General features: G+C 69.2%; 52 protein-coding genes (1 of these 52 running past the window's edge). 29 read left to right on the forward strand and 23 right to left on the reverse strand.

What is annotated here, in order from left to right; translation table 11 throughout:
* Positions 1 to 225 precede the first annotated feature (225 nt).
* Positions 226 to 888, reverse strand: a complete 663-nt coding sequence (locus VGL85_RS04285; protein WP_331586338.1) for a hypothetical protein — start codon at positions 886 to 888, stop codon at positions 226 to 228.
* A gap of 439 nt (positions 889 to 1327) precedes the next feature.
* Between VGL85_RS04285 and VGL85_RS04290 the strand changes: the two genes are divergently transcribed.
* The 6 genes from VGL85_RS04290 to VGL85_RS04315 all read left to right on the forward strand — a co-directional run bounded on the left by VGL85_RS04290 (position 1328) and on the right by VGL85_RS04315 (position 7141).
* Complete coding sequence (locus VGL85_RS04290) at positions 1328 to 2623, forward strand: hypothetical protein (RefSeq protein WP_331586340.1); 1296 nt, start codon at positions 1328 to 1330, stop codon at positions 2621 to 2623.
* Positions 2623 to 2961: a hypothetical protein gene (locus VGL85_RS04295; RefSeq protein ID WP_331586342.1), complete on the forward strand. Its 339-nt coding sequence runs from the start codon at positions 2623 to 2625 to the stop codon at positions 2959 to 2961. The genes VGL85_RS04290 and VGL85_RS04295 overlap by 1 nt, the downstream gene beginning before the upstream one ends.
* A 6-nt stretch (positions 2962 to 2967) precedes the next feature.
* Positions 2968 to 3528 carry an RES family NAD+ phosphorylase gene (locus VGL85_RS04300; RefSeq protein ID WP_331586344.1) on the forward strand — a complete coding sequence of 187 codons (561 nt, stop codon included), beginning with the start codon at positions 2968 to 2970 and terminating at the stop codon, positions 3526 to 3528.
* Positions 3529 to 3721: 193 nt separating this feature from the next.
* The gene (locus VGL85_RS04305; RefSeq protein WP_331586346.1) at positions 3722 to 4342 is read left to right on the forward strand and encodes a hypothetical protein; all 621 of its coding nucleotides are present in this window, start codon (positions 3722 to 3724) and stop codon (positions 4340 to 4342) included.
* A 295-nt stretch (positions 4343 to 4637) separates the two neighbouring features.
* Positions 4638 to 6395 carry a class I adenylate-forming enzyme family protein gene (locus VGL85_RS04310; protein WP_331586348.1) on the forward strand — a complete coding sequence of 586 codons (1758 nt, stop codon included), beginning with the start codon at positions 4638 to 4640 and terminating at the stop codon, positions 6393 to 6395.
* A gap of 5 nt (positions 6396 to 6400) precedes the next feature.
* Positions 6401 to 7141: a TlyA family RNA methyltransferase gene (locus VGL85_RS04315; RefSeq protein WP_331586350.1), complete on the forward strand. Its 741-nt coding sequence runs from the start codon at positions 6401 to 6403 to the stop codon at positions 7139 to 7141.
* Between the two features lie 43 nt (positions 7142 to 7184).
* On the opposite strand, the gene VGL85_RS04320 is transcribed toward VGL85_RS04315, so the two are convergent.
* Positions 7185 to 7796 (reverse strand): glycine zipper 2TM domain-containing protein, encoded by a 612-nt coding sequence (locus tag VGL85_RS04320; protein WP_331586352.1) that lies wholly within the window; start codon positions 7794 to 7796, stop codon positions 7185 to 7187.
* A 226-nt stretch (positions 7797 to 8022) separates the two neighbouring features.
* Between VGL85_RS04320 and VGL85_RS04325 the strand changes: the two genes are divergently transcribed.
* The gene (locus tag VGL85_RS04325; RefSeq protein WP_331586479.1) at positions 8023 to 9243 is read left to right on the forward strand and encodes a class I SAM-dependent RNA methyltransferase; all 1221 of its coding nucleotides are present in this window, start codon (positions 8023 to 8025) and stop codon (positions 9241 to 9243) included.
* 4 nt (positions 9244 to 9247) lie between these two features.
* On the opposite strand, the gene VGL85_RS04330 is transcribed toward VGL85_RS04325, so the two are convergent.
* The 4 genes from VGL85_RS04330 to VGL85_RS04345 all read right to left on the reverse strand — a co-directional run bounded on the left by VGL85_RS04330 (position 9248) and on the right by VGL85_RS04345 (position 13520).
* Complete coding sequence (locus tag VGL85_RS04330) at positions 9248 to 9655, reverse strand: endonuclease domain-containing protein (RefSeq protein ID WP_331586354.1); 408 nt, start codon at positions 9653 to 9655, stop codon at positions 9248 to 9250.
* A gap of 89 nt (positions 9656 to 9744) precedes the next feature.
* Positions 9745 to 10830 carry a PA0069 family radical SAM protein gene (locus VGL85_RS04335; protein ID WP_331586356.1) on the reverse strand — a complete coding sequence of 362 codons (1086 nt, stop codon included), beginning with the start codon at positions 10828 to 10830 and terminating at the stop codon, positions 9745 to 9747.
* Between the two features lie 38 nt (positions 10831 to 10868).
* Positions 10869 to 11897: an SMP-30/gluconolactonase/LRE family protein gene (locus VGL85_RS04340; protein ID WP_331586358.1), complete on the reverse strand. Its 1029-nt coding sequence runs from the start codon at positions 11895 to 11897 to the stop codon at positions 10869 to 10871.
* Between the two features lie 9 nt (positions 11898 to 11906).
* Positions 11907 to 13520: a carboxylesterase/lipase family protein gene (locus tag VGL85_RS04345; RefSeq protein ID WP_331586360.1), complete on the reverse strand. Its 1614-nt coding sequence runs from the start codon at positions 13518 to 13520 to the stop codon at positions 11907 to 11909.
* Positions 13521 to 13654: 134 nt separating this feature from the next.
* Between VGL85_RS04345 and VGL85_RS04350 the strand changes: the two genes are divergently transcribed.
* Positions 13655 to 14104, forward strand: coding sequence for a cell wall biosynthesis glycosyltransferase (locus VGL85_RS04350; RefSeq protein ID WP_331586362.1), 450 nt, complete (start codon positions 13655 to 13657; stop codon positions 14102 to 14104).
* Here the strand turns inward: VGL85_RS04350 and VGL85_RS04355 are convergent.
* Together VGL85_RS04355 and VGL85_RS04360 are read right to left on the reverse strand one after the other, a co-directional pair.
* Entirely contained in the window at positions 14033 to 15658 is a 1626-nt protein-coding gene (locus VGL85_RS04355; RefSeq protein ID WP_331586364.1) for a lytic transglycosylase domain-containing protein, read from the reverse strand. The two genes, VGL85_RS04350 and VGL85_RS04355, sit on opposite strands and share 72 nt — an antisense overlap.
* Positions 15659 to 15732: 74 nt before the next feature.
* Positions 15733 to 16560, reverse strand: coding sequence for a uracil-DNA glycosylase (locus tag VGL85_RS04360; RefSeq protein WP_414695173.1), 828 nt, complete (start codon positions 16558 to 16560; stop codon positions 15733 to 15735).
* A 100-nt stretch (positions 16561 to 16660) separates the two neighbouring features.
* Between VGL85_RS04360 and VGL85_RS04365 the strand changes: the two genes are divergently transcribed.
* Positions 16661 to 17932 carry a cytochrome P450 gene (locus tag VGL85_RS04365; RefSeq protein WP_331586366.1) on the forward strand — a complete coding sequence of 424 codons (1272 nt, stop codon included), beginning with the start codon at positions 16661 to 16663 and terminating at the stop codon, positions 17930 to 17932.
* On the opposite strand, the gene VGL85_RS04370 is transcribed toward VGL85_RS04365, so the two are convergent.
* Both VGL85_RS04370 and VGL85_RS04375 read right to left on the reverse strand, forming a co-directional pair.
* Positions 17929 to 19113 carry a class I SAM-dependent methyltransferase gene (locus VGL85_RS04370; protein WP_331586368.1) on the reverse strand — a complete coding sequence of 395 codons (1185 nt, stop codon included), beginning with the start codon at positions 19111 to 19113 and terminating at the stop codon, positions 17929 to 17931. The genes VGL85_RS04365 and VGL85_RS04370 overlap by 4 nt on opposite strands.
* A 17-nt stretch (positions 19114 to 19130) precedes the next feature.
* Positions 19131 to 20264, reverse strand: a complete 1134-nt coding sequence (locus tag VGL85_RS04375; RefSeq protein WP_331586370.1) for a zinc-binding dehydrogenase — start codon at positions 20262 to 20264, stop codon at positions 19131 to 19133.
* 117 nt (positions 20265 to 20381) lie between these two features.
* Between VGL85_RS04375 and VGL85_RS04380 the strand changes: the two genes are divergently transcribed.
* Positions 20382 to 20999, forward strand: coding sequence for a DUF938 domain-containing protein (locus tag VGL85_RS04380; protein ID WP_331586372.1), 618 nt, complete (start codon positions 20382 to 20384; stop codon positions 20997 to 20999).
* Here VGL85_RS04380 and VGL85_RS04385 read toward each other — a convergent pair.
* The gene (locus VGL85_RS04385; protein ID WP_331586374.1) at positions 20996 to 21172 is read right to left on the reverse strand and encodes a hypothetical protein; all 177 of its coding nucleotides are present in this window, start codon (positions 21170 to 21172) and stop codon (positions 20996 to 20998) included. The two genes, VGL85_RS04380 and VGL85_RS04385, sit on opposite strands and share 4 nt — an antisense overlap.
* A 131-nt stretch (positions 21173 to 21303) precedes the next feature.
* On the opposite strand from VGL85_RS04385, the gene VGL85_RS04390 reads away from it, so the two are divergent.
* The gene (locus VGL85_RS04390) at positions 21304 to 21786 is read left to right on the forward strand and encodes a VOC family protein (RefSeq protein ID WP_331586376.1); all 483 of its coding nucleotides are present in this window, start codon (positions 21304 to 21306) and stop codon (positions 21784 to 21786) included.
* On the opposite strand, the gene VGL85_RS04395 is transcribed toward VGL85_RS04390, so the two are convergent.
* Genes VGL85_RS04395 through VGL85_RS04405 form a run of 3 tightly spaced genes read right to left on the reverse strand, consistent with a single transcriptional unit; the run spans position 21783 to position 25502 of the window.
* The gene (locus VGL85_RS04395; protein WP_331586378.1) at positions 21783 to 23582 is read right to left on the reverse strand and encodes a serine hydrolase domain-containing protein; all 1800 of its coding nucleotides are present in this window, start codon (positions 23580 to 23582) and stop codon (positions 21783 to 21785) included. The two genes, VGL85_RS04390 and VGL85_RS04395, sit on opposite strands and share 4 nt — an antisense overlap.
* A complete protein-coding gene (locus tag VGL85_RS04400; protein ID WP_331586380.1) occupies positions 23582 to 24250 on the reverse strand; it encodes a GntR family transcriptional regulator in 669 nt (222 codons plus the stop codon). Before VGL85_RS04400 ends, VGL85_RS04395 begins: the two co-directional genes overlap by 1 nt.
* A gap of 55 nt (positions 24251 to 24305) precedes the next feature.
* Entirely contained in the window at positions 24306 to 25502 is a 1197-nt protein-coding gene (locus VGL85_RS04405) for an SGNH/GDSL hydrolase family protein (protein WP_331586383.1), read from the reverse strand.
* 114 nt (positions 25503 to 25616) lie between these two features.
* On the opposite strand from VGL85_RS04405, the gene VGL85_RS04410 reads away from it, so the two are divergent.
* The 3 genes from VGL85_RS04410 to VGL85_RS04420 all read left to right on the forward strand — a co-directional run bounded on the left by VGL85_RS04410 (position 25617) and on the right by VGL85_RS04420 (position 29982).
* Complete coding sequence (locus VGL85_RS04410) at positions 25617 to 27290, forward strand: electron transfer flavoprotein-ubiquinone oxidoreductase (RefSeq protein WP_331586385.1); 1674 nt, start codon at positions 25617 to 25619, stop codon at positions 27288 to 27290.
* A gap of 65 nt (positions 27291 to 27355) precedes the next feature.
* Positions 27356 to 29068 carry a tetratricopeptide repeat protein gene (locus VGL85_RS04415; RefSeq protein ID WP_331586387.1) on the forward strand — a complete coding sequence of 571 codons (1713 nt, stop codon included), beginning with the start codon at positions 27356 to 27358 and terminating at the stop codon, positions 29066 to 29068.
* 23 nt (positions 29069 to 29091) lie between these two features.
* On the forward strand, positions 29092 to 29982 hold the full coding sequence (locus tag VGL85_RS04420; RefSeq protein WP_331586389.1) for a 4-(cytidine 5'-diphospho)-2-C-methyl-D-erythritol kinase: 891 nt from the start codon (positions 29092 to 29094) through the stop codon (positions 29980 to 29982).
* A gap of 49 nt (positions 29983 to 30031) precedes the next feature.
* Here VGL85_RS04420 and VGL85_RS04425 read toward each other — a convergent pair whose 3' ends face one another.
* Both VGL85_RS04425 and VGL85_RS04430 read right to left on the reverse strand, forming a co-directional pair.
* On the reverse strand, positions 30032 to 31492 hold the full coding sequence (locus tag VGL85_RS04425; protein WP_331586391.1) for an ammonium transporter: 1461 nt from the start codon (positions 31490 to 31492) through the stop codon (positions 30032 to 30034).
* A gap of 28 nt (positions 31493 to 31520) precedes the next feature.
* Complete coding sequence (locus VGL85_RS04430; RefSeq protein ID WP_293372711.1) at positions 31521 to 31859, reverse strand: P-II family nitrogen regulator; 339 nt, start codon at positions 31857 to 31859, stop codon at positions 31521 to 31523.
* A 411-nt stretch (positions 31860 to 32270) separates the two neighbouring features.
* Between VGL85_RS04430 and VGL85_RS04435 the strand changes: the two genes are divergently transcribed.
* The 5 genes from VGL85_RS04435 (at position 32271) to ppdK (ending at position 39044) form a co-directional block, all read left to right on the forward strand.
* Positions 32271 to 32924 (forward strand): fasciclin domain-containing protein, encoded by a 654-nt coding sequence (locus VGL85_RS04435; RefSeq protein WP_331586393.1) that lies wholly within the window; start codon positions 32271 to 32273, stop codon positions 32922 to 32924.
* Between the two features lie 57 nt (positions 32925 to 32981).
* On the forward strand, positions 32982 to 33266 hold the full coding sequence (locus VGL85_RS04440) for a hypothetical protein (RefSeq protein ID WP_331586395.1): 285 nt from the start codon (positions 32982 to 32984) through the stop codon (positions 33264 to 33266).
* Positions 33267 to 33378: 112 nt separating this feature from the next.
* Complete coding sequence (locus VGL85_RS04445) at positions 33379 to 34293, forward strand: glycine--tRNA ligase subunit alpha (protein WP_331586397.1); 915 nt, start codon at positions 33379 to 33381, stop codon at positions 34291 to 34293.
* A 2-nt stretch (positions 34294 to 34295) separates the two neighbouring features.
* Complete coding sequence (glyS, locus tag VGL85_RS04450) at positions 34296 to 36290, forward strand: glycine--tRNA ligase subunit beta (RefSeq protein WP_331586399.1); 1995 nt, start codon at positions 34296 to 34298, stop codon at positions 36288 to 36290.
* 57 nt (positions 36291 to 36347) lie between these two features.
* Positions 36348 to 39044 (forward strand): pyruvate, phosphate dikinase, encoded by a 2697-nt coding sequence (gene ppdK / locus VGL85_RS04455; protein ID WP_331586401.1) that lies wholly within the window; start codon positions 36348 to 36350, stop codon positions 39042 to 39044.
* Positions 39045 to 39226: 182 nt separating this feature from the next.
* Here the strand turns inward: ppdK and VGL85_RS04460 are convergent, their stop codons facing one another.
* Positions 39227 to 41875 carry a M1 family metallopeptidase gene (locus VGL85_RS04460; RefSeq protein WP_331586403.1) on the reverse strand — a complete coding sequence of 883 codons (2649 nt, stop codon included), beginning with the start codon at positions 41873 to 41875 and terminating at the stop codon, positions 39227 to 39229.
* On the reverse strand, positions 41875 to 43608 hold the full coding sequence (locus VGL85_RS04465; RefSeq protein WP_331586406.1) for a D-aminoacylase: 1734 nt from the start codon (positions 43606 to 43608) through the stop codon (positions 41875 to 41877). Before VGL85_RS04465 ends, VGL85_RS04460 begins: the two co-directional genes overlap by 1 nt.
* Positions 43609 to 43752: 144 nt before the next feature.
* Between VGL85_RS04465 and VGL85_RS04470 the strand changes: the two genes are divergently transcribed.
* Positions 43753 to 44997, forward strand: coding sequence for a M48 family metallopeptidase (locus VGL85_RS04470; protein ID WP_331586408.1), 1245 nt, complete (start codon positions 43753 to 43755; stop codon positions 44995 to 44997).
* Positions 44998 to 45005: 8 nt separating this feature from the next.
* Positions 45006 to 45794, forward strand: a complete 789-nt coding sequence (locus tag VGL85_RS04475) for a glutathione S-transferase family protein (RefSeq protein WP_331586410.1) — start codon at positions 45006 to 45008, stop codon at positions 45792 to 45794.
* A gap of 7 nt (positions 45795 to 45801) precedes the next feature.
* Here VGL85_RS04475 and VGL85_RS04480 read toward each other — a convergent pair whose 3' ends face one another.
* Complete coding sequence (locus tag VGL85_RS04480) at positions 45802 to 46932, reverse strand: beta-ketoacyl-ACP synthase III (RefSeq protein WP_331586412.1); 1131 nt, start codon at positions 46930 to 46932, stop codon at positions 45802 to 45804.
* Positions 46933 to 47231: 299 nt separating this feature from the next.
* On the opposite strand from VGL85_RS04480, the gene VGL85_RS04485 reads away from it, so the two are divergent.
* The 4 genes from VGL85_RS04485 to VGL85_RS04500 all read left to right on the forward strand — a co-directional run bounded on the left by VGL85_RS04485 (position 47232) and on the right by VGL85_RS04500 (position 49504).
* Positions 47232 to 47792 (forward strand): porin family protein, encoded by a 561-nt coding sequence (locus VGL85_RS04485; RefSeq protein WP_331586414.1) that lies wholly within the window; start codon positions 47232 to 47234, stop codon positions 47790 to 47792.
* A 93-nt stretch (positions 47793 to 47885) separates the two neighbouring features.
* Positions 47886 to 48275 carry a hypothetical protein gene (locus VGL85_RS04490; RefSeq protein WP_331586416.1) on the forward strand — a complete coding sequence of 130 codons (390 nt, stop codon included), beginning with the start codon at positions 47886 to 47888 and terminating at the stop codon, positions 48273 to 48275.
* Positions 48272 to 49192 carry a sterol desaturase family protein gene (locus VGL85_RS04495; protein ID WP_331586418.1) on the forward strand — a complete coding sequence of 307 codons (921 nt, stop codon included), beginning with the start codon at positions 48272 to 48274 and terminating at the stop codon, positions 49190 to 49192. The genes VGL85_RS04490 and VGL85_RS04495 overlap by 4 nt, the downstream gene beginning before the upstream one ends.
* 75 nt (positions 49193 to 49267) lie before the next feature.
* Positions 49268 to 49504 (forward strand): hypothetical protein, encoded by a 237-nt coding sequence (locus VGL85_RS04500; protein WP_331586420.1) that lies wholly within the window; start codon positions 49268 to 49270, stop codon positions 49502 to 49504.
* On the opposite strand, the gene VGL85_RS04505 is transcribed toward VGL85_RS04500, so the two are convergent.
* A complete protein-coding gene (locus VGL85_RS04505; protein ID WP_331586422.1) occupies positions 49479 to 50474 on the reverse strand; it encodes an NUDIX hydrolase in 996 nt (331 codons plus the stop codon). The genes VGL85_RS04500 and VGL85_RS04505 overlap by 26 nt on opposite strands.
* A complete protein-coding gene (locus VGL85_RS04510) occupies positions 50471 to 51109 on the reverse strand; it encodes an HD family hydrolase (RefSeq protein ID WP_331586424.1) in 639 nt (212 codons plus the stop codon). Before VGL85_RS04510 ends, VGL85_RS04505 begins: the two co-directional genes overlap by 4 nt.
* 157 nt (positions 51110 to 51266) lie before the next feature.
* Here VGL85_RS04510 and VGL85_RS04515 point away from each other — a divergent pair, with 157 nt between their 5' ends.
* The gene (locus tag VGL85_RS04515; protein ID WP_331586426.1) at positions 51267 to 52082 is read left to right on the forward strand and encodes a universal stress protein; all 816 of its coding nucleotides are present in this window, start codon (positions 51267 to 51269) and stop codon (positions 52080 to 52082) included.
* Positions 52083 to 52127: 45 nt separating this feature from the next.
* Entirely contained in the window at positions 52128 to 52502 is a 375-nt protein-coding gene (locus VGL85_RS04520; RefSeq protein WP_331586428.1) for a hypothetical protein, read from the forward strand.
* A 46-nt stretch (positions 52503 to 52548) separates the two neighbouring features.
* Here the strand turns inward: VGL85_RS04520 and VGL85_RS04525 are convergent, their stop codons facing one another.
* A complete protein-coding gene (locus VGL85_RS04525; protein ID WP_331586430.1) occupies positions 52549 to 53403 on the reverse strand; it encodes a hypothetical protein in 855 nt (284 codons plus the stop codon).
* Positions 53404 to 53505: 102 nt separating this feature from the next.
* Positions 53506 to 54375, reverse strand: coding sequence for a MoxR family ATPase (locus tag VGL85_RS04530; protein ID WP_331586432.1), 870 nt, complete (start codon positions 54373 to 54375; stop codon positions 53506 to 53508).
* A gap of 176 nt (positions 54376 to 54551) precedes the next feature.
* Here VGL85_RS04530 and VGL85_RS04535 point away from each other — a divergent pair, with 176 nt between their 5' ends.
* A complete protein-coding gene (locus tag VGL85_RS04535) occupies positions 54552 to 55250 on the forward strand; it encodes a glycosyltransferase family protein (protein ID WP_331586434.1) in 699 nt (232 codons plus the stop codon).
* Positions 55247 to 55379: the 5' portion of a UDP-4-amino-4,6-dideoxy-N-acetyl-beta-L-altrosamine N-acetyltransferase gene (pseH, locus tag VGL85_RS04540; RefSeq protein ID WP_331586436.1), read on the forward strand. The gene runs 449 nt beyond the window's last position; only the first 133 of its 582 coding nucleotides appear in the window; it begins with the start codon at positions 55247 to 55249; its stop codon lies beyond the right edge, outside the window. Before VGL85_RS04535 ends, pseH begins: the two co-directional genes overlap by 4 nt.

A 55379-nucleotide genomic window follows, 5' to 3' on the forward strand; every position in this document is an offset into this window, starting at 1 on the left:
GCGCAGCTTACTCCCGCGCCCGTTCATGTCGAGGTCACGTCCTGGAGGTCGAAAATCGCGCGTGCGACAGGCGCGCTCGAGTGTTCTCTTTGACCCTCCTCTGCCGATGGGGGCGTGGGCCTATGCGTCTGACCCGCGCCAGAAGGGGACGTTAGCCCAGGTGCTGGGAGCGGACCTTCAGGAACCTATCGCCAAAGCGCTGCGGGAGGCGCCACAGGAGCGTCATCAATCGGCGAACCAACCGCTGACCCAAGGCACGAGCGAAAGTTCCGCGCCCGGAATTGTGGGCCAATTCCCATTTGGGGCGGTTGCTATCACTCTGCTGTTGGAACGTCTGACCTCGAACACGAAACTCGTGTAGTGGACGGGGCCGTCGTCCAGCGCCTCTTGATAGCAGAGGACGCCGCTCAGTGTGAGGAGGAGGACGCGACCGTCAGCCGTCTCTGGGCCGGGATGGGACACATCGTCGTGGGCGTGGGTGATGCCCCAATGCGTCTCTTGATCGGGGAAGACGCACTTAAAGATGCCGGCCTGTCCAACGCGCGGAGCCAACCGACGGGCTTCGACCTCGGCTGCTACGTGCTGGGTAGGTGATCCAATGCTCAGCTTGGAGTCGATCCAGACCTTCTGAGCGGGCGTTCGACCGTAGTTCCGCATGGCGAACATGAAGCCCAAGGCAAGCTTCCCATCCGTCATGGTGAGGTCAGTATTGATGGCTGCGTCCACTGACAGCCAAGGCCGATGTTCAGCCAAATAAGCCTTACGCGCGATCTCAACGGTGTCGGCCGCTGCAGTTGCGCTCCTTGCCGACTGGATTGCTGAAGATCTGGCCGCCTTCACGGCCTCGCTTGCCGCCCGCGTTGCCTTCGCGGTGAACACGATGGTCACCACTACCGCTCCGGCACCGATTGCCCCCACGACCAGTTGCCAGAACGCCCACCTCGCTTGGTCACGTGCCGCGCTCGCGGCAAGCGCTTGCGCGCATTCATTGGCCTCGTCACGACTTTGCGGATGATCGCAGGATGGCTCCCGGTAAGGTGCGGGAGCGGTCGCCTGAAGCTGCGCAGCGGGGGACGCTGTAGATCGGGTGGTGGGAAGTCCGTTGGCGGCCGACGCCACCAACAATGCTCCGAGCGTAGCGGCGGCAATGACCTTCACAACTCCCATCTCCGAAAAGCTCCCAAGGCCCCGAGGAGCCTTATGGTGCAGCTTGATAGCTAAGTCTCAGATGTCCAAGGCACCGTCTGACACAATGCCGTTTCGATTTCACATCTTGACTATCGTGAAATCGAAACGTAAGATGCTCCATCATACGGTGGAGCGCCGAATGCCCGAGAACGTGGTCTATTTGCATCCCCAGCCGGAGCCGATTGCGCACTATCTCCGCCTCGGCGCCTTCCATCGTCAGGCCGAGAAGCTCCTCGCTGCTGGTCGGCTGCCTGTGGAACGCGTCATGGTCGAGGCATCAGCGTTCGCGCATCAGAAGGATGTGGCCGGGCAACTCGTCGATGCCGGACGCGAACTGATTCTCGACACTAACGTGGCTGAGCTGTCGGCTGTCGGCCGCTATGGCGGAGCAGCAAAATCGGCACCCTGGGCTCACCCGGAAGGGCCACTTCAGCCGGAGCATTTTGCTCGTGGTAGCAACCACGATGTGATCGGCATGATCGCCCGGTTCGCTGTCGAACATAAGTTTCATGCGGTACAGGCCCCGGCACATCTTCTGGAAAGCTCGGCCGACGCTTGGTTCGGTATCGATCGACAGGCTTGCGACGACCTGCGGAGCGCTCTTGATGCGGCCGGCGGCAACGCGATCGCGATCGACTATTCCCTGACGCTGAAGTACGGCTCGCTTCGTGATCCGGCGCAGCGACGCGTGCTCATCGCGGGTCTGAAAGATCTGCCGTTCGACAACTTGTGGCTCCGCGTTTCCGGTTTCGGCGCTGATGCGGAAGCGCCGATGCTACGGCGCTTCATCGCCGCTGCTGTCGATTTCCAGCAGCTTGACCGGCCGATCGTGGCCGACGGAGTAGGCGGCTTAGCGGCCGTCGCCGTTGCGGCCTTCGGCGCCGCCGGCGGTATCAGCCACGGTCTTGGGGAAAAGGAGCGGTTCGCGGCAGGTGACTGGAACAAGCCTCCGGTGCCCCGCGCCGGCGGCGGCGGTCGCGAGAAGCGCTTGCTGATGCCGGGGCTCGACCGGTTGCTGAGCGTAAAGCAGGTGGAATTGCTGATGGCGGCTGACGGAGGTCGACGGTTGTTGGGCTGCCAAGATCGCACGTGCTGCCCGAACGGGCACAACGACACGCTCAAGGACCCCAAAGGGCACTACCTGCGCCAGCGCGCGAAGCCACTTGAGCGCCTGTCGCGCGTCCCTGAGGCCCGTCGTATCGACGATTTTCTGAGGCATGACCTCGATCCAGCAGCGAGAATCGCCGAGACAGCCACCAAGCTCAATTTGGCGGACGCAGAGACAACCGAGATGCTGCGGCGGACCAACGAGCGACTGGGTCGGTTGGGACCGGTGTTGAGAGATTTGCACGTGACGATGGGTGATAGGCCGCATGCTCATTCACCGAAGCGCCGGGTGAACCTGATGGCCGACGCCCGCACCGCGAGGCGCTAATGGCAACTGCTGTCGCCCGCATTCTGGATGATCTTCGCGAGCGCGGGGGTCTACAAGGCAAGGACATCGCCAACATCGTGGGGGCGTCGCCGCCAACCGTATCGCGCTGGTCGCGTGGTAGCGGAGTTCCGTCGCTGCGCACACAGACGGTGATTGCTGAGCTCCGCTACGTCGTGGAGCGCTTGTCGGACTTCTACACTCCTGATGAGACGCGCCTGTGGTTGCACGCCCGCCATCCGTTGTTGAAGGGTGAGCGTGCTATCGACCTAATCAACGACGGGCGAACCGAGGAAATACTGGCCGTGATCGAGCGCCTCGACTCAGGCGCTTACATATAGTCTCCCATGGCAGACCGACGCGCTCGCGACCTCGAACTACTGGACAAGGTCGATGCGTTGCCGCGGACGCTCTATGAAGGCGTCGGGTGGCGAATTGCACGCGAGGGCCGAGATCCGTTGCAGGGATATCCCGCGGGCGCACGTTGGGATCCAGGTACGTTCGACGTGATCTACACCTCGCTCGCGCGCGACGGTGCCCTGGCAGAGATACACTTCCACTTGAGCCGCCAGCCGGTCTTTCCATCCAAGTTGGTGTCGGTGCTTCACCGGATCACGGTCCGTGCGCGGCGCGCATTGCAGCTCGTCGATCTATCAGCGGTCGAGTCCCTTGGCGTTAGCGGCGATCGCTACGGCGAACTCGACTATGAACGCACCCAGGCGATTGGTGACGCAGCATATTTCCTTGGGTTCGACGGCCTCATGGTTCCCAGCGCCCGCTGGAATTGCCAGAACCTGGTTGTCTTCACGGACCAACTTGCACCGGAGGACATGGCAGTCGAGGAGTCGACGGTTGTCGATTGGCCAGCTTGGCGCAAAGAGGCCGAAGCCCTTCGTCGGCAACGCTAGCTGAAGGTTGGAACGGAGCCAGACAGCGGACGCTCCGAACTTCTCTGTTGAGTCAGGAGCAGACCGCCGGGCCGTAAGGCCGCACGTCCTAGCCCACGGCGGGCGCTCCTTTGTTCCTTGACGCCGGCGCCTGCATGTTCTACATTTGTTCCAAATGGCCGCCGCCGATCCCCTGAGCGACATGCTAACCGAGTTGAGCGCGTGCGCTTACCGGCTGGGCATGGCGTTTGGCGGGGAGGCGGAGCGGGCGGAGGCGGCGGCGGTCAAGCTGGAGTATTTCCGGCTGTTCGACCGGTGCTTCTTCGCCGTCCGGGTGGCCACGGCGCTGGAGCTGCGCCTGCGGCGCGCGCCGGTGGCGGGCGGGGCGGCGGCCGGGAAGGCGGCCGGGCCGGGCGATGAGCGGCTCGAGCGCGCCGAAGCCGAGCGGGCTGAGAGCGAAGACGCCGAGCCCGAGACGGCTCCGGCTGAGGGCCGCTATGCCGAAGAGGGTGACCGGGATCGGGAGCGCGAGGCGGAGCCGGCGAGCCTGCCGGTCCTGTTGCGCACCCTGGGCGAGGTCGCGGCGGACGCCGCGGCGCTGCCGGGGCCGCCACCCGCGGACCTGCCGACCCTGCGCGAACTCCTGACCCATGTGGGAAGCGGCGGCGGGCCGGCGTCCGCGCGCTCGCCTGAGCGCTCATCGGCGGCAGGATTGCGCGCCCGGCTCGCCGGGTCGGCGACAGCCGTCGCCCTCGCGCCCCGGCCTCCGGTTCAGCCGGGCGGGACCGCCGGCAAGCTGGCGACCCGCCGGGCCACGGGGCCGCCTGGGCGCTGAGGCCTACCCCTCATCCCGTCTTCCCCGCGAATGCGCGGACCCTGGTGTCTTTAGCGGCGATTCAAGCCCGCCGTGGGGTTGAGGCTGCCCGAAACCAGGAGGCCCGGGCCCCCGCATTCGCGGGGAACGCGGGTGTTGGGTGTAGGTGCCGGCCTCGGCAGGGCGCGGCGGTGGCTGTGCGTCCCCACGCCCAGCGAAGAACGCTGCTCGGCGTTTGCCTGCCGCGCTGGGTTATGCTTGTTCACTTGAGACGCGCGGCCCCCGTCGAGAGCCGCCACCTCAGGGAGCCAGCTCGATGTCAGACCCCGCCCTTCCGCCCGGCTGGCCCGCCATGTCCATCGATCAGGCGTATGCGATCCTGACCGGCCCCGGCATGCCCACCGAGATGGGCGAGGAGACGATCGGCGGCATCCGCACGAAAGTCTGGAAGAACATCCCGCCGGCCCTGCGCGACGTGGTGACCTTCGCCCGCGCCCACGGCGAAAAGATCTTCATGGTCTATGAGGACGAGCGGGTCAGCTTCGAGGCCTTCCACCGCGCCGTGGCCGCGCTCGCCGCCGACCTGCAGGCCGAGGGCGTCGGCAAGGGCGACCGGGTCGCCATCATCATGCGCAACATCCCCGAGTGGGTGGCAGCCTTCTACGCCGCCGCCGCCGTGGGCGCGGTGGTCACCCCGCTGAACGCCTGGTGGACCGGGCCGGAGCTGGAATACGGCCTGACCGATTCCGGGACCAAGGTCCTGCTCATGGACCGCGAGCGCTATGAGCGGATGACCGAGCATCTGCCCAACTGCCCGGACCTGGTGCGGGTCTACGTCACCCGCGAGCGCGACGAGATCGCCCATCCGCTGGTCAAGAAGCTGGAAGCGGTGCTGGGCAAGCCGGAGACCTGGAAGGACCTGCCGGACCGGCCGCTGCCGGCCGTCGATATCGGCCCCGAGGACGACGCCACCATCTTCTACACCTCCGGCACCACGGGGAAGCCGAAGGGCGCGCTGGCCACCCAGCGCGGGGTCAATTCCAACATCATGGCCGCGGTCTGCGGCGGGGCGCGCTCGTTCCTGCGGCGCGGCGAGCAGCCGCCGGCGCCGGACCCGAACGTGCAGCGCGCGGCCCTGATCTCGGTGCCCTATTTCCACGTCACCGGCTGTTTCGCCGTCCTGAACCCCAGCCTGTTCGGGGGCGCCAAGCTGGTGATGATGCGCAAGTGGGAGGCGATCCGCGCCTTCGAGCTGATCGAGCGCGAGCGGGTCAACCTGGCCGGCGGCGTGCCGACCATCGCCTGGCAGCTCATCGAGCATCCGGCGCGGGCCAACTATGACCTCTCGTCCCTGGAATCCGTCGCCTACGGCGGCGCGCCCTCGGCGCCGGAGCTGGTGCGCAAGCTGAAGGAGGTCTTCCCCAACTCCGTGCCCGGCCAGGGCTGGGGCATGACCGAGACCTGCGCCACGGTCACCGGCAACGGGGCGGAGGACTACATCAACCGCCCGGAAAGCTGCGGCGTGGCCGTGCCGGTCTCCAGGCTGGAGATCCGCGATCCCGTCGACGGCAAGACGGTGCTGGCGGTGGGCGAGGTCGGCGAACTCTGGTGCAATGGGCCGCAGATGATGAAGGGCTATTGGAACAAGCCCGAGGCCACCGCCCAGACCCTGGTGGACGGCTGGGTGCGCACCGGCGACCTGGCGAAGCTCGACGAGGAGGGCTTCTGCTACATCATCGACCGGGCCAAGGACATGCTGATCCGCGGCGGCGAGAACATCTACTGCATCGAGGTCGAGAACGTCCTCTACGACCACCCGGCGGTAATGGACGCGGCGCTGGTGGGCATCCCGCACCGGACGCTCGGCGAGGAGCCGGCCGCGGTGGTGACCCTGAAGCCCGGCGCCCACGCTACCGAGGACGAACTGCGCGCTCATGTGGCCGAGCGGCTGGCGGCCTTCAAGGTGCCGGTGGCGGTGAAGTTCTGGCCCGAGGTGCTGCCCCGCAACCCGAACGGCAAGATCCTGAAGAACGAGCTCAAGAAGCTGTTCGAGGACCAGCCGGCGGGCGCCTGACGGGCATGCGGACCCGCGCCGACCGCCTGCTGGTGGCGCGCGGCCTGTTCGACAGCCGGGCCAAGGCGCGCGCGGCCATCGAGGCCGGCGGCGTCACGGCGGACGGCCGGCCGGTGGCCAGGGCCTCCGACCCGATCGCCGACGACGCTGTGATCGAGGCTGCCCCGGCGCATCCCTGGGTCGGGCGCGGCGCGCTGAAGCTGGCGCATGCGCTTTCGTTGTGGCCGATCTCCGTCGAGGGCCGCGTGGTGCTGGACGTCGGCGCCTCGACGGGCGGCTTCACCGAGGTCTGCCTGGCGGCCGGCGCGCGGCGGGTCTACGCGGTCGACGTGGGCCGCGGCCAATTGCACGCCAGCCTGGCGGGCGATCGGCGGGTGGTGGCGCTGGAAGGCCGCGACGCCCGCGCCCTGACCGTGGCCGAGGTTCCCGAGCCGCCCGGCCTGGTCGTCTGCGACGTGAGCTTCATCGGCCTGGCCAAGGCGTTGCCGGCGGCGCTGGCCCTGGCGGCGGACGGCGCGAACCTCGTCGCCCTGGTCAAGCCGCAGTTCGAGGTCGGGCCGCGACGGGTGGGGAAGGGCGGCCTGGTGAAGGACGAAGCGGCGCGGGCGGACGCGCTCTCGGGCGCTGCGACCTTCCTGGCGGCCAGCGGCTGGAGCGTGCGCGCGACCGCCGACAGTCCCATCGCGGGCGGTGACGGCAACCGCGAAATGCTGCTCTGGGCCACCAAAGAAAAAGGGCCGCCCTGATCAGGGCGGCCCGAAGTGACCAGCCGTAGGGCCGGCGACAGAACTAGTAGACGACGCGGAAGCGGCCCCGGTAGTCCGGGCAGACCCGGACCCAGCTCGGCGCCATGCGGCCGTCGGGCGTGTAGACCGGCGGGCCTTCGGCCATGGCGCAGCCGTCCGGGCCGACCCGGTCCATCACCACGCGATAGCGCACGCCGTGGCGGCCGTAGGCCCACACCGCCGGCTGCTCATAGACCGCCGGCGGCGGCGCGGCGTAGTAGCCCTGGGCATAGCCCGGGGGTGGCGGCGGAGGCGGGCCGTCATAGGCCGGCGGCGGCGGGGGCGCCTCGGCGACCGGGCCAGGCGGCGGAGGCGGCGGGGCGTTGTTGCAGGACGCGGTCTTGTTGCCGATCACGCCGCCGGCGATCGCGCCGAGCGCGCCGCCCAGCAGCGAGCCGTCCGTGCGGTGATGGTTGGCCGCGGCCTGGCTGCCGACCACGGCGCCAAGCGCGCCGCCCACCAGGGCGCCGGCCACGCCGCGGTTGCCCGCGTCACGGTCGCAGGCGTTGTAGTTGTTGTAGGCCGGCTGGGCGCTGGCCGACGCCGCGACGGCGAGCGCGACCAGGCCGGCGGTCGCCGCCAGCGCACTCTTGGCGTAGGTGGAAACCTTGGTCATGGGATATCCCTCTTTCGAATCGGACCGGCCTCTCGCCGGTTTCGAGGACCTATTTGACGGAACCAAGCTGAACAAAAATTGAGTGGGTCGTTCATCTTCGTTCATTTTCGTCGCAGCCCCTTTTTCGACTCCTGGCGAGGCCGGTTTGCGCAAGCCCCATCGTCATCGTCCGCCGCAGCGATCCGCGCCGGTTTCCGGGCCGCCGGCGGAACTCTCGATCACCGAGATGGGCGGGGAGGGCGACGGCTGCGCGCCCGATACCAGCTCCGGCCCGGTCTTCGTGCCCTTCACCCTGCCGGGAGAGCGCGTGCTGGCGGCGGGCGCGGGCGAACGGCGCGAACTGGTCGAGGTGCTGGCGGCCAGTGCGGACCGCATCGCGCCGGCCTGCCCGCATTTCGGGACCTGTGGCGGCTGCGCCCTGCAGCACTGGGCGCATGCGCCCTACCTGGCCTGGAAGGTGGAGCGGTTGGCCGGCACACTCGCCCGCCAGCGGATCGAGACCGAGATCCTTGCCCCCTTCGCCGCCCAGCCGGGCACGCGCCGCCGCGTGGCGCTGCATGCGCGGCGCGGGACGCGCGAGGCGGCGCGGTTGGGCTACAAGGCGCGCAAGTCCTGGGACCTGGTGGACATCGAGGCCTGCCCCATCGCCGACCCGGCGATCCAGGCGGCGATCCCGGCGCTGAAGCGCCTGGCGGCGCCGTTGTTCGAGCATCCGAAGTCCGCGCCCACCCTGCACGTGACCCTGACGCCCGCCGGCCTGGACATCGACATCTCCGGCGTCGAACGGCGCTCGGGCGGGCTTTCCGCCGACGCGCGGGTGCTGCTCGCCGAGCGCGCCGCGGCGGCTGGCTTCGCCCGGGTGACCCTGGACGGCGAGGTGGCCTACCAGGCGCTGAGCCCGCAGGTGCGGCTGGGGCCGGCGACGGTCACCCTGCCGCCCGGCGCCTTCCTGCAGGCGACGCCGGGGGCCGAAGCCGCCATGGCTGGGTTCGTGACCCAGGCGGCGGCCGGCGCGAGCCGCATCGCCGACCTCTATTGCGGGGTCGGGACCTTCACCTTCCGCCTGGCTGAGATCGCCCCGGTCCACGCCGCCGACTTTGCCCCCGACGCCATCCGCGCGCTCACCGCCGCCCTGGGCGCGGCGCCGCGCCTGAAGGGGGTCGTCGCCGAGGCCCGCGACCTGGTCCGCCGCCCGGTGCTGGCCGAGGAGCTGAAGAAGACCGACCTCGCGGTCTTCGATCCGCCCCGCGCCGGCGCCGCCGAACAGACCGCGGAGCTCGCCCGCTCGTCCGTCGCCCGCGTCGTCGGCGTCTCGTGCAATCCTGCCACCTTCGCCCGGGACGCTCGCGCCCTGATCGACGCCGGCTTCACCCTCGAGCGCGTCCTGCCCGTCGACCAGTTCCTCTGGTCGCCGCACATCGAGCTGGTGGGGGTGTTCGGTCGCTGACGCCTCAAAAACCTCCCCCATTCATGGGGGAGGGGGACCGCGAAGCGGTGGAGGGGGCGCTGGTCTCGCATGCGAATTGGATCAGGCCCATGCCCACGCCGTGGGCGTCCGATATCACCTCGGAGGCCACGCATCTTACCGTCCTGATGCCAAGGGATCGAAGGAAAGCATCTCTCCGAGCGTCGGCCTGAGGCCGGTCGCCGAATCCATGCGAGCCGCCATCGACTTCGATACAGAGCGCCGCGCTCGCACAGAAGAAGTCCAACACGTAGGGGCCGATAGGATGCTGCCTTCGGAAGACGGGCTTTCCGGGCTCCCGCCCTCGCAGGACCTTCCAGAGCATCACCTCGGGAAGTGACATGTTCTTACGAAGCTGACGCGCACGTTTGAGGGTGTTGCTTTGGACCCTCATGACGTGGCAGCGCCCTCTCCACCACTTCGTGATCCCCCTCTCCCGCGAGCGGGAGAGGTTTTTGCGATCCGCATTTCCGTCTCCTCCTACTACTTAAACAAATCCATCTGCCCGCCGGCCTTGGGCGGCACGCGGAACAGGCCGATATCCAGCGGCGGGAGCGGGCGGTCCAGGCCGTAGCGGGCCTTGGCCGTGCGGAAGCGCTTGGCGTTGAGGGCGGCCAGCGGGCCTTCGCCCTTCATCCGCTTGCCCCACTGGCTGTCATAGGTCCTGCCGCCGCGCATCTGGCGCAGCAGGGACATGACCTTCGTGGCGCGGTCCGGCTGGTCGGTGTTCAGCCATTCCTGGAACAGGTCGGCGATCTCCAGCGGCAGGCGCAGGGTGACATAGCCCGCGCCGACAGCCCCAGCCTGGGCGCAGCGCTCCAGCACCGCCTCCATCTCATGGTCGTTGAGGCCCGGGATGCAGGGGGCGAACATGACGACGGTCGGCACCCCGGCGTCGGCCAGGCGGCGGATGGTCTCGATGCGCTTTTCCGGCGTGGCGGCGCGCGGCTCCATGGAGCGCGCCAGCTTGCGGTCGAGCGTGGTCACCGAGATCGCGACCCGCACCAGGTTCTTCGCCGCCATCGGCGCCATCAGGTCGATGTCGCGCTGCACCAGCGCCGATTTGCTGATGATCGAGAAGGGGTGGTCGAAGCGGCTCAGCACCTCGATCACGCCGCGGGTGATGCGCAGGGATCGCTCCTGCGGCTGGTAGGGGTCGGTGTTGCCGCCGATGTGGATCACCTCGGGGACGTAACGCGGCTTCGAAAGCTCGGCCTCCAGCAGCCGCGCGGCGTCCGGCTTGGCGAACAGCTTGGTCTCGAAGTCGAGGCCCGGCGACAGGCCCATGTAGGCGTGGGCGGGACGGGCGTAGCAATAGATGCAGCCGTGCTCGCAGCCGCGGTATGGATTGATCGAGGCGGAGAAGCCGATGTCCGGGCTGTCGTTCCGTGAGATAATGAGTTTGGCCTTCTCTGCCGTCACCGTCGTGGTGATCTGCCGGGGCTCGTCGTCCTCGGCCGTCCAGCCGTCTTCGAACGCTTCGCGCGTCTCGCGCTCGTAGCGGCCGGAGGCGTTGCTGCGGGCGCCGCGGCCCCGGACGACCTGGATCTGACTGGTGAACCCATCCATCCCGGCGTTCTAGCGCCAGGATGAGAACAAAACAAGAACTATGCGCTATAGGCCGGCTTCAGCCCGGGGTAGGGCCAGCGGACCTTCCGCAGCATGCCGCGACCGGAGGAGGTGACCCAGACGTCGCGCATGTCCGCGCCGCCGAACGCCAGGTTGGTGGTCATCGGGTCGTCGAACTGGATGAACTCGGTGTTCCCGGCCTTGTCGAAGATGCTGATGCCGCCGGCGATCAGGGTGCAGACGCAGACCTTGTTGTCGGCCAGCACCTTCAGGCTGTCGGCCACGGAGCGATCGCGGAGGGCGCCGTGGACCGCATCGGGATAGGAGGTGCTGGCGGCCAGCTCGCCCGGGCCCTTGATGTCGAAGGTGAGCAGTTGGCGGCCGGTCGAGACGTGCAGCTGCTTGCCGTCGGGCGACAGGCCGATGCCGTTCGGCGCGTTCATGGCGCCCTTGACCAGCTTGATCCCCTTGCCGTCGGACCGCGCGTAGTAGATGGCGCCGTCGCCGCGCGCCTTGCCGTACTCGCTGATCCACATGCCGCCCTGATGGTCGAACACCAGGTCGTCGGGGGCGATCAGCGGCTTGCCCTCGCAGGTGTCGTAGAGGGTGGTGGCCTTGCCGGTCTTCAGGTCCAGCCGCTGGATCGCGCCGCCCTTGAAGTCGGCGGGCAGCGCGCCCGGGAAGTTGAACTCGCCGCGCTTGATGAAGGAGAAACGGCCGCCGTCGTTGGCGATGTAGAGCGCCTTGTCCGGGCCGATGGCCAGGCCGTTCGGGCCGCCCTCCAGCTGGGCCACCAGTTCGACCTTGCCGGCGGGCGTCAGCCGGCTGATCTGCTTGGCCTCGATCTGCACGAAAAGGACAGAACCGTCCTTCATGACGACCGGCGCTTCCGGGATATGCAGACCCTCGGCCACCGTGGTCATGGCGAGCGTCGGCGGCGGAAAGCTGATCGGCGCGGGCGCCGGGCGCGGGCCTCCGAGCGACGGGGGAGTCGCGGCCGGCTGACCGAAGGCGAGCGACGGCAGCGCGAGCAGCGGCGCTGCGGCGAGAAGTTGGCGGCGATCCATGTTTCCCCCTCAGGCCGATCTCGGCGGCTCTTGCTCCCAGAACCTGCGGAAGGCGGCTCTCGGGTCGTCCTCCACGCGGGTCACATGATCGAACACCATCGTCGCGCGCTGGGGAAGCTTGTAGGCCGGCCAGCGGGGCAGGCGGGCGTTGTTGGGATCGCCCGTGGCCGCGAAGCTGACCCACATCGAGGCCATCTGGTCGGCGAGCCGGATGGCGTCCGGCCCGGTCTCGTTCAGCCCGCCGCGCACGTCGTGCAGGCTGGGGCCGACGTCGGAGCCATGCGGCGTGCCATAGCGGCCGGAATAGGCCGGGCTGGGTTCCTTGTAGAGATAGCTCCAGACGGGCGCGGCGCCTTGCGTCGCCTTACGCTCCGTCTCGATCAGCGAGGGCTTGCGGAACACCTCGTCGGTGTCGAACCGCGCCTGCAGGACGAAGGGCTTCGCGGCCGGGTCGTCGTTCCGGTACATGGCCAGCACCTGGTCGGCGCGGGCTTCGCCGACGCGCTTGGCGATGAAGGCGCGCAGGCCCTTTTCGTCGAGGTCGAAGTTGGCCATCCGGTAGGCGCGCTCGTCGATCACGTTGGAGACGATCATCGGCACCTGCGCCGAGACCGCCGGCGCGTCCGGGTCGAACGGGTGGCGCGGGATGGCCACCCCGTCCAGCGAGGGCGAGAAGGAGCGCGGCGCCTCGCCCTTTGCGCGGTCGGCGGCCTCCATATTGGCCTGGGCGGTCAGCAGGGTCTCGTAGGACAGGGCCTGCAACCTGGCGGTCTCGGACGGCTTCAGGCCGAGGGCCGTCAGGAACGCCGCCGTGCCCTTCTGCGCCTGCTCGGCGGTCGAGACCCTGACCGTGCCACCGCTCATCACCCCGGCCCGATGGAACAGGCCCTTGGCGGCCGGCATGCACATCAGGATCGAGGTCTTGGCCCCGCCGCCCGACTGTCCGAAGGCCAGCACGCGGGATGGGTCGCCGCCGAAACCCGCGATGTTTTCCCTGATCCAGCCGAGCGCGGCGACGATATCCATCATGCCCACCGCGCCGGAGCGGGCGAAGCCTTCGCCGGAGCCCGCCAGGTTCAGATAGCCGAAGGCGCCCAGCCGGTGGTTGAGCGTCACCACCACGCAGTCGCCGAAGCGCGCCAGTTCCTCGCCATCGTAGCCGGGGGAGTTGCCGGAGCCGCCATAGAAGCCGCCGCCGTGGATGTGCAGCAGCACCGGCTTCGCGGCGTTGCGGTCGACGGTGGGCGTCCAGACGTTCAGCACCAGGCAGTCCTCGCCCATGCCGCCCGGCTGAATGTCGAACATGATCAGGCCGGAGTAGGCGTTGGCCCGGCTGTTGGGCATCTGCGGCGCAACATTGCCGTACTCGAAGGCGTCCTTGACCCCGGCCCATTTCGGCGGTGGCTGGGGCGGCATGAAGCGGTTCCTGCCGGCGGTGTTCGCCCCATAGCGCAGGCCCTTGAACATCTTCACCCCGCCCGCGGCCATGCCGCGCACCTTGCCCTGCGCGGTCTCCACAACCGGGAAGATGTCGGTCTCGGTGAGCGCGTGGCCGGCGCCGGCGGCGAGCAGCGCGCCGGTCCCCAGGGTTGCGCCCAGCATGGCGCGGCGGCTGACGTTCATGGCGGCCTCCCCAAAATCCGGCTTTCGTCGCAAGCCCGGTATTCTGTGGTCAGTTGTGTCCACAAATCCAGGGTCGATCAACCACCGATCGGCGCGCCGGTTGACGGCGTGCGCGACACACGGCTTGTGGCGGCATGCTCAGCGTCATCGTCGAAACCGCAGAGGCCGGAGACCGGCTGCCGGCCCTGCTGGCGGCGCTGACCTCGCTGGCGGTGGAAGGGCTGGTGCGCGAGGTGCGCATCGCCGGCGGCGGCCCGCCGGAGCTGCTGGCGGTGCTGCGCGAGGAGACCGGCGCGGAGCTGTCGGCGGACCTGGCGGCCGGCCTCGTTGAGGCGCGATCGGATCGGGTGCTGGTGTTGCCGGCGAAGATCCGCCTGCGGGCCGGCTGGCTGGAGGGCCTGGCGCGCCACCTCAAGGGCGGTGGCGGCGACGCCCTGATCCTGGGCGAGCCCGCGGGCTTCCTGCGCGAGCGGCCGTTCGGGGTTCTGCTGCCGCGCGCGACGGCGGCGAGCCTAGCGCATCCCGACCTGAAGCGCCTCCGCGGCAAGCTGGGTCGGGGCGCGGTCCGGCTGGGGTTGGACTAGGTCGATCCGTTCGTCGATGGTCCGCCGCCCGCCGGCCAGGGCGTCGAGGCTGGCGTTGGGCTCGCCCCACATCTTCCGATAGGTCCAGTAGCCGGCCATCACCCGCTGGACATAGCTGCGCGTCTCCTGGGCGGGCAGGCATTCCATGATCAAGAGCGGGTCGGCGTCCTCGCCCAGCATCTGCACGGTCTTCAGGATCGGGCCGGGGCCGGCGTTGTAGGCCGCCACGGCGCGCAACAGGTTGTGGCCGACGCCGCGGTCCAGCAGCCAGGCGAAATAGTCCTGGCCGACGCGCAGGTTATAGGCCGGCTCGAGCAGCGGGGAGGGATCGCGCTGCAGGTTCTTGTCGCCGGTCGCCAGCGCGGCCGAGCCCGGCATCACCTGCATCAATCCCGTGGCGCCTGGCCGCGAGATCGCCTGCGGATTGAAGCGGCTCTCCTGGCGCACGATCGCGTAGACCAGGGCCTTGTCGAGCGTGAAGCCATAGGCCGGCTGCAGGTCGGGGGCCGGATAGTCGAGGTCGCTGGCGCGCGGCGGGGCGTAGCGGTCGGCAAGCGAAGTCCCCATGGCCAGGGTCAGCGCCTGCCAGTTGGCCCGCTCGGCCGGCGTGTGGGCCACGGCCAGGCCCGCGCGCAGTTCCTGGATGGCGTCGGCCCCGCGGCCGATCTGCGCCAGGGCGGCGGCGCGGTGGGCGCGTGGATTGGTCGCCACGAAGTCGGTGAGATCGGCCGATGCGCCAGGCGCTGGCGCGGCATAGGCGGCGAGGATCAGCCGCGCGACCGGGTCGTTCGCCGCCGAGGCGCTGGCGTCGCGCGCCAGCTTGAGCTGGCGGCCGGCGACCATGCCATAGAAGGTCTCCGAGTTGCGGGCCGCGGCGTGCAGGTATTTCGCGGCGCCCTCAGCGTCGCCCTGGGCCTCGGCGGAGCGGCTGGCCCAGAAGGCGGCGGCCGACTGCAGCCAGGCGTCGCACTCGCCGTCGCGGGCCAGGTCGGCGAAGGCGTCGCGGGCCTTGTCGTAGGCGGCCAGTCGATAGGAGGCCAGGCCGATGATCCAGCGGTCGCCGGAGGCGGTGGCGTACTTCAGCGCCTTGTTCACGTCGCCGGAGAAGAAGGCCTCGCGCCCGCGCCGGGCCTTATCCGAAAGCACCGGGTTGGCGATCCGCGGGCCGTCGCCCAGATCCATGGGCCTGGGGCCGGCGTCGGCCAGCGGGTCGGTCTTGCGCTTGGCGGCGAGCGCGAAAATGCGGTCGGCCACCGGCAGGTCACGGAACTTCGACAGCCAGTTCGACAGCTCATCGAAGGCGGCGACGTGCGCCGTCGGGTGCATCAGGGCATGGAAGGAGAGATAGCCTTCAAGCGAGCGGTCCTTGACCGCGGCGCCCTGGATCTGGGCGCCGATGAAGTCGCCGCGGTCGGTCGCCTCGAAGGCGGCCGAATAGGCCTTGGCGTCATCGTTCGACAGCGCCGGCGGCGCTTCGGCCGCGGCGGCTCCGGCGATCGAGGCGGTACAGGCGAAAGCCAAGGCTCCCGCCCGCAGGCGCTTCTTCAGCGTCATGCCGTCTCTCTTCGCGCGGCCCCCCTCTGCGTGCGAGCCGGACGCGATCCTCTTTGAAGTCCCCGGCCCTAGGGTTAGGCGGGACGGTCCGGCCGATCAAGCCTTTCTGTGAGCGTCAAAAGGTCCGCCCAGGCCTGTTTCTTGGCCGGCGGCTGGCGCAGCAGGAAGGCCGGATGCAGCGTCGGCAGGGCCGGAAGCTCTGCCGTACCGTCCGCCGAACGCCACTCGTGCCAGCGGCCGCGCATGGACAAAATCCCCTGATCTTTCTTGAGCATGGACTTGGCCGAGGCGCCGCCGACCAGCAGCAGAATCTTCGGTTTCACGAGCGAGATGGCGCGCTCGACGAAGGGCGCGCAGACCGCCTGTTCGGTCGGGGTCGGCGTGCGGTTGCCGGGTGGCCGCCAGAAGACGGTGTTGGTGATCATCACCCGCCCGGTCAGGCCCGCGGCGCCCAGCATCTTGTCCAGCAGTTGACCCGCGCGGCCGACAAAGGGCTGGCCCAGGCGGTCCTCGTCGCCGCCGGGGCCTTCGCCGATCACCATCAGCGGCGCGTCAGGTTCGCCGCGCCAGACGACGGCCTTGGTGGCCGCGCCTTCGAACTTCAGCGGGCAGCCGTCGAAGCCGGCGATGACCTCTGCCAGGGCGTCCAGGCTGTCGGCGGCCGCGGCCAGCGCCCGGGCCTCGGCGACCGCGGCCGAGACGTCCGGCTGGGTGGGGCGCGATGGGGCTGGAGCGGCGGCCTGGGCCGGCGCCGCGGCGGCGCGCGTGGCGGGCGGCTTCGGCGGGGTGATCCGGCCCGCCGCGATCCGGTCGACGGGCTCCTCAAGCAGCATCGTGTCCACGCCGCCCTCGGCCCAGAAGGCGAGCAGGGACTCGGCGGTGGGATCGGGGGGCGGGGTCACGCCGACACTCTTGGCCTCCCCGGCCGGCCTTGTCAGCCGGGGATTGCGCGTGGGCTCGGCGCGGCGCTCAATGGCGGCGAGAGACGCCAAGGAGGTCGCCATGCACGACGGAATGGTCGATTTCAAAGCCGAGACGCGGGCGCAGATCATGGGCCTGCCGATCGCCGAGGTCGATCCGGCCCAGCCCCGGCTGTTCGCCGCCGACGCCTTCTGGCCGATCTTCGAGCGCCTGCGCGCCGAGGACCCGGTTCATTTCACCGACTCGGCGACCTACGGCCCGTTCTGGTCGATCGCCCTGTGGGACGACATCATGGCGGTGGACAGCAACCACCAGGTGTTCTCCTCGGCCGACGGCATCGCGCTTTCCACCTTGGAGGCCAAGGCGGAGAACGAGAAGCGCGGCACGCGCCCCAGTTTCATCTCCATGGACCCGCCGCGCCACGACGAGCAGCGCAAGACGGTGAGCCCGGTGGTCGCGCCCTCGAACCTGCAGGTGATGGGGCCGCTGATCCGCGAGCGGGCCGGCAAGATCCTGGACAGCCTGCCGATCGGCGTCGAGTTCGACTGGGTCGAACATGTGTCGAAGGACCTCACGGCCATGACGCTGGCCACCCTGTTCGACTTCCCGCAGGAAGACCGCGGGCTCTTGCCCTACTGGTCCGACGTCATGACCAATTCGCCCGGCCACGGTCCGGTGGAGAGCTGGGAGCAGAAGCGCGAGGTGCTGGACCAGATGGTCGGGCGCTTCGTGGGTCTCTGGAACGAGCGGGTGAACGCCCCGCCCGGCGGCGACCTGATCTCCATGCTGGCGCACGGGCAATCCACCCGGAACATGGAGCGCGCCGAGTACGCCGGGAACCTGGGCCTGCTGATCATCGGCGGCAACGACACGACGCGGAACACCATCTCCGGCTCGGTCTATGCGCTGAACAAGCATCCTGGCGAGTACGCCAAGCTGAAGGCCGATCCGTCGCTGATCCCGTCGATGGTCTCGGAGACCATCCGCTGGCAGACGCCGCTCACCCACATGATGCGCACCGCGACCCAGGATTTCGAGCTGCGCGGCAAGACCATCAGGAAGGGCGACCGCGTGGTGATGTGGTACGTCAGCGGCAACCGCGACGCCTCCGCCGTCCACGACCCGGAGACCTATTGCATCGACCGCGAGCGGCCGCGGCATCACATGAGCTTCGGCTTCGGCATCCACCGCTGCGTGGGCAACCGCCTGGCCGAACTGCAGCTGACCATCATCTGGGAAGAGATCATGAAACGCTTCCCGACGATCGAACTGGCCGGCGAGCCGACCCGCACCCACTCGATCTTCATCAAGGGCTACGAGACCCTGCCGGTGGTGATCCCGACACGGACCTAGACCACCCGCAGCCAGAAGCTTGCGCCATAGAGGCTGAGTTCGGCCATCGGGCCCTTGCGGAACAGCGCCTCGGCCTGGGCGGAAAGCGCGGAATCGCGCACCACGAACCAGCTCGGGAACAGGATATCGAACCGCCGGGCCCCGAACAGCAGGGCGGTCGCCAGCAGATATTGCTCGTTCCACAGCCGGTGCAGGTGGCCGGCGATGTAGTCGTAGGGCAGGTAGATGTCGTGGACCTGGACGATCACCCCAGGCTTCAGCCGCGGCAGGATCTCCAGGAAGAAGACCGTGACGTCCGAGCCCTGGAACGTGCGGTGGGAGCTGTCGAGGAAGAAGACGTCGCCCGGCTCCAGGGCCTCGAACAGGGCGATGTCGCAGCGCTCCAGCGGCTGGCGGATCACCTCGTCGCACAGCTTGTCGACTTCGTTGCGCGGTTGCGGGTCGACGGAGGTGATGCGGGTCTTCAGGCCATAGCGTTGGATGGCGCGCCGCGCATACTTGGTTGAGACGCCTGAGCCGATCTCCACCAGCCGCGCCGGATTGTGCGCCTTCAGCATGGCGGTGAGCGCGATGGCGTCGAGCGGCGGGAACCAGGAATTCAGCCAGAACGGCTGGGTCTGGTCGTAGGTCCCACCCATCTCGAGGTCGGCGAAATCGGGTTGCAAGCCGCCGGCCTCGGCCAGGAATGCGGCGTATCGGCCGCGGCCGGCCTCGATCAGGGCGGCGAGCTCCGGGTGCGCCGGGCGCGTGCCGCCGTAGCGGATCTCCGCCCGATAGTCGTAGTCGACGATCTTGAAGTCGTGGCGGCCGAGCTCGGTGCAGAACACCTGGGTCGCCAAGGGCGGGACGCTGGCGGTGGACGGCTGGGCCGCGACGCCGCGGGCATAGGCGGCGGCGGCTTCCTCGTCCCGGCCGGCGTCGCGCAGCGCCACGGCCAGGTCGCCCCAGGCCCTGGGGCTCGCGCCCGGCGCGGCGCAGGCCCGGGCGATCTCGGCGATGCCCTCGTCGCGGCGGCCCAGCTGGAAGAGGGCGATGCCGTGCAGACGTAGCGCCCCCATGTTGCCGGGCGCCTCGGCCAGCGCCTTGCGCAGGGTGAGTTCGGCGTGGTTCAGCAGATGGCTCTGCAGCCAGCCGAAGCCCTGGACCACCAAGGCCTCGATGGGATCCTCTTGATCGGCCACGCCTGCGCCCCGCGCCGTCAGAGGCCCTTCTGCGGGTTGACCAGGTACTTCTCGCCGGTGGTCTTGGCGTTGTAACGGGCCAGGACCTCGGGCCGCAGGGCTTCGGCCAGGCCGATCTCAGCGGTGTAGTGGCTGGCGAAGGTGGTCTTGATTTCGGCCGCCACCCGCGCGCGCAGCTTCCCGGCCTCGGCGGGGCCGATCTTCATGATGAAATAGGTGAGCAGCCAGCCGCCGATGCCCCAGGCCATGCCATAGCTGCGCACCAGCTCGGTCGGGCCGGTGTCGAGGCCGCCGTAGATGTAGACCTGCTTATGGGTCATCGAGCCGTAGCGGCTGAAGGCGGTGGCCTTTCGGTTCAGCGCCGCCTCCATGGCTCCAAGGATCTGGCTGGCCAGCCGGCCGCCGCCGGTGGCGTCGAAAGCGATCGTGGCCCCGGTCTCGGCGAGCGCATCGGTCAGCTGGGCGACGAAATCCGGGCTAGTGGAGTCCAGCACGTGCTTGGCGCCGATGTCAGTCAGGATCTTCGCTTGGGCGGCGCTCCTCACGATGTTCACCAGCTGGACGCCGTCGGCCAGGCAGATCTTCTGCAGCATCTGGCCGAGGTTGGAGGCCGCCGCCGTGTGGACCAGCGCCGTATGGCCCTCGCGGCGCATGGTCTCGACCATCCCCAGCGCCGTCAGCGGGTTGACGAAGCAGGACGCGCCCTCAGCCGGCGTGGTTCCCTGGGGCAGGGGCAGGACGTCGGCGGCTTTGGCGATGCGGTACTGGGCGTACATGGCGCCGCCGAGCACGGCGACCGTCCTGCCCTTCAGCGCCTGGGCGGCGGGGTCGGAGCCGGCGGCCACGACGACGCCCGCGCCCTCGTTGCCGACCGGCATGTCCTGGTCGAGACGGGCGGCCAGGGCCGGCAGGAAGCGCTCGGGCACCTTGGCAGAGAGCTTGCCGCCCTGGGATTCCAGGGTCGAAAGGTCCGCCGGCCCCAGCAGCATCCCCAGGTCCGACGGATTGATCGGGCTGGCCTCGACGCGCACCAGCACCTCGTCCGGTCCGGGATCGGGCGCCTCGACGGTGGCCAGCGACAGCTCCAGCTGTCCGGCCTTGGTGATAAGCGAGCGCAGTTGCAGGCCCTTGCCCGGATTGCCGTCGGCCATGATCTTCAGTCTCCTTGGTTGGCCGGCACAGAACCCCGCCACATGCGCGCGGGCAAGCCAGAAGCGGTGAGGGCGCGATCAGCGGCGCTGGTCGCCGATCCAGGTTAGGGTCGGCCCATGACCGACCAAGCTCCCGCCGGCGCGCGGACATCGCCGTCCACCGCACGCAACCGCCAGCCGATTCTCGAGGTGCTCGGCCCGCGCCTGGCGCCCGGCGCGCGGGTGCTGGAGGTGGCGAGCGGGGCCGGGGAGCATGCGGCCTTCCTGGCGGCAAACCTGCCGGTCGCGACCTGGCAGCCGACCGATCCGGACCCAGAGGCGCTCGCCAGCATCGCCGCCTGGCGCGGCCACTCGGGGCCGCCCGGCCTCGCCGCGCCGCTGCGGCTGGACGCCGCCGATCCGGTGACCTGGCCGCCGGGGCCGTTCGAGGCCGTCGTCTGCATCAACATGGTCCACATCTCGCCGTGGGCTGCGACGCTGGGGCTGATGGCGGGCGCGGGGCGTGTGCTGACGCCTGGCGGCCGGCTCTTCCTCTACGGTCCCTATATCGAGGCTGAGACCCCGACCGCGCCCTCCAACCTCGCCTTCGACGAGAGCCTGAAGGCCCGCAACCCGGCCTGGGGAATTCGCGACCTCGCCGCGGTCAAGGCCGTCGCCGCCGCCCATGGCCTGGCCTTCGCCGAGCGCGTCGCCATGCCGGCCAACAACCTCATGGTGGTGTTCGAGAAGCCCTAGGACTTCAGGTCGGGGCGCGACGCCAGGAACGCGGCGCGCTCGGCGGCGGTCAGCACCTTGGCCTTTTTCTGGCGTGAGACCTTCGGCGTCGGCGGCGCATAGACCCCGGCCGGCGCGGGCGCAGGCTTCAGGTCGGCGAAGCGTTTGATCGGCGGCTTGTCGGAGGAGCTCATCGGACGTCTCGACCTCATCGGGAGGCTGTTCCCTAGCCGTGTTCGCGGACCCCGGGTTGGAAAAACCCGGCGGCCGTGTCGGAATGGCGCGATCGGCTTCGTCCTAGGAGCGGAAACCCAAGGAGGGCCGCATGCCCAAGATCCATCCGTTCCTGTGGTTCGACAACCAGGCGCGGCCCGCGGCCGAGTTCTACGTCTCGGTCTTCCCGAATTCGAAGATCCTGACCGACCTCAGCAACACCGAGTCCGCGCCGGGCCCGACGGGCGACGTGATGGTGGTGGACTTCGAGATCGACGGCCAGCGGGTGACCGCGCTGAACGGCGGGCCGGTCTACAAGCTGTCGGCGGCCTTCTCCTTCGTCATCGACTGCGAGGACCAGGCGGAGGTCGACTATTACTGGGACAAGCTGCTGGAGGGCGGCCAGCCCAGCCAGTGCGGCTGGCTCACCGACCGCTTCGGCCTCTCCTGGCAGGTGGTGCCGAAGGCCCTGTTCGAGTGCATCGGCGGGCCGGACCCGGCCGGCCGCGAGCGGGCCATGGCGGCGATGATGCAGATGGTGAAGCTGGACGTCGCCAAGCTGAAAGCCGCCTACGCGGGCCGCGAGGCCGCCTAGCGGACGATCGCGCCCAGCACGCCTCGGGCCACGATGTCGTCGCGCCAGCGGAGCCAGACGCCGCCCTGGCCGTAGTTGCCGCCGGTGATGACCACCGCCACGTCGACGGCGGGGACCACGATCAGCAACTGGCCGCCGTTGCCGGTGGCCTCATAGTCGTCGAAGGTCCGATCTCCGACCTTCAGGCGGTTGAGGTGCCAGGCGTAGCCGTCCCGCGCCCGAATATAGACGTTGGAGAAGTCCTCCGCCGAGAGCCCGGTGGTCTGCGGCGTGATCTCGACCCTGGGCGCGGTCGAAGCCTTCACCCAGGCGGCGGAGACGATGCGGCGGCCGTGCCAGACCCCGCCGTCCAGATAGGCCTGGCCAATCTTCAGGAGGTCGCGCGGGCGCACATAGACCCCGCCGCCGCCATAGCCGTCGCCCGTGGGCGTCAGGTCCCAGGCATAGGGGCCGAACTGCAGCGGCCGGGCGACCGTGCGGTCGAACAGGGCCGGCAGCCAGGTTCCGGTGCGTGCGGAAAGCGCGCCGGCCACCAGGTTGGCATTGGCAGAGCAATAGGCGTAGCGGGCGCCGGGATCGTGCGCCTGGGGAAGGTCGAGCGTGTACTTCAGCCAGTCCGGCTGGCCCGTCTGACGCTGCAGCGTCTCTTCGTTACCCGGCGAAGCATCGTCATTGTCGTCGCAGGCCAGGCCCGAGGTGTGGGTCATCAGGTTGGCGAGCGTGATCTGCGCCTTGCGCGGATCGGGATGGGCGAAGGGGCCACGTCCGGCCAGCACGTCGTAGATGCGGCTCTGCGGCCCGAAGGCGGGGTCGCCGCGCATCACCGCGCCCAGCATCACCGAGTTGAAGGTCTTGGCGGCCGAGCGGGTGTCGTGGAGCGTCTTGGCGTCGAAGCCGAAGAAGTATTCGTCCAGCACCAGCTTGCCGTGCCGGGCGACCAGCAGCGCGTGGATCAGCTGCGGCCGGGCGGCCGCCGGATCGGCGGCGGCTTGCGCCCGGATCAGCGTCGCCAGCCCGGCCTCGTCCAGCCCGACGCTGGCGGCGCGCGCGGTCGTCCAGCCGTCCTTGAGCGCGACCGGCGGCCGATAGGCGTAGGGCGCGCCGCCGGGCGGGCGCGGATCGAAGGCGGCCGCTTCGGCCGGCGTGGGGCGAGCCAGGGCGATCTCGCCCGGCAGCGGCGGATAGGCCATCCGCAGGCGGCCATCGTCCAGCATCGCCTTGAGGACGACGGCCTTGCGGCCCGGTTGCGGGCGGCTCTCGAAGGTCACGGCCTCGCCCGCGTGGCTCGCCACGAACTGGACCCGGCCGGCGTTGGCGTTGAACTCCGGATTGCGGAATGCGGCGATCAGGGTCCCGTCGGCGTCGCGGGTGACCTTCAGCCAGAGAGTGAAGCTGCGGGGCAGGGGCGTCACCTCACCGCGCCAGGCGCCGGGCGCCAGCCGCCGCAGGGTGACCGGGGTCGCATAGGCCTGGGCGGGACCTGCGGCGGGCGTGGCGGGCTGGACCCAGAAGCCGTGGAGCTCGCCGTCCTGGTGGGGCGCGGGGATACGCAGCTCGCCCTGGTTCCCCGGGAAGGTGACGCGCAATTCGCCCCTGACCGGCACGCCGCCGGCTATCCGCCCACCCATCGAAGCCAGCCACTTTTCGCCCCTGAGGGTCAGGGTCAGCGGGCCGTGCGCCGCCGGGTCGGCCCGGGTCTCGTAGCGCCAGAGGCCGACCAGCGGATCGACGTCCGGCTGGGCCGCGGCGGGCAGGGCGAGGGCGGCGGCCAGGGTGGCCCAGAGCAGGCGGCGCATCAGGCGACTCCCGTCTCATCGCGGGTGGAGAGCCACGCCAGGATCGGCGTCTTGCCGCTCTGCATGTTGGTTTTCAGCGCCGCGCAGGCCTGCGCCAGGTCGCCCCTCTCCAGGGCCGCCAGCACGCGGTCGTGGTCCTGCGTCGAGCGCTCGAGGTTTGGCCGCTCGCGCAGCAGCGCCAGCTCGTAGCGGCGGGTGCGGAGCATGAAACCCTGGATCAGCTCGACCAGAACCAGGTTGGGGCAGTCCTCGATGAGGGCCAGGTGCCATTCGTCGTCCAGGGCGATGGCCGTCTCCCCATCCCGCGCGGCGGCGAAGCGGCGGTTGAGCGCCTGCAGCCGCGCCAGGCGGGCCGGCGAGGGCAGGCCGGAGAGCCGCAACGCCTCGGGGTCGAGCAAGGGGCGAATGTCGTAGAGCTGGTCGACCTCGGCCACGGAGAGCGGGCGCACCGAATAGCCGATCGCCGGGGCCTGCGAGAGCGCGCCCTCCGACGCCAGCCGGTTCAGCGCCTCGCGCAGCGGCGTGCGGCTGACGCCCAGGGCTTCGGAGAGCCGCACCTCGTTGATCCGCTCGCCCGGCGAGAGCCGCCCGTCGACGATCATCTCGCGCACGGCGGCGGCCACCGTCTCGCTGGTGTTCTGGCGGCGCAGGGGTTCGATATTTCGCATACTGTATACAATAAAGGGATGCAGGCGTCCGCGTCAACCGGCGAAGTCCTCGGGCTCAGCGGAACAGGGCTAGGTTCACCGCGTCACCCATCACCCGGTAGCCGGCGTCGTTGGGGTGCAGCCAGTCGCCGGACTGCAGATCGGCCTTCATATGATCGGGCTTGGCCGGATCGCGGATCGCCGCGTCGAAGTCGATGACCCCGTCGAACTCGTGGCCGGTGCGGATCCAGGCGTTGATCTTCTGCCGCTGGGCCTCGCCCGCCGCGGAGAAGTAGGACGCGCCGCCATAGGGCAGGATGGTCGCGCCGATGATCTTCAGCCCGTGCTCGTGGGCGCGGGCGATCAGCTGGCGGTAGCCGGCGATCAGCTGTTCGGCGGCCGGCGTCGGCTTGGTCATCCCGAGGTCATTGACGCCTTCCAGCACCGTCACGTGGGTGACGCCGGGCACGGCGAGCACGTCGCGGTCGAAGCGGCTGAGCGCGTTCTGGCCGAAGATCGGCAGCTGCTCGGCCAGCACCCGGTTGCCGCTGATCGCCGTGTTGACCACGGCATATGGCTTCTTCGCCGCGTCGAGGCGCTCAGCCAGCCGGTCGGGCCAGCGGTGGTTCGCGCCATCGGTCGAACGGTAGCCGTCGGTGATGGAGTCGCCGAAGGTCGCGATCACCGGTCGGACCGGAGCGGCGCTCTCCACATCGACCTCGGTCAGGAAGGCGCGGTAGTCGCCAACGCCCTTGGACGGCGGCGGCGGGGCCTGGGTGGCGTCGCCGCTGGCGATCGAGATCAGCTCCTGGCCGGTCATGTGGCAGGTGCAGCCGTTGCTGTCGGCCGGCAGGTAGAGGCTGACGCGCAGGCGGGCGAGTGGCTTGGTGGGCAGGGCGACGGGGTCGCTCAGCATGGGCGCGCCGGCCGCGATCGTCGCCTTGGCGTCGCCCGAGAAGGTCACCGCACGCTCGCTGCCCGGTACGACCGCCCCATCGGCGGTCACCAGCGCCACGCGGGCGGCGCCGATCTGCAGCGGCTTGGGCCCGTATTCGTTGGAAAGCCGGATGCGCAACCGCGCGCCGCCGGCCGACAGCCGCACGACCTGGGTGATCGTCTGGTTGTTGAAGCTGGCCGTGCCGCGGGCCGGATTGTTGGCCGGCGCCGCCATGGGCATGGCCGGCGAGGCCCCCCAGCTGCCGATCCAGTGTCCCGCAGCCTGAGCCTGCGACGCCGCAAGTCCCATGGCGCAAACGAGAGCCAAAAGGCGCATGATTTCTCCCCCGACCCGGCCTTCGGCACCATGTCCGGCGCATGGTTCTTGCTTGACCGCGGTCATGTGACATTCCGATAAGTCGGGCGAGGGATCAACGGAGCTGCGGGGCTGATGAGCGAAGCGATCGAACGCGAGGCGATGGAGTATGACGTCGTCATCGTGGGCGCGGGGCCGTCGGGCCTGTCGGCCGCGATCCGCCTGAAGCAGTTGGCTGCGGCCGCCGGAACCGAAATCTCCGTGGCGGTGCTGGAGAAGGGCTCCGAGGTCGGCGCCCACATCCTGTCCGGCGCGGTGATCGACCCGAAGGGGCTTTCCGAGCTGTTCCCCGACTGGAAATCCATGGGCGCGCCCCTGGAGACGCCGGTCACCGTCGATAGGTGGCTGATGCTGGGGCCGCAGGGCTCGCTGCAGCTGCCGACCTTCCTGATGCCGCCGCTGACCCACAACCACGGGACCTATATCGCCTCGCTGGGCAACGTCTGCCGCTGGCTGGCCGAGCAGGCCGAGGGCCTGGGCGTCGAGGTCTATCCGGGGATGGCCGCCTCCGAGGCGGTTTTCGACGAGGCCGGCGCGCTGAAGGGCGTGGTGGCCGGCGTTTTCGGCGTCCAGAAGGACGGTTCCCACGGGCCCGACTACCAGCCGGGCATCGAGCTGCATGGCAAGTACGTCTTCATCGGCGAAGGCGTGCGCGGCTCGCTGTCCAAGCAGCTGCGGGCGAAGTTCAGCCTGGGCGAGGGCGCCGATCCCGAGAAGTACGGGATTGGGCTGAAGGAGCTCTGGCAGGTGCCGGACGAGGTCTTCCAGCCGGGCCTGGTGCAGCACGCCGCCGGCTGGCCGCTGGACGACAAGACCGGCGGCGGCGGGTTCCTCTACCACTTCGGCGACCACTACGTGGCCGTGGGCTATGTGGTGCACCTGAACTACCGGAACCCCTGGCTGTCGCCGTTCGACGAGTTCCAGCGCTACAAGACCCACCCCGAGATCGCGAAATACCTGAAGGGCGGCAAGCGCATCGCCTATGGCGCGCGCGCCATTTCAGAGGGCGGACTGCAGTCGGTGCCGCGGCTCTATTTCCCCGGCGGGGTGCTGCTGGGCGACAGCGCCGGCTTCGTCAACGTGCCGCGCCTCAAGGGCAGCCACAACGCCATGAAGAGCGGCATGATGGCCGCCGAGGCCGCCTATGCCGCGATCCAGGCAGGCCGCCAACGTGACGACCTGGTGGAATACGAAGCGGCCTACCAGAAGTCCTGGGTGCGCAAGGACCTGCACCTGGCGCGCAACGCCAAGCCGATCCTGACGACGTTCGGCACCGGCCTGGGCGGGGTGCTGAGCATGATCGACATGTGGTGCACCAGCCTGTTGGGCGGGTTCTCGCCCTTCGGCACCATGCATCATCAGAAGAACGACGCCGACAGCACGGGCCTTGCCAAGGACTACAAGCCGATCGTCTATCCGAAACCGGACGGGGTGACCTCGTTCGACAAGCTTTCCAGCGTCTTTTTGTCCTCCACTAACCACGACGAGAACCAGCCGGCGCACCTGAAGCTGCGCGACCCGGCGGTGCCGGTTTCCATCAACCTGCCGAAGTATGGCGAGCCTGCCCGGCTCTACTGCCCGGCGGGCGTTTATGAAGTGCTGTATGACGATAAGGGCGAAAACCCGAAGTTCCAGATCAACTTCCAGAACTGCGTCCACTGCAAGACCTGCGATATCAAGGACCCGTCGCAGAACATCGACTGGACGACGCCTCAGGGCGGCGACGGCCCGAACTACCCCAACATGTGACGCCAATCCTTCAGGTGTCTGGCGGCCGCCTTGTAGCGGCCATCCTTAGGACGGAAGGTCCGCCGATGCGCTTGTCCCTCCTTGCCGCCGCCGCTCCGATGATCCTGCTCTGCGCCTGCGCCACGGGGCCTGGCGGCTCCGTCGCCTCGGCGGGGAGCGGCGTCAACGCTTCCACCTCGCCCTACGGCGTGTTCCTGGCTGGGGAATCGGCGTTGAACGCCGGCAAGAGCCAGGAGGCCGCGAAGTTCTTCGACCAGGCGCGGCTGGAGACCGGCAACCCGATGATCGCCGAGCGCGCCTTCACCTCGGCGCTGCTGGCCGGCGAGATCACCAAGGCCGCGGCGCTCGCGCCCACCAACGCCGACGCCACCGAGGTCTCCAAGCGCTTGGGCAAGCTGGTGGTCGCCGTCGAGGCGATGGCCCAGGGCCGAGGCAAGGACGCCAAGGCCATCCTCACTGACCAGAATATCGCCTTCCCGCACAAGCCGGTGGCCGCCTTGCTCGCCCCTTGGGCGGCGGCGGAGTCGGGCGACGTCGAGGGCTCGCTGGTGCGCCCATCGGTGCGCGGCGACCGGCTGGTGGATTATTTCGGCGAGCTCGGTCAGGGCGAACTGTTCGAGCGCGCCAAACGCTTCGACGAGGCGGAGACCGACTTCAAGGCGGCGACTTCGGTCGCCACGCCCACGGAAATGGCGGTCCTCGACGACGGCGCCTTCCTCGAGCGGCGCGGCCGCAAGCTCGACGCCCAGGCGCTCTATGACAGCTACCTGACCAAGGAGCCCGACGACGCGCCCGTGAAGGCCGCCCAGGCCCGCGTCCAGGCCGGCAAGCCCGCTCCGCCAATGCTGTCGATCCGCGAGGGCGCCGCCCAGGTCATGCTTGCGCCCGCGGCCACCATGATCGAGGCCAAGCAGACCGAGCTGGCCCTGGCCTATCTGCGCCTGGCGCTGCGGCTCGATCCCAGCCGCGACGACGCCTGGGTGATGGTCGGCGACATGATGCAGGCCAGCGGCGACGTCGACGCCGCCCGCACGGCCTATCAGAAGCCGAAGCCGGGCTCGGCGGAGTACTCCACCGCCCAGGCCAAGCTCGCCTGGACCTACCAGACCGCCGACGACAAGGAGACGGCGCTGAAGCTGGCGCGCGCGGCGGCGAGCAGCGGCGATCTCGACGCCCGCATCACGCTCTCCGACCTGCTGCGCGTGGATGAGAAGTATCCCGAGGCGGTGAAGGTGATGGACGGCGTCATCGCCGACCAGAAGACGCCGGACTGGCGGCTGCTCTACTCGCGCGGGGTGGCCCTGGAGCGCATGGGCCGCTGGCCCGACGCCCAGGCCGACCTGCAGAAGGCCCTGAAGATCCGTCCCGACGAGCCGGAGCTGCTCAACTATCTCGGCTATTCCTGGATCGATCGCGGCGAGAACCTCAAGGAAGCCCTGGGGATGGTGGAGAAGGCCGTGGCCGCCGATCCGCGCTCCGGAGCCATGGTCGACAGCCTGGGCTGGGCCTACTACCGCCTGGGCGACTACAAGACCGCCGTCGACAAGCTGGAGCAGGCCGTCGAGCTGGAGGCCGGCGATCCCGAGATCAACGGCCATCTGGGCGACGCCTACTGGAAGGTGGGCCGCAAGGACGAGGCGCAGTTCCAATGGCGCCGGGTGCTGACCCTGAAGCCCGACGACAAGGTCAAGGTCGCCACCGAAGCCAAGCTCGCCTCCGGCCTGGGCCCTGACGGTCCGGCGCCCAAGCTCGCCGCCGGCGGCCCGACCAAGCCCTAGCGCTCTGCCAGGAGGGGTTCGCCATGGGCCGGACGGCCTTCGCGCCCGCCAAGCTCAACCTGTTCCTGCACGTGGCCGGGCCGGACGCGGACGGCTATCACCCGATCTGCAGCCTGATGGCCTTCGCCGACCTCGGCGACGAGGTCGCGACCTTCGAGGCCGAGGCGCTGTCGCTGCGCGTTACCGGGCCCTTCACGCGCGATCTCGCCGGAGACGGCGACAACCTCGTCCTGCGCGCCGCCCGCGCCCTGATCGCCGCGGCCCGGCGGCCCACGCCGCCCGTTGGCCTGAGCCTCGAAAAACGCCTGCCGGTCGCCTCGGGCCTGGGCGGCGGCTCGAGCGACGCGGGCGCGGCGCTGCGCCTGTTGCGCGAGACCTTCGGGCTCGGCCTCGACAATGACGCCCTGGAGGCGGTGGCGGCCTCGCTGGGCGCGGACGGAGCCGCCTGCCTGTGGGGCGCGCCCGCGATCGCCCAGGGGCGGGGCGAGCGGCTGTCGTCCGCGCCCGGCCTGCCGCCGCTGGACGCGGTGCTGGTCAATCCGCGCGTCCCGGTCTCCACCGCCGAGGTCTACCGGCGTTTCGACGCCCTGGGCCGGTTCGGCGACGTCGCCGTCCCCGCCATGCCGGACGCCTTCGAGGACGCTGCTGAGTTGGCCGCGTGGCTCACCGCCCAGCGCAATGACCTGCAGACCGCCGCCATCGCGGTGGCGCCCGAGGTCGGGCTGGCGCGCGACGCCCTGGCCGGCGAGCCGGAAACTTTGCTGGCCCGGGTGTCGGGCTCCGGCGGGACCTGCTTTGCCCTATGCGCCTCCGACATCGAGGCCGAGGGCTTGGCCGAGCGGCTGGAGGCGCTGTGCCCGGACTGGTGGATCGCCCGCTGCCGCCTCGGCGGACCCTGGCCGGACCCACAATAGAAACGGGGGCCCCGAAGGACCCCCGTCCCGCTGGCTTCGGCCGCTAGGCCTAGCCGTGCACGACCTCGCCGTGCAGGTTGATGTCCAGGCCCTCGACCTCGACCTCTTCGGAGACCCGCAGGCCGATCGTGTACTTGATCGCCAGCAGGATCACGAAGGTGACCGCCCCGCAGTAGAGGAAGGTCGCGCCGACGTCGTAGACCTGCAGCAGCATCTGGTGGGCGTTGCCCTCCAGCAGGCCGCCCTTGGGCGCCGACCCCGGGTTGATCAGCTTGCTGGCGAACACGCCGGTCAGCAGCGCGCCGAGGGCCCCGCCGACCCCGTGCACGCCCCAGGCGTCGAGCGCGTCGTCGTAGCCGAAGATCTTCTTCACGTGGACCGCCGAGATGTAGCAGACGACGCCGGCGGCCAGGCCGATGATCAGCGCGCCCATCGGGTTGACGAAGCCCGAGGCCGGGGTGATCGCCACCAGGCCGGCCACGGCGCCGGACACCATGCCCAGCACCGACGGCTTCTTGGAGATGATCCATTCCGCGGCCATCCAGGCCAGCACCGCGGCGGCGGTGGCGATCTGGGTCGCCGCGGCGGCCATGCCGGCGTTGACGTTGGAGGTGACGGCCGAACCGGCGTTGAAGCCGAACCAGCCGACCCACAGCAGCGAGGCGCCGATCACCGAATAGGCCAGGTTGTGCGGCGCCATGTTCTCGACGCCCAGGCCCTTGCGCTTGCCGAGCATCAGGGCTGCGACCAGGCCCGCGGTGCCGGCGTTCAGGTGCACGACGGTGCCGCCCGCATAGTCCAGCGCGCCCATGGTTCCCAGCCAGCCGCCGCCCCAGACCCAGTGGGCGATCGGGCAGTAGACCAGGAGCAGCCAGGCGCCCATGAAGGTCAGGAAGGCTGAGAACTTCATCCGGTCGGCCAGGGCGCCGGCGATCAGCGCAGGCGTGATGATCGCGAAGGTCATCTGGAAGAACATGTAGACGGACTCGGGGATCGTCGCCGCCAGGCTGCTGGTGGCGTTGAGGCCCATCGGTCCGAGCAACAGGTACTTCACGCCCCCGATGAAGGCGTTGTTCTTGCCGCCGTCGGTGAAGGCGATGGAATAGCCGATGATCATCCAGAGCACGGTGATCAGCGCCGTGGCGCCGAAGCTCTGGGCCAGGGTGGCCAGGATGTTCTTCTTGCGCACCATACCGGCGTAGAACAGCGCCAGGCCCGGGATGGTCATCATCAGCACCAGCACCGAGGAGGTCAGCATCCAGGCGGTGTCGCCCGTGTCGATCTTCGGCGCGGCGGGCGCGGCGGCCGGCGCGGGCGTCGCCGCTGCGGCCGGAGTTGCGGCCGCCGGAGCGGCCGCGGCGGGCGCCGCCGCAACTGGCGCGGCCGGCGCCGGGGCGGTCTGGGCGAGGGCGGCGCCGCCGAGCGGCCCCGCGAGCATGGCGGCGGCGAGCGCGAGCCCGGCCAGCCTTTTCGAACCCCCCGCCAATCTTTTCGTACCGATGAACTTCATGTTCTTGATCCCCTTGAATTTCTGACCGCTAGAGCGCCGCGGCGCCGGTCTCACCGGTCCGGATGCGCACGGCGTCCTCGACGTTGAGGACGAAGATCTTGCCGTCGCCGATCTTGCCCGTGGCCGCGGCGGCCTTGACCGCCTCGACCGCCTTGCCGACGGCGGCGTCGTCGACCACCGCCTCCAGCTTCACCTTCGGCAGGAAATTCACCTGGTACTCGGCGCCCCGGTAGATCTCGGTCTGCCCCTTTTGCCGGCCGTAGCCTTTGACTTCCGAAACCGTCAGCCCCTCGACGCCGGCGCCCACGAGCGCTTCGCGCACGTCGTCCAGCTTGAAGGGTTTGACGATCGCCATGATCAGTTTCATCCGCTCGCTCCCGCGCGGTCCTCGAGGTTGGACCGGCCGCCAGTGTTGAGTTGGCCAGTGTTGAGTTGGCGCCGCCGCGACTGTCCCCATCCCCGTTCCGCGGCGGTCCTGGGAGGCTATGGCGGGCCGCAGGCGAGCGCCCGGCTGGGGCCGGGAAGCTGCGCAAGAAGGGCTCGTGAGCCGTAAATCCGGGCGCCTGCGGGCCTGGGCGCCCGATATTTGGGCGATTGCGCCGTCGAGGGGCTTGGTTTCGCGCCGCCGCCCTCGTATTCACGAAGCCGTGAACTTCGGCCCTAGGCTTGGCTGACCGTAGACATCGCGAACCCCGCTGGTGCAAACGCGTTTGCCGTTAGCCTTAATCCTGACGGGCTGTTGCTCCACGACGGACTGTTGTTCCAACCAGAGGACCTGATGCCGATCCATCGCTTGCTGACCGCGGCCGCGGCCGTCTCCCTGATCTCCAGCGCCGCTCTTGCCCAGACGCCTGCGGCCCCTGCGGCGCCAACCGCGCCCGCCGCTGCGGCGCCCGGCGCGAAGCTGGTCCCGAACGGCGGCTTGGACATCACGCTGCAAAGCAACGCCGACTTCAGCAACTTCGTGAAGGCGCTGACCTCGGTGAACCTGATGGCCCTGCTGAAGTCGAGCCCGGGCCTGACGGTGTTCGCCCCGACCAACGAGGCGCTCACCGCCGACAAGCTCGCGGCCATCTCGGGGGACAAGAACGCCCTGCAGAAGACGCTGCTGCACTACATCATCAACGCCAAGATCGACTCCTCGAAGATCAAGGGCGCGCACGGCGGCATCCCCACCGGCGCCGGCGACAAGATCGTGGTGGACGGCACCGCCCCCGACGGGACGCTGAAGGCGGACAACGCCACCATCATCCAGCCCGACGTGATGGTCTCGAACGGCATCATCCAGGTGATCAACGCCGTGCTGATCCCCGGCTCGGTGCCCGAGACCCTGCCGCAGGAGCAGCCGCAGCCGGAAGCCGCGCCCGCCCCGGCCCCGACTCCGGAACCGGAGCCCGCCCCCGCCAAGGCATCGCCCAAGAAGAAGAAATGAACCTTCACCGGCGTGGGGCGCTTTAGCTGCCGAACAAGGCAGTTGGAGACCCCAGCCATGAAGATCGCGATCCTATCAGCCGTCGCCGCGACCGCCCTGATCGGCGGCGCGGCCTTCGCCCAAGGCCAGTCGACCACGACCACCACCACGGCGGCCCCGCCGGCGGCGTCCACCGGCACGCAAACCTCGACCTCGGTGACCACCACCGACCCGTCGAGCGGCGCGACCGCCACCGTCACCACCACGACCAACGGCCCGGTGCCGGACACCGCGGCCAATCGCGCGAAGTACGGCGGCCCGATGTCGAACGCCGGCAAGCGCACCCCGGCCAAGGGCAACTAGCGCCCGCGAGCGAGTTCCGCCCTTTTGGGGCGGGTTGAAGCAGAGGTCGGCGGGCCCTATGGTCCGCCGACTTTTTTTGCGCCTGCGAACAGCCCCGAAGACCCCTAGGCCGATGCCCGAAAAACCGCTTTCGTTTCAGGACTTGATCCTGAGACTGCACGACTATTGGAGCCGACAGGGCTGCGTGATCCTGCAGCCGCACGACATCGAGGTCGGCGCGGGCACCCTGCATCCCGCGACCGTGCTGCGGGCGCTGGGTCCCAAGCCCTGGCGCGCGGCCTATGTGCAGCCCTCGCGCCGCCCGGCCGACGGCCGCTATGGCGAGAACCCCAACCGGCTGCAGCACTACTATCAGTACCAGGTGATCCTGAAGCCGAACCCGGACAACCTGCAGGACCTCTACCTGGGCAGCCTCAGCGCCATCGGCCTGGACACCCGCCTGCACGACATCCGCTTCGTCGAGGACGACTGGGAAAACCCCACCGTCGGCGCCTGGGGCCTGGGCTGGGAGGTCTGGTGCGATGGGATGGAGGTCACCCAGTACACCTACTTCCAGCAGGTGGGCGGCCTGGACGTCTGGCCGGTGGCCGGCGAATTGACCTATGGGCTGGAACGCCTGGCCATGTACCTGCAAGGCGTCGAGCATTTCACGCAGCTGGCCTTCAACGATCCCGACGGCCCGGCGCCGATGACCTATGGCGACGTCTTCCTGGAGAACGAGCGTCAGCAGTCGGAGGCCAACTTCCACGGCTATGACGTCGACATGCTGAAGCGCGAGTTCGAAGATATGGAGGCCGAGGTGCCGCGCCTGCTGGCGATCAAGGGACCGCAGGGCCAGGCGATCGTGCTGCCGGCCTACGACCACGTGCTGAAGGCCAGCCACCTGTTCAACAAGATGGACAGCCGCGGCGCGATCGCCGTCGCCGAACGCCAGAGCTACATCGGCCGCATCCGCGACCTGACCAAGATGTGCGCCGAAGCCTGGGTCGCCAACGAAGGCGGGAATACAGCGGGCGGGTCCCACTAGGCATGCCTCAGCTTCTTCTGGAACTTTTTAGCGAAGAGATCCCCGCGCGCATGCAGGCCAACGCCGCGCGCGACCTGGAGCGCATGGCGCGCGAGAAGCTGGCGGCCGAGGGGCTGTTGCCGGAGGCGCTGAAGACCTTCGCTGGGCCGCGCCGTCTGACCCTGGTCGCAGAGGGCCTGCCGGCCGCCCAGGCCGACCGCCACGAGGAGCGCAAGGGCCCGCGCGTGGGCTCGCCGGATCAGGCCATCGAGGGCTTCCTGCGCTCCACCGGTCTGACCCGCGACCAGCTCACCGAACGCGACGGGGTCTATTTCGCCCACCTGCACAAGGCCGGCCGCCCGACGGCGGCGATCGTGGCCGAGATGGTCGATGCCATCGTGCGGTCCTTCCCCTGGCCCAAGTCGATGACCTGGGGACGCGGGACGCTGAAATGGGTGCGGCCGCTGAAGCGCATCCTCTGCGTCTTCGACGACGAGGTCGTGCCCTTCTGGATTGACGAGACGCAGAGCGGCGACACCTCCGAGGGCCACCGGTTCATGGGCTCGGCCCAGCCGTTCCAGGCCCGCGACTTCGACGCCTATGCCGACGGTCTGGCCCGCCACTTCGTGGTGCTCGACGCCGAGGAGCGGAAAGAGCGGATCATGGACGCCGCGCGCACCCTCTGCTTCGCGCGCAACTTCGAACTGGTGGAGGACGAGGGCCTGCTGGACGAGGTGTCGGGCCTGGCCGAATGGCCGACGCCGATCCTGGGCGACATGGACCCCGCCTTCCTGGACCTGCCGGCCGAGGTGATCCGCACCTCCATGCGCACCCACCAGAAGTATTTCGCGGTGCGTGACCCGAAGTCCGGCTTCCTGGTCCCGCACTTTCTGGTGGTGTCCAACATCGAGGCGCCGGACGGCGGCGCGGCCATCGCCGCCGGCAACGCCAAGGTGCTGTCGGCGCGCCTGGCGGACGCGCGGTTCTTCTGGGACGAGGACCGCAAGGTCCGGCTGGAAGAGCGGCTGGAGAAGCTGCAGGGCGTCACCTTCCACGCCAAGCTCGGGACCATGGCCGAGCGGGTGGAGCGGATCACCGCGCTCGCCAGGGAACTGGCCCCGATCCTCGGCGCCGACCCGGCCCAGGCGGGACAGGCCGCGCGCCTCTGCAAGGCCGACCTGGTCAGCGGCATGGTCGGCGAGTTCCCCGAGCTGCAAGGGATCATGTGCGGCTACTACGCCGAGAAGGAGGGCCTGGCCCCCGAGGTCGCCGGCGCCATCCGCAGCCACTACCGCCCGCAAGGCCCCAGCGACGAGGTGCCGACCGAGCCGGTCGCCGCGACCGTCGCGCTCGCCGACAAGCTCGACACCCTGGTCAGCTTCTTCGCCATCGACGAGAAGCCCACCGGCAGCCGCGACCCGTTTGCGCTTCGCCGTGCCGCGCTGGGCGTGATCCGCATCATCCTGTCGACGCGGGCGCGCCTGCCGCTGCGCAACATCGCTTCCGCCGATCTTCTCGCCTTCTTCGCCGATCGCCTGAAGGTCCTGCTGCGCGAGCAGGGCGAGCGGCACGATCTCGTCGACGCGGTCTTCGCGCTCGGCGACGACGACCTGGTGCGGATCGTCTCGAAGGTGAATGCGTTGTCCGGCTTCCTGGGGACCGAGGACGGCAAGAACCTGCTGGCCGGCTACAAGCGCGCGGTGAACATCCTCAAGGCCGAGGAGAAGAAGGGGCCGCTGCCCGCCGGCGAACCGAACGCCGACGTCAGCGGCGAGGAGGGCGGCCTGGCCGCCGCCGTGGGCCATATGGAGATCGAGGTCGGCAAGGCGCTGGCCAAGGAAGACTACGCCGCCGCCATGCGCGAACTCGCCGCCCTGCGCGCGCCGGTGGACGCGTTCTTTGAGAAGGTTTTAGTGAACTCCGATGTACCTGCCGAGCGTGAGAACCGCTTGAGGCTGCTGATCAAGGTCCGCGACGCCATGGGACGCGTGGCGGATTTCGGCCAGATCACGGGCTAGACGATCACGGGCTAGACGATCACGGGCTGAAGCGAGACGGGAGACGAGGGACTCAAGATGGCCGCCGAGACCATGACCAAGACGAAGTGGGTCTACGCCTTCGGCGGCGGCGGCGCGGATGGCGACGCGGCGATGAAGAACCTGTTGGGCGGCAAGGGCGCCAACCTGGCGGAGATGTCGTCGCTGGGCCTGCCGGTGCCGCCCGGCTTCACCATCACCACTGAGGCCTGCACCCACTTCTACGCCAACGAACGCAACTATCCGGCCGAACTGGAGGCCCAGGTGGCCGCCGGGCTGAAGACGGTCGAGACCCTGACCGGCAAGGCGTTCGGCGACGCGGCCAATCCACTCCTGGTCTCGGTCCGCTCCGGCGCGCGGGCGTCGATGCCCGGGATGATGGACACGGTGCTGAACCTCGGCCTCAACGACGCGACCGTCGAGGGCCTGGCCAAGCTGGCCGGCGACCGCCGCTTCGCTTTCGACAGCTACCGCCGCTTCATCCAGATGTACTCCAATGTCGTCTTGAACCTCGATCATCACATGTTCGAGGAAATCCTTGACGAACATAAGGAACGTCTGGACGTCACCGTCGATACCGCACTGTCGGCCGAGGATTGGGAGGCGGTGGTCAGCGACTACAAGCGCGCCGTCGAGGACGAGCGTGGCGCGGAGTTCCCGCAGGACCCCCAGGCCCAACTCTGGGGCGCCATCGGCGCGGTGTTCGCCAGCTGGATGAACGACCGGGCGAAGTTCTACCGCCGCATGCACGACATCCCCGAAAGCTGGGGCACGGCGGTCAATGTCCAGTCGATGGTGTTCGGCAACATGGGCGACACCTCGGCCACAGGCGTGGCCTTCACGCGCAACCCGTCCACCGGCGAGAACCGGCTCTACGGCGAGTTCCTGATCAACGCCCAGGGCGAGGACGTGGTGGCCGGCATCCGCACGCCCCAGGCGCTGACCAAGGTCTCACGCGAGGAGATGGGGGAGAAGGCGCCGTCCATGGAGGAGGCGCTGCCCGACGTCTTCGCCCAATTCAAGGACGTCGTCTCCAGGCTCGAGACCCACTACCGCGACATGCAGGACATCGAGTTCACGGTCGAAAAAGGCCGGCTCTACATGCTGCAGACGCGCAACGGCAAGCGCACCGCCAAGGCCGCGCTGAAGGTGGCCGTGGACCTCGCCTCCGAGGGGCTGATCTCCAAGGAAGAGGCGGTGATGCGCGTCGAGCCGGCCTCGCTCGACCAGTTGCTGCACCCGACCATCGACCCGGCCTCCACCCGCGAGGTGATCGCCACCGGCCTGCCGGCCTCGCCCGGCGCGGCCACCGGCAAGATCGTCTTCACCGCCGCCGACGCCGAACAGCAGGGCGGCTCGGTGGGCGCGGTGATTCTGGTGCGCGAGGAGACCAGCCCGGAAGACATCCGCGGCATGGACGCCGCGCGCGGCGTGGTCACCGCCCGCGGCGGCATGACCAGCCACGCCGCGGTGGTGGCCCGCGGCATGGGCCGGCCTTGCGTCTCCGGCGCCGGCGAGATCCACATCGACACGCGGGCCGGCGAACTGCGCGCGCGCGGCCGGGTGTTCCGCGCCGGCGATGTCATCACCATCGACGGTTCGACCGGCGAGGTGCTGGCGGGCGCGGTGAAGATGATCGAGCCGGAGCTTTCCGGCGACTTCGCCACCCTGATGGGCTGGGCCGACGCGGTGCGCCGCCTGAAGGTGCGCGCCAACGCCGAGACCGCCGTCGACGCCCGCGCCGCGCGCCAGTTCGGCGCCGAGGGGATCGGGCTCTGCCGCACCGAGCACATGTTCTTCGACCCGGCGCGGATCGCCGCGGTGCGCGAGATGATCCTGGCTGACGACGAGGCCGGTCGCCGCGCGGCGCTGGCAAAGATCCTGCCCATGCAGCGGGCCGACTTCGTCGAGCTGTTCGGGATCATGGAGGGCCTGCCTGTCACCATCCGCCTGCTGGACCCGCCGCTGCACGAATTCCTTCCGCATACGGCCGAAGACGTCGAAGCCGTCGCCGAGGCCACCGGCCTGGATCCCGTCAAGCTGCTGCGCCGCGCCGAAGAGCTGAAGGAAGTCAACCCGATGCTCGGCCTTCGCGGTTGCCGCCTCGGCGTCTCCTTCCCAGAGATCTATGAGATGCAGGTGCGCGCCATCATCGAGGCGGCCTGCGAAGTCGCCGCCTCCGGCCGCCCGGCGCCGATCCCGGAGATCATGCACCCGCTGGTCGCCAAGGGCGAGGAGATGAAGTTCCTCCGTGAGCTGACGGATCGCACAGCCAAGGCGGTGATGGCCGAGCGTGGGCAGACGATCGACTATATGGTGGGCACCATGGTCGAGCTGCCGCGCGCCGCGATCCGCGCCGCCGACCTTGCCGAGCACGCCGAGTTCTTCTCCTTCGGCACCAACGACCTGACCCAGACCACCTTCGGCATCAGCCGCGACGACTCCGGCCGGTTCCTGAACGCCTATATCGACAAGGGCATCTTCGAAAAGGACCCCTTCGTCACCATCGACCAGGACGGCGTGGGCGACCTGATCCGGCTGGCCGCCGAGCGTGGCCGCGCCGCCCGCCCGGGCGTCAAGCTCGGCATCTGCGGCGAGCACGGGGGCGACCCGGCCTCCATCGCCTTCTGCGAGAGCGTGGGCCTGGACTACGTCTCCTGCTCGGCCTACCGCGTGCCGATCGCCCGCCTCGCCGCCGCCCAGGCCGCCGTCGGCGAGCGCGAGAAGGACCGCTAGGTCAGGCTCCCTCCTCCCCTTGTGGGAGGAGGTGTCAGCCGGATGGCTGACGGAGGTGGGGTCGTGCTTCCCTATCCGCGCGAGGCGAAGCTTCGTTCGAAGCTGAGAGACTGAGAGACCCCTCCTCCGACCTGCGCCGCAGGGATGGTCTCCTCCCACAAGGGGAGGAGGGATAGCTGAGGCTATTCCGCGGTCTTCTGCTTGGCCTGCACCTGCGCCGTGACCGGATGGGCGGTGATCCAGCCGTCGATCTGCGGCAGGCGGCGCACCTGGATGTCGGCGTTGTTGCGGATCCGCGCCAGCGCCACCAGGGCCTCACCGCGGGAGTCGGCGGGCATGGTCTTGGCGTAGGCGGTCAGTTCGCCGGCGAGCTTCGGATCGTTGGAGCCCTCGACCACGCGCGGCACGAAGGTCGAACGGCCCAGGGTGTCCAGGGTCCGGGTGATCGCCGGCAGGTTGGCCAGGGTGAAGCGCCAGGCGAGCTGCGGGTGGACGGCGGCTACCTCCTCCACCAGGGTCGGCGCCAGGTTGGACGGCGCCTCGTCGGTGATCGACAGCGCCAGCACCTGGGCGGCCAGGGCCTCGTCGTCCACCGCCGCCAGATCGACGTAGAGGTCGTTGCGCTCCAGCGGATCCTTGGCGGCCTTGGCGAGCGCCCGGATCGTCTGGAAGGTCTGCGGATCGGCGGAGCGCGCGGCGCCCACCAGCACCCAGCGGCGTTCGTCGGCGGAGAGCCTACCGAGGTCGTCCTTCGTGGCCTTGAACCGCCGCGTCGCCTCGGCCGCGACCTTCGGGTCGCCGAGTTGGGAGAGGCCGAGCAGCAGGGTCTCGCGCAGCAGGGCTTCGGAGGCAGTGTCGCCGGGCTTGGCGTCGAAGCCGACGCGCGCCAGGGCCGGCGCCAGCATCGCCGAGGCCCAGGCGCGATAGGCGGCGCGGCGCGGTCCCGCGGCGTAGTAGCCGTCGAGCCCGGCCAGGGTGCGGGCCTGCACGCGCCAAACCACCGGGTCGGCGTCGCGGGGCAGGGCCGTGGTGAGGCGCAGATAGTTGCCCACCGGCGCCTGGCCCGCCATGCCCAGCGCCAGGCTGTCCTGCAACAGGCCCAGCTGATCGGCGGACGCCAGCTTTGCGTAGCTGTCCGCCAGCGGCGCGAACGACGCGTTGTCGTATTCCACCCGGTAGTAGCCGAGCTGGCCGGCGTTCACGATGTCGCCGACTTCGCCGGCCTGCGGCGAGGTGCGTGAGATCACCCGCTCCTTCACGGGCCCTCCGGACACCGGCTTCAACTCGATCGGCGCGCGCCAGGACAGCACGCGTGCGTCCCGCGCCGCCACTTCCATCCGGTCGGTGGCGATGTTCACGGTCTGGATCACCACGTCGTCGTCGAGCCGGCTTTCGAGCAGGTTGATCCCCGCGGAGCTGGAGGCCACGCGGACCAGCGGCACGCCCGGCTGGGTGGTGAAGTCGCGCGCCACCGCCGAGACCGGCTTGCCCGCCGCATGGTCGATGGCCCGCCACAGGTCGTCGCTGGTGGCGTTGCCGTAGGCGTGCTCGGCCATATAGGCGCGCACCCCGGCCTGCCAGGCGTCCGGGCCGGCGTAGGCCTCCAGCATCCGGATGACGGCCTCGCCCTTCTTGTAGGTGATGGCGTCGAACGCCTGCTCGGCCTGGGCGACGGTCGCCACCCGCTGGACGATGGGGTGCGCCGAGGGTCGCGCGTCGAGCAGCATGGCCTCGTCCTTGTCGCCAAGGGCGGTCAGCATCGAGCGCCATTCGGGATGGAAGTGCTCGCTGGCCTTGGTCGACATCCAGGAGGCGAAGCCCTCGTTCAGCCACAGGTCGTCCCACCAGGCCATGGTGACGAGGTCGCCGGACCAAAGGTGGGCCATCTCGTGGGCGATCACCTTGAAGATCACCTCGCGGTCGCCGGCGCTGGAGAGCTTGGGGTCGTAGACGACGTTGGTCTGGGAGAACAGGATCGCGCCCCAGTTCTCCATCGAGCCGGAGACGTCGCCGGGCGCGGCCACCAGGTCCAGCTTGGGCAGCGGGTACTTCTGGCCGAAGTAGTTGTTGTAATAGGGCAGGAGCTCCGCCGCCGCGTCGAGGGCGAACTGCGCCTTGGCCGCCTGGCCGCGCCGGATCACGACGCTAACGGGAATGCCCTCCACCTGGCGGGTGACGCGCTCCAGGTCGCCGACCCCGAAGAACAGCAGATAGCTGCTCATCCTGGGCGTGGGGGCGAAGCGCACGCGCTTCAGCCCGTCGCCGGCGGGTTCGCTCGCGGCTTCCGGCATGTTGGAGACCGCGAGCAGGTCCTTGGGGACCACCGCGCTCAGGGTGAAGACCGCTTTCTTCGACGGCTCGTCGAACACCGGCAGGAAACGGCGCGCGTCGGCCGGCTCGAACTGGGTCGTGACCATCCGCCCGCCGGCGTAGTCCACGTGGAAGAAGCCGGTGGCGCTGTCGGCGATCTTGCCGGTGTAATCGAGGGTGAGCGTATGGCGTCCGGCGCCCAGGCCACGGCCGGTGGAGAAGCTCGCGGTCTGGGTCCGCGCATCGACGCTGGCCTTGGCCGCGGCGCCGTCGATCGAGGCCGAACCGAAGTCCAGGTTCAGCGCATTGAGCACGATACGGTCGACGCCGCGGCTCGCCACCACCACCACCGTCTCGTGGCCGGCGAAGGTCAGTTTCTGCAGGTCCGGAGTGACGGTGAGGTCGTAGGACACCGGCTCGACGCCGCTCGGCAATTGGGTCGGAACGGCAGGGGCCGCCGCCGCGCCACCGGCGGCCAGCAGTCCGAACAGGGCAGGGAGCAGGCGCAGAGGAAGTCGCATCACCAGCTCCAGTCCTTGGCGGAGGCGCGACAGCCGCCGTCCTTCCAGCCGGTCCATCCGCGGCCGCGCACCACCCGCCCTGCGGGCGCGCCGGTGGGCTCGCCGGCCTTCAGCACCGCCACGCCGTTGACCAGCACGTCGGAGACGCCGGTGGCGTACTGCTGCGGCTTCACGAAGGTCGCGTGGTCGGCGACCGTCGCCGGATCGAACACCACCACATCGGCGAAATAGCCGGCCTTCAGCATGCCCCGATCGTGCAGCCCCAGGTTATGCGCCGGCAAGGCGGCCAGCCGCCGCACCGCCTCGGGCAGGCTGAGCGCATGCTCGTCGCGGGCGTACTTGCCCAGCACGCGCACAAAGTTGCCGTAGGCCCGCGGATGGGTGGACGACAGCAGGAACACGCCTTTCGGCTCCTGCGCCGAGGCGTCGGAGCCGAAGCTGACCCAGGGCAGGGTCATCTGCTTGGCCACGTTCTCGTCGCTCATCAGGAAGTACACGACCTGGACCCGGCTGCCGTCGGCGATGACCAGGTCGATGACCGTGTCCTCCGGGCTGGTCCCCCGCGCCTTGGCGACCTCGGCCAGGGTCTTGCCGGTCAGCGGCTTCAGCGCCGGGTTCTTGAAGCCCACCAGGATCGTGCCTTCCGGCCCGGCCTGGGCGAACAGGTTCTCCCAGGTCTTGGGATGGGCGTCGTGCATCTCCGCCAGCACCTTGGCGCGCGTCGCGGGGTCCTTCAGGCGCGAGATCCAGGTCTCCACGCCGCCGGCCTGCACCCAGGTCGGCATGGCGGCGTCGAAGCCGGTGGACCCGGCGGGATAGGTGTACATGTCGGCGGTGATCCGCTGGCCGCGGGCCCGCGCGGCCTCGACACGGGCGATCAGTGTCGCCTCCTTGCTCCAGTTGTCCCGGCCGCTGGCCTTCATGTGGAAAATCTCGGCCGGCGCGCCGGAACGCCGCGAGATGTCGATGAGCTCGTCGGTGGCCTCGATCAGCCGGTCGCCTTCGGAGCGCATGTGGCTGATGTAGATGCCGCCGCATTTGCCGGCCTCGGTGGCCGGGGCGGCGATCTCGTCGGTGTGGGCATAGGTCGCCGGCGCATAGATCAGGGCCGATCCCACGCCCATGGCGCCCTGCTGCATGGCCTGGCGCACCAGGGCGCGCATCCGGTCGAGCTGGGCCTGGGTGGGCTGCACGTCGTCCTCGCCCAGCACATTGACGCGGACGGTGGTGGCGCCCACGAAAGAGGCGACGTTGAGCGCGATTCCGCGCTTGGCCAGGGCCTCCAGGCCGCCGTCGAGCGTGGTCCAGGTGACGGGGTATTTGATGTCGTGCTCGCGCTGCACTTCCAGCGCCTGCATCTTCGGCGTCAACGGGCCGAGGGAGCCGCCTTCGCCCATCACCTCCAGGGTCACGCCCTGGCGCAGCTCCGATTGGCCGCGGCCGTCGGCGATCAGACTGTCCTCGGAATGGGAGAGCATGTTGATGAAGCCGGGCGCGACCGCCTTGCCTTTGGCGTCGATCTCGGCCTTGCCGCGCCCCGGCGCGTGGCCGCCAACATAGGCGATGCGATCGCCCTTCACCGCCACGTCGCCGATCATGCCCGGCTTGCCCGAGCCGTCGAGAATCTCGCCACCGCGGATCACCAGGTCGTAGGCTGCCGGCTTTGCGGCCCCCAGGCATGCCGCGGTGGCCAGCACCGCGAGCGGAACGGCGGCGTAGCGCGTGATCCTCACCCCGGGTGACTCCCCACCTTCGACTCCCCCACCTTTTGTTTCAGCCCAGACTAAGACGGCTTTCCGTCTCGACAAGCACGGCAATTTCCGTCCACGTCAGGTCAAGGACAATTCGGGAAGCCCAAAAAGGGGGGGAAGCGACGAATGGCCCAAGGATTCGATCCAGCGGCGGCTACGGCCGCCTATCTCGCCACCTTGCCGCCGGAGGTGCACGCCAAGGCGACGGCCTATACCCAAGGCGGCCATTGGGTTCTCCTGTGGACCGCCGTGGTCTCGGTGCTGGTCTCCTGGATCGTGCTGAAGACCGGCGTGCTGGTCCGCATCCGCGCCGGGATCGAGAAGTCCAAGCCCCGGCCGTGGCTGGCGGTCCTTGCGGTCCTGCTGGTCGACGGGATCATCGAGGGGCTGCTGTCGCTGCCTTGGGACGCCTATGCGCGCTGGTGGCGCGAGAAGGACTATGGCTTCACCGACCAACCGTTCCCCGGCTGGCTCACCGAGCACTTCATGCAGATGGCGATCGGGATCGTCACCGCGCTGATCGTCTTCTCGCTGCTCTACTGGCTGATCCGCCGGACGCCGAGGACCTGGTGGCTGTGGGCGGGGATCGCCAGCACCGCCTTCAGCATCATCTTCTTTATCGTCGGTCTCTTCCTGATCGAGCCGCTGTTCAACACCTACAAGCCGGCGCCGCCCGGGCCGGTACGCGACGAGGTGGTGGCCATGGCCAAGCAGGTCGGCATGCCGTCGAACAAGATCCTGATCTACAACGGCTCCAAGCAGTCCAACCGCTACACGGCCAACGCCGGCGGCATCTTCGGCTATGGCCGCGTGGCCATGAGCGACGTGATGTTCAAGAAGGACGCCGACCTCGCCGAGGTGAAGGGCGTCGTGGGCCACGAGATGGGCCACTATGTCCGCAAGCACATCCTGATCGGGGCCGTGTTCCAGGGCCTGGTCGCCATCGTCGGCCTGTTCCTGGTCAGCCGGCTGTTCGGCTGGGCGGCGGGCGTCCTGGGCGCCAAGGGCGTGACCGGCATCGCCGACCCGGCCGGTTTCCCCGTGATCTCGATTATCATCACCGTCCTCAGCCTGCTGGCGACGCCGATCACCAACACCTTCAGCCGTTGGGTCGAGGCTGACGCCGACCACTTCTCGGTGGTCCATTTCAACGAGCCCGACGGCTTGGCCAAGGCGTTGGTGAAGACCCTCGAATACCGCGCGGACAGCCCTTCCAAGCTCGAAGAGTTCATCTTCTACGACCACCCATCGGTGCGCAGCCGGGTGCGGGCGATGATGGACTGGAAGGCCACGCATCCGAAGTCGGAGGCTCCGCCACCGGCCGCCACGCCGGCTCCAGCCGCGCCGGAGGCCGCATCGCCGTCGAAATAGGAAGCGTCATGATCACCCTCTACGACCACCCGCTCTCGCCCTATGCCCAGAAGGTCAAGATCGCGCTCAGGGAAAAGGGCCTCGCCTTCGAGGCGCGGCAGCCCGGCGGCCTGGGCGCCGGCGGCGCGGCGGGAGACTTCGTGGAGGCCAGCCCTCGCGCCGAGGTGCCGGCGCTGATCGACGGCGAGGTCCGCGTCTTCGATTCCACCGTGATCCTGGAATACCTGGACGACGCCTATCCGCAGCCGCCCATGCGCCCGGCTTCCGCCGCCGAGCGCGCCCGCGTGCGGATGCTGGAGGAGGTGATGGACACCCACTACGAGGCGATCAACTGGGGCCTGTCGGAGATTCGCTGGTTCCGCCGCGCCGAGGGCCAGGCCGCCGAGGCGCTGTTCGCCAAGGCCAAGGCGCAGATCGAGGGCTTCCACGCCTGGCTCGGGAAACAGCTCGGCGATCGCGAGTGGTTCAATGGCGCGGCCTTCGGCTGGGGCGACCTGTCGGTGGTTCCCTACCTCAACGGCTCGGCCGGCCATGGCTATCCACCGGCGGCAGGCCGGCTGGCCGATTGGCTGGCGCGCGCCAACGCCAGGCCCTCGGTCGCCGCCACCATGGCCGAGGCCGCCGGCTCGGCGCGGGCGTCGGCCATGCCCAACGTCGCCGAGTTGGTGGAGAAGGGCCTCTTTAAGCGGGAATACCGCGACCACCGTCTGGAGTGGATGATCAAGTCCGGCGGGGTCGATGTGGTGCTGAAGGGCCTGGAGCGCGACAACATCCGCTTCGCGCCCGGCTTCGGCTGAGGCCTACCTACCGCTTCCTGACGAACACCGTCCCGGCCGAGTAGCCGGCGCCGAACGAGCAGATCAGGCCGGTCTCGCCGGGCGCGAAGTCGTCGTTGGCGCGATGGAAGGCGATGATCGAGCCGGCGGAAGAGGTGTTGGCGAACTCGTCGAGGATGATCACGTTCTCGCCCGACGCCGGCTCGCGGCCCAGCACCCGTTTGCCGATCAGCTCGTTCATGTTGATGTTGGCCTGGTGCAGCCACAGGCGTTTCAGGCCGGTTGGGTCGAGGCCGATGTCTTGGGCGTGCTCGACGATCATGTCGCTGACCAGCGGCACGACTTCGCGGAAAACCTTGCGGCCCTCCTGAACGAACAGCTTGTCGACCGCGCCGATCCCCTCCGGCGCGGCGCGGTTCAGGAAGCCGAAGTTGTTGCGGATGTTGTTACTGAACTGGGTCCGGAGCCGCGTGCCGAGGATTTCCCAGCCGGCCTCAGGTCCGTTTTTTGGGGCCAGCGCCGCGTCCTCGACGATCACCGCTGTCGCCACGTCGCCGAAGATGAAATGGCTGTCGCGGTCGCGGAAATTCAGGTGGCCGGAGCAGATCTCCGGATTGACCATCAGCACCGCGCGCGCCGAGCCGCTAGTCACGAAGTCCGCCGCCGTCTTGATCCCGAAGGTGGCCGAGGAACAGGCGACGTTCATATCGAAGGCGAAGCCCCCAATGCCCAGGGCCTGCTGCACCTCGATGGCCATGGCGGGGTAGGCGCGCTGCATGTTCGAGGCGGCGCAGATCACCGCGTCGATCTGGTCGGCGGGCTTTCCCCAGCGCGCGATCGCCTGCCTGGCCGCCGCCACGGCCATCTCGGCCAGCACCGACAGCTCCTCGTTGCCCCGCTCCGGGATGATCGGGCGCATCAGGTCCGGGTCGACCAGGCCGGTCTTGTCGACGACGTAGCGGGCCTTGATGCCCGAGGCCTTCTCGATGAACTCGACGGACGAGGGCGTCAGCGCGGTGACCTCGCCGGCTTCGATCGCCGCGGCGTTGGCCGCGTTGAAGCGTTCCACATAGGCGTTGAAGGTCTCCACCAGCTCCGCGTTCGAGAGGCTGTGGGGCGGTGTGTAGAGGCCGGTGGCGGCGATCACGGCTTGCGGCAAGGGGTTCAGGGCTCCGGCGGCGCGAAAGGCCACTGATAGCACGGCGTGGCGGCCACACAGCTAGACCCTGTCCCGATTGGCTCGCCAATCGGGATGAACAGGGTCGTCGCCTTTTTGACCTTCGAGCCCTTCTCGTCCGCTCACGATGAGCATCGTGAGCGGGAAGGGCTCGCGTGGCGACCAAGCCACACACGCCGTTCGCCATATTGCTAAGGCCGAACTGACAACGACAGGCCGCGTTTGAAGCCGAACCCGAAAGGGTCGGGCTGTTCGCGTACTGAAGTTGAGGACCCTCCCCAATGAAGACCCTGTTGATTACCGCCGTTTCCGCCGCCGCCCTGGCGGCGCTGGCGCCGGCCGCAGCTTCGGCCCAGACCACCGCCGCGCCGTCCTTCACCTCGCCCAGCCTCTACGGCACCCTGGGCTACGACGACGTCGACATGAGCCATCAGAACCTGGGCGCGCTCCAGGGCCGCCTGGGCGCACGCTTCAGCCAGTACTTCGGCGTCGAGGGCGAATATTCCTACGGCGTGAAGGGCGACAAGATCGGCGTCGCCGGCGCGCCGGATGTGAAGGTGCAGCAGAACAGCCAGGAAGCGATCTATGGCGTCGGCTTCCTGCCCATCAACCCGAACTTCGATCTGCTGGCCCGGGTCGGCTACGGCCACACCGCCGGCACCGGCTCCGTGCCTGGGGTGACGCCGGGGGTGCGCGGCGATTCCTGGAACTACGGCGTCGGCGGCCAGTACATGTTCGACGGTAAGAACGGCGTGCGCCTGGACTACACGCGCGAGTCCTTCCAGCCGCGCGGGTCCGATGACGCCAACGTCTGGGCGGTGTCCTACGTTCGCAAGTTCTAGGCCTGCCACGACGCAGATGCGTCAGGAAGCCCCGTCGGTCTCGGCGGGGCTTTTCCTTGACCGGAGGGTTCCGGATCGCCAGCTTCCGGCCTCGTGAACACCGCAGCCCTGATCCAGCTCGCCGTTTCGGCGCTCGCCGTTGCGATGATGATCGGCCTCGCCGCCTGGGCCACGCGCGGCCGCGGCGCGCCGGCGCTGGATGAGCCCGCCGCGCGGCGCCTGCTCGCCGAGGAATTCCCCGACCGGACGGTCGAAGCCCTCTGGCTCGCCGCCGATGGAAAAGGCGCGGTGGCGAAGTCCGTCGACCTGGCCCTGGTGCTGGCGCGGATGGGCGATGGATACATGGCCCGCAAGCTGGCCTGGAGCGAGGCGGCCGCGACCCCGGTCCGCGACGGCAGGCTGCGTCTGGCGCTCAGAGAGCCGGGCGCGCCGCGCGCGATCCTGACCTTCGCCGCCTGGCCGCCAAAGGATCTGCCGGCATGAAGCTTCCGACCGATCCCGTCACGCTTGCGACGCCGTTCTTCATCCTGAGCGTGATCCTCGAGGTCGTGCTGGCGCGCTTCGGCAAGCTGAAGGCGCACTATGAGACGAAGGACACCGCCGTCTCGCTCGTCATGGGCCTGTTCTCGACGCTCTCCAGCCTGCCGATCGCGGGCCTCAGCTTCGCCGCGGCGATCTGGTGCTACCACCACCGCGCCTTCACGATCCCGATGACCGCCGTCTGGGCCTGGGTGGCCGTCTTCCTGCTGGAGGACCTGACCTACTACGTTTTCCATCGGCTCAGCCACGAGCGGCGCGTCTGGTGGGCGGCGCACGTCAACCACCACTCCTCGCAGCACTACAACCTGTCGACGGCGCTGCGGCAGACCTGGACCGGCGGCGTGGCCTTCACCTGGGCGCTGTGGCTGCCACTGTCGCTGCTGGGGTTTCCGCCGGCCATGGTGGCCATCGAAAAGGGGATCAGCCTCGTCTACCAGTACTGGATCCACACCGAGGCCATCGGGCGCATGCCGGGCTGGTTCGAGGCGGTGTTCAACACGCCGTCGCATCACCGGGTGCACCATGCCAGGAACCCGCGCTACCTCGACAGGAACTACGCCGGCATCCTGATCGTCTGGGACCGCCTGTTCGGCACCTTCCAGCCGGAGCTGGACGAGGAGGCGCCGCGCTACGGCCTGGTGCACAACCTCGGGACCTTCAACGTCCTGCGCGTGGCCTTCCACGAATGGATCGGCATCGGCCAGGACCTCCTGCGCCAGCCGCGCCACGCGCTAGGCTGGTTGTTCGGCCCGCCTGGCTGGAGCCCGGACGGCAGCCGTGACACCTCCACGTCGCTGAAGGCGCAATGGACCGCGCGGCAGGCCCAGGCGGAGCTGAAGGCCAAGCAGGACGCGGTCTGACCGCAAGACCGCAGTTTTGGAGAAGCGGCGGCAGGAGGCCCAGACTAGAACCGGCCCCAGCAAATGGAGGTCACCTTGAGCACCCTGATCCGGAAAACCCATCGCTGGCTGTCCCTTCTCTTTACAGCCGGCGTCGTCATCAACCTGGTGACCTATTCAATCGTCGGCAAGGATCACCCGCCGCCGTTCTGGGTGAACCTGCTGGCGCTGGTTCCGGTGTTCCTGCTTCTGCTGAGCGGCCTGTACCTGTTCTTCCTGCCCTATGTTCTGCGGCGGCCGAAAGCGGTCAGTCGCGCAGCAGCGGCAGGCTGAGGCCCGAGACCGGCCGCGCACCCAGGATCTCGCGGCGGAAGCGGTAGAGCTCGGCCGGGCGGCCGCCGGTCTCCACGTCCATGCGGCCGAGGCCCTCCACCAGCTCGGCGCGTTCCAGGGCGCGGCGGAAGTTCTGCTTGTGCAGGGGCACGCCGGCGATCGCCTCGACCGCGCGCTGCAGGGCCGAAAGCGTGAAGGCTTCCGGCATCAGCTCGAAGACCACCGGCCGGTACTTCAGCTTGCCGCGCAGGCGGGAAACCGCGGTGGCCAGGATGCGGCGGTGGTCGCTCAGCATCGGCTCGCCCAGGGCGGCGCTGAGCGGGGCGGGCAGGGCGGCGGCGGCCTCGCCGCGGTCGCGGGCCGCCTCGCGCGCCAGCCCGGCCTCATAGAGCAGCTCATAGCGCTCCAGCACCCGCTCCTCGTTCCAGGGCGCGCCGTCGAAGGCGAACAGCAGGCGCGCGCGGCTGAGGCGCTGGGCGTCGGGTCCGGCCCAGCGGCGCAGCGCCTCCTCGATCAGCGGCATGGCCTCGGGGCGCCCCTCGCGCCAGTCCTCATAGGGGAAGAACCGCGTCCAGGGCCGCCAGTCGGAACCGGGCGCGTGGGTTTCCACCGCCGCCGTCGCCAGCCCCAGATAGCCCACCGAGATCACGCGGGCGTGCTGGCCGTCGCCGTCCTGGGGCGCCTCGCCGCCGGCCGCCGCCATGTCCGCCAGGGGCGCGTCGCGGCCCTTGTCGCCGAAGGTGTAGAGCTGCTCCACATAGCCCAGGGAAAACCGCGTCTGGGCGGCCACGAAGGCGCGCAGCGCCAGCTCGAAGGTGCGGTGGCCCTTGGGGTCGAACGGGCCGAACGGCAGGCCCTCGAGCGGCGCGCCGGGCGGGCGCACCGCCAGCACCAGGGCGTCGTCGCCCTGCACGGCCACCACCACGGCCGACAGGCCGATGACCACCAAGCTGTCGGGCGTCCCGCTCATTCGGTGTCGAAGGCCCCGGCGCCGGGCGTGTAGCCGGCCGCGTCGGACAGCACGTGGAACCGCTCAAGGTAGCGCGCCTGGGCGGCGGCCGGCGGCAGCGGGTCGATGGTCAGGCTGTAGCCGCGGGGCGGGGCGTCGAAGAAGGCGAGCGACTCCGCATGGGTGAAGCCGGCCAGTTGGGTCGCCTCGAAGAAAGCGCAGGCGCGGTCGGCCTGCTTGATCAGCCGTTTGACCTCGGCAGGAACCTTCGCCGGCAGGCCGAAGCGCACGTGGATGGCGTGTTCCAGCCGCTCCTCGAAGTCCTTGTAGTTGACGCCCAGCGCCGCCTTGAACGGCGAGATCATATCGCCGATCACATATTCCGAGGCGTCGTGCAGCAGCGCGGCCAGCCGCCAGCGCGGAACGATGTCGGGCTGGATGTGGGCCATGATCTCCTCCACCACCACCGAGTGCTGGGCGACGGAAAAGGCGTGTTCACCCACGGTCTGGCCGTTCCAGCGCGCCACCCGGGCCAGGCCGTGGGCGATGTCCTCGATCTCGATGTCCATGGGCGAGGGGTCGAGCAGGTCGAGGCGGCGGCCCGACAGCATCCGCTGCCAGGCGCGTGGTCCGGCCTTGGCCGCAACCTTCCTCATCCACGCATCCCCTTGCTCACGAAAGCGTTCCCTCCACAGCCAAGCTCATTGGCGCCAGTGTCACAGCCCGGTCTGACGTGACCTAGGGGATGACAAAGATCAATGCGAGCATAAGGCTTCAGGCGCTGAAGTTCACGCTGAGGAGGAACCCGCATCGATGAGTTGGGCTCGTATCATGGCGCCGCTGTCCGGCGGGGCCGGCGACGCTGCGGCCGTGGCCGCGGCGGTCATGCTGGCCGAACCGTTCCAGGCCGAGATGGCGGGTGTCTACACGCCGGCCGACGTGGCCGACGTCATGCCCTGGATGGGCGAGGGGTTCCTGGGCGGCGTGCAGACCACGGCCCTGGAGTCGCTCAAGGAAGCTGCGCAGGCCGGTGAGAAGGCCGCGCGGTCGGCCATGGAGAGCGTCACCTACGCCAAGAGCCGCTTCGTCGCCTTGCAGACGCCGGTCTGGGCGGGGCTCTCGGCCGAGAGCCGGCTGTCCGACGTGGTGGTCTTCACTTCCGATCCGCCGCGCGGTCGCGGGCCCCTGGCTGAGGCTTTCCAGCAGATGATGGCCGACGAACAGCGCCCCGTTCTGATCGCCAGGCCGGGCCTGACGACGGTGGGCGGCACGATCGCCGTGGCCTGGGACGGCGGCAAGGAGGCAAGCCGCGCGGCGCGCCTGGCGCTGCCGCTCCTGGAAAAGGCCGGCAAGGCGGTGATCCTGGCCGCGCCGAAGGCCAGTTCGCGCAGTTTCGACCCGAAACGGCTGCAATCCTACTACGCCGCGCGCGGGGTCCAGGCCGAGGTCGACACCCTGCCCGACAGCGGCGACGCCGCGCCGCTCCTGCTTTATGCCTCGAAAAAGGCCGGGGCGGAGATCCTGGTGGCCGGCGCCTTCGGCCATCCCCGGCTGCAGGAGTTCATCTTCGGGGGCACCACCCGCACCCTTTTGAACTCTGACGAGCCTTCGCTGTTCTTGTCTCACTAGTCGGGCTCCCCAACTGTCATAAGGGCTCCCAGAAGGAATTCCGGAATGAACCTGTCGCGCATCGTCATGCGGCTTGCCCGCAATCCTGGCACCGAATTCGCCGGTGGCGACGATCACCGCGGCTATGCGCTCACCGCGCCGCTCACCGACGACGGCCACCTCGACGAGACCGCCTACGCCAAGGCGCGCGACGCCTGCGTGGTGCGCCGTTTCTCGCCGGACGAGGATCCCAGCGACGGCCGCCTGGCGCGCAAGGGCCAGCGCTGGTTCTTCGACTATGACGAAGGCGAGACAGCCGAAGACGAGCCCGTCCACCGCCTGGGCCAGCACCGCTTCGCGGTGGGCGAATACGTCACCATCACCGATGAGGATGGCCGGCCGCTGACCTACAAGGTGGTCGAGGTGCAGCCCACCGCCTGATTTCCGGTGCGCCGCGTGGCGGAGGGGGCAGGGCTAGGCCGGCTCCCTAGATGCCGCCGTTGTGGCGCACCAGGCGCTTCACGTCGTCGGAAACGCTGTGGTGGCGCCCGCGCGCCTTGAAGACCGCCACGGTGACCGGCCCGATCTTCGGCCCCGCCGCCTCGTAGCCGACCGCCTTCCAGCCGTCCTTCAGGTTGTCCTTGGCGAGGATGTAGGTGGCGCGGAAGCCGTGCCGCGCGCGGGTGAAGGCTTCGCCGCGCAGACGCACCTCGCGGCTCACCCGCACGGTGGCCCCGTCCTCCCCGGCGTCCACATGCACGGCGCCCATGTTGACGTTGGCCTTGTCGTCGTCGGCGCTGATGTGGATTCCGGGCAGGTTGATGTCGGCGTGGTCGCCGTGGCCCTCGCCATCCTGCACGGTGACGCCGTTGGTCCCGATGGAAAGCTGGCCGCCGTTCCGCTCCGCGTCCTCGTGCGCATCGTGCAGGGCGTCGAAGGCGGCCTGTTTCTGGGCGGCGGCCGCGGCGCTGGCGCCGTCGCTGCCGGCCTTGGCGATCGCCGAGGCATTGGCGCCCTTGGCGTCAGCGCTTTCGGCGCCGGCCTTGGCGTCCGCCGCCGTCGTCGCCTGATCGGTCTGCTCGCTCTGCAATTCCTGCTCGACCGGCTGCAGCGCCGCCTCATAGGTCGTGGTGACCGGGATCAGCCGCAGCTGCACCTGGTCGCCGTCTTCCGAAAGGTAGTCGCAGGTCTTCTTGTCGGGCGCGGCGCTCTTCAGCTTCAGGTCGCCCTCTTCCGACGGACAATCGAGCGCCACCCGCGCGGTGGGCGGAGTCGACGGGCCGCAGGCCGAAAGCGCGGCCAGCGCCAGGCCGCAGGCGGAGACGAAGAAGATCGGCCTCATGCAAAGGGCTCCAGTCGGTTCTTGCGTGAAGCCTGACCGGAGCCCCTTCAAAAGGCGAGTGAATTCGATGTAACCGCGGTTACAAATCCGACATCTGGCGGGCTATTGGCCGGGCCGCGACCCCGCGCCCTCGCGCCGCGCCAGGAACGCCAGGCGCTCGAACAGGTGCACGTCCTGCTCGTTCTTCAACAGCGCGCCATGCAGCGGCGGGATCAGCTTGGTGGGATCCTTCTCCTTCAGGGCGTCGGCGTCGATGTCCTCGACCATCAGCAGCTTCAGCCAGTCCAGCAGCTCGGAGGTGGAGGGCTTCTTCTTCAGGCCAGGCACCTTGCGCATGTCGTAGAAGATGCGCAGCGCCTCGGCGACCAGCTTCTGCTTGATGCCCGGATAGTGCACCTCGATGATCTCGTTCATCGTCTCGGCTTCGGGGAAGCGGATGTAGTGGAAGAAGCAGCGGCGCAGGAAGGCGTCGGGCAGCTCCTTCTCGTTGTTCGAGGTGATGATCACGATCGGGCGGACCTTGGCCTTGATCGTCTCGTCGGTCTCGTAGACGTAGAACTCCATGCGATCGAGCTCCTGCAGGAGGTCGTTCGGGAATTCGATGTCGGCCTTGTCGATCTCGTCGATCAGCAGCACCGGGCGCTTGGCGGCGGTGAAGGCCTCCCAGAGCTTGCCCTTCTTGATGTAGTTGCGGACGTCCTTCACCCGCTCGTCGCCGAGCTGGCTGTCGCGCAGGCGGGTGACCGCATCGTATTCGTAGAGGCCTTGCAGGGCCTTGGTGGTCGACTTGATGTGCCAGGTGATCAGGTCTGCGCCCAGCGCCTCGGCGATCTCATAGGCCAGGACGGTCTTGCCGGTGCCGGGCTCGCCCTTGATGAGCAGCGGCCGCTCGAGCGCCACGGCGGCGTTGACGGCCACCTTCAGGTCCTCGGTGGCGATGTATCGGTCAGTACCTTCGAAACGCTCGCTCATGGGCTCCCCGCCGGCGGGACGGACCCGCATTCGAACAGTTGTTTGTCTTGCGGCCAGCCTAAAGACGCACGCGCAGCTTGCAAGCGGCTTTGGGGAGCCGGCCCTGCGACGGAAGGCGTCACATTGTGGCGCGGGCGGATTCGGCGCTAGTTGAAGCGCAAGGGAGGTCCAACGCCTTGAATCTCGCCATCCTTCAGGCCCGCATGACCTCCTCGCGCCTGCCCGGAAAGGTCATGGCGCCGGTGCTGGGCGAGCCGATGATCGGCCGCCAGGTGGAGCGGCTGCGCCGCTCCAAACGCATCGACCGGCTGATGGTCGCCACCAGCGCCGGCGAGAGCGACGACCCGCTGGCGGCCTATTGCGAGGGCCTTGAGCTCACCGTCTACCGCGGCGCCCTGGACGATGTGCTGGAACGCTATGCGACCGCGGCGCGGCTGTTCCCGAAGGCCACGGCGGTGGTGCGGCTGACCGCCGACTGCCCGCTCACCGACCCCGAGCTGATCGACAAGGTCATCGACCATCATCACGAGGCGAACGCCGACTACACCTCCAACACCTTGGGGACGCGCACCTATCCACACGGCCTGGACGCCGAAGTGATCCGCCCGGAGGTGCTGCAGGAGGCGGCCGAGCGCGCCGCCGATCCCTACGAGCGCGAGCATGTGACGCCCTACGTCTACCGCCGCCCCGAGACCTACCGCCTGGCGGGCGTGGCGCGGCACGATTCCCTGGCGCGCCTGCGCTGGACGGTGGACCTGCCGAGCGACCTGGCTTTCGTGCGTGAGGTCTACGCCAAGCTCTATCCCTACGATCCGGAGTTCGGCTCCGACGCCGTCGTGGCCCTGGACGTGAACAGCGCCGAGGTTCCCGCATGAGCGCGCCGCCAAAGACCGCGCCGCATGTCGTCCTGCGCGAGCTGGCGGCCAGCGACCGCGACAGGCTCCTGGCCTGGCGCAACCAGCCGGAGGTGGCGCGCTGGATGTATAGCGATCATGCCATCTCGC

The organism is Phenylobacterium sp. (assembly GCF_036501465.1).
In the GTDB taxonomy this organism is placed as follows: domain Bacteria; phylum Pseudomonadota; class Alphaproteobacteria; order Caulobacterales; family Caulobacteraceae; genus Phenylobacterium.

Bases quoted from the DNA above. Each gene is read 5' to 3' on its own strand.
- VGL85_RS04290 (WP_331586340.1), top strand. From the start codon at position 1,328: ATGCCCGAGAACGTGGTCTATTTGCATCCCCAGCCGGAGCCGATTGCG.
- VGL85_RS04295 (WP_331586342.1), top strand. From the start codon at position 2,623: ATGGCAACTGCTGTCGCCCGCATTCTGGATGATCTTCGCGAGCGCGGG.
- VGL85_RS04300 (WP_331586344.1), top strand. From the start codon at position 2,968: ATGGCAGACCGACGCGCTCGCGACCTCGAACTACTGGACAAGGTCGAT.
- VGL85_RS04310 (WP_331586348.1), top strand. From the start codon at position 4,638: ATGTCAGACCCCGCCCTTCCGCCCGGCTGGCCCGCCATGTCCATCGAT.
- VGL85_RS04315 (WP_331586350.1), top strand. From the start codon at position 6,401: ATGCGGACCCGCGCCGACCGCCTGCTGGTGGCGCGCGGCCTGTTCGAC.
- VGL85_RS04320 (WP_331586352.1), bottom strand. From the start codon at position 7,796: ATGACCAAGGTTTCCACCTACGCCAAGAGTGCGCTGGCGGCGACCGCC.
- VGL85_RS04325 (WP_331586479.1), top strand. From the start codon at position 8,023: ATGGGCGGGGAGGGCGACGGCTGCGCGCCCGATACCAGCTCCGGCCCG.
- VGL85_RS04330 (WP_331586354.1), bottom strand. From the start codon at position 9,655: ATGAGGGTCCAAAGCAACACCCTCAAACGTGCGCGTCAGCTTCGTAAG.
- VGL85_RS04335 (WP_331586356.1), bottom strand. From the start codon at position 10,830: ATGGATGGGTTCACCAGTCAGATCCAGGTCGTCCGGGGCCGCGGCGCC.
- VGL85_RS04340 (WP_331586358.1), bottom strand. From the start codon at position 11,897: ATGGATCGCCGCCAACTTCTCGCCGCAGCGCCGCTGCTCGCGCTGCCG.
- VGL85_RS04345 (WP_331586360.1), bottom strand. From the start codon at position 13,520: ATGAACGTCAGCCGCCGCGCCATGCTGGGCGCAACCCTGGGGACCGGC.
- VGL85_RS04350 (WP_331586362.1), top strand. From the start codon at position 13,655: ATGCTCAGCGTCATCGTCGAAACCGCAGAGGCCGGAGACCGGCTGCCG.
- VGL85_RS04355 (WP_331586364.1), bottom strand. From the start codon at position 15,658: ATGACGCTGAAGAAGCGCCTGCGGGCGGGAGCCTTGGCTTTCGCCTGT.
- VGL85_RS04365 (WP_331586366.1), top strand. From the start codon at position 16,661: ATGCACGACGGAATGGTCGATTTCAAAGCCGAGACGCGGGCGCAGATC.
- VGL85_RS04375 (WP_331586370.1), bottom strand. From the start codon at position 20,264: ATGGCCGACGGCAATCCGGGCAAGGGCCTGCAACTGCGCTCGCTTATC.
- VGL85_RS04380 (WP_331586372.1), top strand. From the start codon at position 20,382: ATGACCGACCAAGCTCCCGCCGGCGCGCGGACATCGCCGTCCACCGCA.
- VGL85_RS04385 (WP_331586374.1), bottom strand. From the start codon at position 21,172: ATGAGCTCCTCCGACAAGCCGCCGATCAAACGCTTCGCCGACCTGAAG.
- VGL85_RS04390 (WP_331586376.1), top strand. From the start codon at position 21,304: ATGCCCAAGATCCATCCGTTCCTGTGGTTCGACAACCAGGCGCGGCCC.
- VGL85_RS04395 (WP_331586378.1), bottom strand. From the start codon at position 23,582: ATGCGCCGCCTGCTCTGGGCCACCCTGGCCGCCGCCCTCGCCCTGCCC.
- VGL85_RS04400 (WP_331586380.1), bottom strand. From the start codon at position 24,250: ATGCGAAATATCGAACCCCTGCGCCGCCAGAACACCAGCGAGACGGTG.
- VGL85_RS04405 (WP_331586383.1), bottom strand. From the start codon at position 25,502: ATGCGCCTTTTGGCTCTCGTTTGCGCCATGGGACTTGCGGCGTCGCAG.
- VGL85_RS04410 (WP_331586385.1), top strand. From the start codon at position 25,617: ATGAGCGAAGCGATCGAACGCGAGGCGATGGAGTATGACGTCGTCATC.
- VGL85_RS04415 (WP_331586387.1), top strand. From the start codon at position 27,356: ATGCGCTTGTCCCTCCTTGCCGCCGCCGCTCCGATGATCCTGCTCTGC.
- VGL85_RS04420 (WP_331586389.1), top strand. From the start codon at position 29,092: ATGGGCCGGACGGCCTTCGCGCCCGCCAAGCTCAACCTGTTCCTGCAC.
- VGL85_RS04425 (WP_331586391.1), bottom strand. From the start codon at position 31,492: ATGAAGTTCATCGGTACGAAAAGATTGGCGGGGGGTTCGAAAAGGCTG.
- VGL85_RS04430 (WP_293372711.1), bottom strand. From the start codon at position 31,859: ATGAAACTGATCATGGCGATCGTCAAACCCTTCAAGCTGGACGACGTG.
- VGL85_RS04435 (WP_331586393.1), top strand. From the start codon at position 32,271: ATGCCGATCCATCGCTTGCTGACCGCGGCCGCGGCCGTCTCCCTGATC.
- VGL85_RS04440 (WP_331586395.1), top strand. From the start codon at position 32,982: ATGAAGATCGCGATCCTATCAGCCGTCGCCGCGACCGCCCTGATCGGC.
- VGL85_RS04445 (WP_331586397.1), top strand. From the start codon at position 33,379: ATGCCCGAAAAACCGCTTTCGTTTCAGGACTTGATCCTGAGACTGCAC.
- glyS (WP_331586399.1), top strand. From the start codon at position 34,296: ATGCCTCAGCTTCTTCTGGAACTTTTTAGCGAAGAGATCCCCGCGCGC.
- ppdK (WP_331586401.1), top strand. From the start codon at position 36,348: ATGGCCGCCGAGACCATGACCAAGACGAAGTGGGTCTACGCCTTCGGC.
- VGL85_RS04460 (WP_331586403.1), bottom strand. From the start codon at position 41,875: ATGCGACTTCCTCTGCGCCTGCTCCCTGCCCTGTTCGGACTGCTGGCC.
- VGL85_RS04470 (WP_331586408.1), top strand. From the start codon at position 43,753: ATGGCCCAAGGATTCGATCCAGCGGCGGCTACGGCCGCCTATCTCGCC.
- VGL85_RS04475 (WP_331586410.1), top strand. From the start codon at position 45,006: ATGATCACCCTCTACGACCACCCGCTCTCGCCCTATGCCCAGAAGGTC.
- VGL85_RS04485 (WP_331586414.1), top strand. From the start codon at position 47,232: ATGAAGACCCTGTTGATTACCGCCGTTTCCGCCGCCGCCCTGGCGGCG.
- VGL85_RS04495 (WP_331586418.1), top strand. From the start codon at position 48,272: ATGAAGCTTCCGACCGATCCCGTCACGCTTGCGACGCCGTTCTTCATC.
- VGL85_RS04505 (WP_331586422.1), bottom strand. From the start codon at position 50,474: ATGAGCGGGACGCCCGACAGCTTGGTGGTCATCGGCCTGTCGGCCGTG.
- VGL85_RS04510 (WP_331586424.1), bottom strand. From the start codon at position 51,109: ATGAGGAAGGTTGCGGCCAAGGCCGGACCACGCGCCTGGCAGCGGATG.
- VGL85_RS04515 (WP_331586426.1), top strand. From the start codon at position 51,267: ATGAGTTGGGCTCGTATCATGGCGCCGCTGTCCGGCGGGGCCGGCGAC.
- VGL85_RS04520 (WP_331586428.1), top strand. From the start codon at position 52,128: ATGAACCTGTCGCGCATCGTCATGCGGCTTGCCCGCAATCCTGGCACC.
- VGL85_RS04525 (WP_331586430.1), bottom strand. From the start codon at position 53,403: ATGAGGCCGATCTTCTTCGTCTCCGCCTGCGGCCTGGCGCTGGCCGCG.
- VGL85_RS04530 (WP_331586432.1), bottom strand. From the start codon at position 54,375: ATGAGCGAGCGTTTCGAAGGTACTGACCGATACATCGCCACCGAGGAC.